Below are 48,622 nucleotides of genomic sequence, written 5' to 3'. Positions count from 1 at the left end.
GACGGAGCCGCCGGGGGCGTCTCGTCGGCGGTGGCCGGGCCGTCCCCGGCCGCCGGCGGCGGCGCGGGCAGGTAGCGGCGGACGACCTTGGCCGAGACCCGTGCGAACGCCTGCGGCAGCCGCGCCGCGGGCGGGCGGCCCCGCTCGCCCGCCGGGTCCTCCTCCACCTGCGTGGACACCGGCAACGGCGCCCCCGTCAGCTGGGACACCGCCAACGCGGGGAAGTTCCGCACGCCACGCCCGAAGTGCTGGAGCACGTACTCCGAGCAGTGCTTGAGGACCAACGCCGCCTCGTCCCGCCCCAGCGGCCCGAGCAGCACGTCCTGCACGCCCGGCACGAACTCGTACCACTCCCCCGGTCCCGTCCCCGCCGCGGCACCCGAGCCGGGGACCGCCCCGGCCGCGGCCCCCGCCCCGCCGGCGCCCGTGCCCGCACGCGCGCCCCCGCTCGTGCCCGTAGCCGTACCCGCGCCCGCACCCGCGCCCGTTCGGGCCGCCGGCCCCCCGGCCCGCCGCAGCAACCCGCTCAGCAGCACCTCCGCCAGGTCCGACGGCTCCGAGTCCGGCAGCATCGTCCGCTGCACCAGCCGCATCACGGGCAACGTCAGCGGCGTCGCCGACAGGTACACGGCCAGCTGCACCGCCCGCGGCGAGGCCGACGCCCGGAAGCGGCGGACCAGTTCCCGCGGCGGGCGCGCCATCCGCGGCGGTGGCACGGGCGCCGCCGGGTGCCCGGCCAGCACCCGCCCGACCTCGGCGGGTACGGCGCCGCTGCCCAGCCCGGCCACCAGCCGGGCCCAGGCCCCGAGCGCCGCCGCACTGGGCGGCAGCACCGGCACGGTCAGGCCGCCGGTCGGCCGCCCGGCCCGCGGCGGCCGGTCCGGCCGGAACCGCAGCCGGCCGCCGGCCCCGCCGACCCGGGTCAGCGTCCCCCGCTCGGTCGGCAGCCAGCTGCGCCCCCACAGCCGCTGCGGCAACGGTTGGACGACCACGCACGGGGCGCACTCGGCCCACCGGTGCAGCAGCCGCTGCGCCTCGCCCTCCCGCCACAGCGGGCCGGCGCAGTCGCTGACCACCATGGTCAGTGCCCGCCCGGTGGGATCGCGCAGCTGCTCCCCGGAGCGGGAGGCGCTGTCGGGGCAGGGGCTGTTGCCCACGGCCGGGGCGCCGTCGGGCAGCCGGTGCAGGTAGTGCACCTGGACGTCCCGGAACGCCCCCAACCGCTCGCACACGCTCCGCAGTTCGTCGAGCATGTCCTGCCACACCGCCATCGACGGCGAGGCGTCCATCACCAGCCGCATGGTGGCCTCGCGCCGGGTCTCGGGCCGCAGCACGGGGATGGCCAGGCCCAGGGCCCGGGCGCTCGCCTCGACGGTGGCTTCCTCGTCCAGCACCATCCGGGCCGGTGCGGTGGGCGGCCGGTGCCGTTGCAGGGCGCGCAGGGCCCGCTGGATGTCCAGGATCCGGGGCAGCGCGGACGCCGCCGGCACCCGTACGGGGACGCCGGTGCCGCTGGGCAGTTCCGGTTCCGGATCCGCGTACGTCCCCGGGCGGCCGAGGACGAACAGGCTGAGCGGGTCGTCGTCCTCGTCGCCGACCGGGTCGTCCCCGGCCCCGTACCCGCCGGCGCCGCCGCCTGCGCCGACGCCGCCCGCCGTCCGCGCGCCCCGCCGCCCGCCGCCGAAGCCCGGAAGACCTCCCGCCTCGCCCTCCGCCGTCCCGTCCGCGTCCGGGTCGGCTCCGGCGCCGTCCGGGTCGCCGCGCCCCGGGTGGCCGGGGTCGGCCTCGGCCGGGTCGGCGTCGCCGTCCCCGTCCCGTTCCTCTCCCGGCCCCCCGTCCCTCTCCTCGGCCGACGCGGACCCCGACGCGGGCCCCGACGCCGTTCCGGCCGCCGCGCCCGACGCCGCCGCCTCCCGTTCCAGCCGGGCGGCGGCCGCCGCGCGCACCTGAGCGGCCAGCCACAGCGCGTCGGCGAGCTCCTCGGCGGACGGATCGAGTCCGGCGTCCCGCAGTACGGACGCCAGGCGGGTCAGCCGGGTCAGCCGGGTCGCCCGGGACACCCGGGGCGGCCGGGTCACCCGGGGCACTCGGGCCGGCTGCGCCGGGTCGGTGGCCACGGCCGGTCACCTCGAACGGTCGAGGCGCTGGATGAGCAGGTCGGCGAGGTCCTCCCGGGTCGGTGGGGCGGCGTAGTGGGTGAGGTAGATGGCGTTGAGCAACTGGTCGGCGGCGACCAGCTCGGTCTGCGAGCGGGTGAGGAACTCCCGGATCAGGTCGGCGCCGAGCCGCGCGGCCTCCTCCCCCAGGTGCGCCGTGACCATGGTGGCGAGCCGCTTCTCGCCGGGCTGGCCCAGCTTGAGCTGGATGCAGCGGCGCAACAGGGCGGCGGGGAAGTCGCGTTCGCCGTTGCTGGTGAGGATGATGAACGGGAACGCCCGGCACCGCACCCGCCCGTCGCGGACGGTGACCTTGGTCCCGTCGTCGGTCAGCACCTGGACCTCGGGCTCGCGGTCGGCGACCCGTTCCAGTTCGGGCAGGGTGAACTCGCCCTCCTCCAGGACGTTCAGCAGGTCGTTGGGCAGGTCGATGTCGCTCTTGTCGAGCTCGTCGATCAGCAGCACCCGGGGCTTCTCGGTCGGCAGCAGGGCGGTGCCCAGCGGCCCGAGCCGGATGTACGTGCCGATGCCCGGCGGCGGCCCGGCCACGCCCGCCCCGGCCGCGATCTGCACGTCCTGGAGCCGGGCCATGGCGTCGTAGCGGTAGAGGCCGTCCTGGAGCTGCGTGCGGGAGACGACGGGCCAGCGCAGCACCCGGCCGAGCCCCAGCTCGTGGGCGACGGCGTGGGCGAGGGTGGACTTGCCGGTGCCGGGATAGCCGGTGACCAGCAGCGGCCGGCGCAGGTACAGCGCGGCGTTGATCGCCTCCAGCTCCTCCGGCTCGGGGCGCAGCAGTTCGGCGGCCTGCCGGTGCGCGCCGAGCCGCCGCGCGGCGGCGCTGTCGGGGGTGGCGGCCGCGGGACCGGGCGCGACGGGCGGGCCGCCGTCGAAGTCCCGCCAGGGCGGGGCGGGCGGCAGGCCGTCGATCCCGTCATGGGGCTCACCGACGCCCCGGTAGATGAGCCACTCGTCGTTCACGGAACGCTCCTTCGGTCGGCCCGGCGCCCGCCCCACCGGGGGATCGGCCCCGGCGGGGCGGGCAGCGGGCTGCGTACGCCGGTCGGCACGACCGGCGGCGTACGTCGGCCGGCGCCACCGGCGGCGTACGCCGGCCTGCGCGGCGGCGGGTGGCTGCGGGGTACGTCGGTCGGGGCGGCGGCGGGGACGGGGCCGGGGCGGCGGCTGGGGACGGGGTCGGGGTGGCGGCGGGGTCCGCCGGTCGCCGCGGCGGCGTCGTGCCCGTACGGCGATCAGCCGGCCCCGGCGCGCCCCGCCCCGCCGGGCCCGCCCGGCGCCCTCACAGGTCCCCCTGCAACGGCTCGTCCTCCGGCAGCGGCCGGTCCGGGTCCTCCCAGACCAGGCCGAGGCCGGTCGACCAGTAGGCGTCGGGGTCGTGGTCGTGGGCCCGCACCCGCAGGGACAGCAGGCGCAGCGGCAGCGGGCGGCCCCGGCCGGCCTCGGCCAGCTCCTCGCGCAGGCCGCGGTGGAACGCGGCGCAGGAGACCTCCCCCGGCGGCGGCCGCCGGCACAGCACGACCCCGTACCCGGCCCGGCGTGCCGCGTGGAGCGCGCCGAGCGCGGGTTCGCAGTCGGCGCTGCGGCAGGAGACGGGGACGACGTGGTCGGGCAGCCCGCTGAGCCAGCCGTACGAGGGGCTGCGGGGCCGGCCCCGGGAGCAGTCGGCGCGCTGGTCCAGCGCCGGCCCGGTCATCACCCGGGTCCAGCGGTCGGCGGCGCGCAGGGGGTCATCCGCGCAGGGTCCGTCGGCCGGGTAGCGGTAGACGACCGGCCGCTGCACCCCGACCGGGGTGTCACCGGTGACCGGCCACTCGTCCACGGCCAGGGTGAACAGCTCGGGGGCGACCGCCACTTCGAGCAGGGCCGCCGCCTCATGGGTGTCGCAGCGCCGGAACGCCTCGGCGAGCGGGGCCCGCAACGCCTCGGGCAGCCGCTGCGGGGGCACCCGTACGCCGGAGTCGACGGGGGTCAGCTCGGCGGGCCGGTCGGGGCCGCCGAGGACGGAGACCCGCCAGTCGTAGACCTCCTCCCAGCCGTGCGACCAGGCTTCGAGCAGCACCGACGGGCCGGGCGGCAGGGCGTCGGGGGCGCGGAGCGGGCCGTGCACGGGGCGGGCGGCCACGGCCCGGCGGCGGTCGCGCTCGGCCAGGCCCCGTTCGTGGCGCTCGCCCAGCTCGCGGCGCAACGGCCGCCACAGCCGTTCGGCGGTGGCCCGGACCCAGTCCCACAGCTCCTCGTCGGCGCCGGGCGTGGGCGGCTCACGGTGGTCGGCGACGCTCACGTCGGTGGCGTAGCGCAGCATGGCCGCGGCCTCGCTGACCCCGCCCGGCGGGTCGTAGAGCAGGCCGATCCCGTCGCGCCAGCTGAGCGGGGCCGGACCGGTGGAGTCGGGCTCCTCGCCGCGGGCGGCCTCGACCAGCGACCGTACGGCCTCGGAGGAGCGGGGCGCGGGCAGCTCGGCGAGCAGCCCGTAGAGGGTGGTGCGCTCGCCGGGGGTGAGCCGCAGGCGGGTGCCGTAGGCCTGCGCCGCCGCGGGCAGCTCGCCCTGGACGTCGGTCCAGGTGCGCCGGCTGTCGAGGTCGCTGAGGTGCTGGTCGTAGTGGTACAGGTCGTGCGCCTGCAGGACGCGGCGGTAGAGGCCGACCTGCCCGGGACCGGCCGGGGGCAGGGTGCGCAGCTGGACGATCGAGACGGCGAGACCGCCGCCGCCCTCCTGGCGGCGGGCCTTGACGACGCCGACGACCTCGCCGCGGGCCAGGTCGACGACGGGTCCGCCGGACATGCCGGGGACGATCTCGTCGTCCGCGCCGAGGCGGATAGCCTTGCCGGCTCCGGCGGCGCCGCGCAGCCGGGTGGTCCGCCCGGTGATCTCGGGCACCCCCAGGTCCTCGGTGCAGCCGAAGTAGGCCACGTCCTCGAACCGGGGCGGCCGGGCCCGGTCCGTCAGCCAGACGCAGGCGTGGGTGACGGGCGCGAGCACCCGGATCAGCGCGAGGTCCGGCAGCTGCCACAGGCCCCGCCGCCCGGGGCGGCGCTGCTCCAGGGACTCGGGCAGGACGCATTCCACCCGCCCGGCGACCGTGCCGGTGGCCCCGGCGTCCCCGGCCTCCCCCGGGGCGAAGGTGATGCCGACCTCGCGGCCCGCAAGACGCACACCAGCACCCCCTTCCCCCACCACGTGCGCACACGTCAGGACCCAGCCGGGCGCGACGAAGAAGCCGCTCCCCCAGGTGCGACGGGTCCCAGGGTCCTCATACCCGTCCGGGGGCGCGTGGACGCGTACGGTGGCGGCCTGGACGAGGGGCTCCAGGAGCTCGAAGGCGCGTGCGGAGTGAACGGAACCTGCCGCGCGCCCGTCCGCCATTCCCCGCCTCCCCGCCCGGCCCCGGCGTCCCGCGTGTCCGGGCAGTTCAGGCTAGCGCCGGGCCCCTGCGGAGGGGAGACGTGGAAGAAACCAGGATTATCCTGGCCGAGAATCACCTACGTCCCATCCACGTCCCATCGACACCGGCACGGAGCCTGTCTTGTACTTCACCGATCGCGGCATCGAGGAGCTGGAGAAGCGGCGCGGCGAGGAGGAGGTCACCTTCGAGTGGCTCGCCGAGCAGCTGCGCACCTTCGTCGACCTCAACCCGGACTTCGAGGTCCCGGTCGAGCGCCTGGCCACCTGGCTGGCCCGCCTGGACGACGAGGACGACGAGGACGCCTGACCCTCGCCCCGGCCCGCGGTACACGAAAGCCCCTTGCCGCGCCCCCGACCGGGGGCGTGGCAGGGGGCTTCGGCACACCGGGCGTGCACCATCACGCCCGATCGGAGCAGTGCGCTGCGCGGACGAGGCCGGCGCCGCGCACGGCAGGAGAGTGTCCGACACCCGTAGACGTGCGCCCGGCCCGCGGTCGAGACGTCTGGTCTGGGCCAGTTCCGTCATGCTGGTCGTCGCGATCGCCGTGCTGGCCGGGGTCGCCCCGAGCGGCAGGGGGTGAGGCGGCCTGACCAGCAAGCGAGCACGGGCCGATCCGCGCCGGCAACTCCCGGCCGCCTTCCCACGCCCGCCGGCGCCCGCAAGTATGGCGCGATGCGTACTCACCCCATAGCCGCCGGCGCACTCCTCGCGGCGGCGCTCCTTGCCGTGACCGGATGCTCCAGCGATCCCGCGCCGGCCGCCGACAAGCCCGTCCCGTCCGCCTCCGGGCCGGCGCCCGCCACGTCCGAGGCCCCCAAGGTCGATCCCGAGCGTGCGAGGTTGGAGGCCGCTGTCCGCGCCTACTCGGACGCCTACTTCAAGCCCGACGGCAAGGCGGCGTACAACACCCTGTCGAAGCGCTGCCAGGGCAAGGCGGGCCCGCCCGAGCTCTTCTCGACCATCGTGGACAAGGCAGCGAAGGCGTACGGCAAGCAGCAGATCCAGACGTTCCGGATCGACCAGCTCGCGGGCGACATGGCCCGCGTCACCTACACGTACTCGGTGCCCGCCCTCGACCAGACCTCCCAGCCCTGGGTGAAGGAGGGCGGGGCCTGGCGCTACGACGGCTGCTGACCGCTTGATCGCGAACGGCCCGGTCGCCGAAGCGACCGGGCCGTTCGAGTGGGCCACCGGCTTGCCGTGTGAAGCAGCACCGGCGACCCGGGCGGATCAGGCCGCCTTGGTCTCCCAGAAGATGCGGTCGATCTCGGCGATCAGGTCCAGGGCCTTCTGGCCGGTCGCCGGGTCGTTGGACGCCTTCGCGGCCGACAGGGCCTTGAGGGTGTCGTTCACCAGCGTGTGCAGCTGGGGGTACTTCTCGAAGTGCGGCGGCTTGAAGTAGTCGCTCCACAGGACCGACACGTGGTGCTTGGCCAGCTCCGCGCGCTGCTCCTTGATGGTGATGGCGCGGGCGCGGAAGTCCGCGTCCTCGTTCGCCTGGTACTTCTCCTGGACGGCCTTGACCGACTCGGCCTCGATACGGGCCTGGGCAGGGTCGTACACGCCGCACGGCAGGTCGCAGTGGGCACTGACCTTCGCCTGGGGGGCGAAAAGGCGGGAAAGCATTGAGCTCGTCCTCCTCGTGATCGTCTTCTCAAGGGGGAGATTACTCGGTGAGAATCCGGTTTTCGCGGTCGCCCCCATGGGCTTAGGACAAAAGTCCAGGGTCAGGATGAGGGCAGTGCGCGAACATACGGACGACGTTGCAGGAGGTGCGCATGGGTTGGCGGGTGCCGTTCGTGGTGGTGGAGGTGTACGGGCCGTCGATGGTGCCGACCCTCTACGAGGGGGACCGGCTGTTCGTCCGGTACGGGGCCACCGTCCGTCCGGGTGACGTGGTCCTGCTGCGCCACCCGTTCCAGCAGGACCTGATCGTCGTCAAGCGCGCCGTGGAACGCCGTGGGGGCGGCTGGTGGGTGCTGGGCGACAACGGCTTCAACCGGACCGGGGACAGCGAGGACTTCGGGACCGTGCCCGAGGAGCTCGTCCTCGCCGTCGCGCGGCTGCGTTACCGCCCCCGCAGACCCGATCAGCGTTCGATCGGCGCCCGGCTGTCCTGGGCCGTGTCCGCGCTGCGTCCGCTCCTGCCCGACCCGGAGGCCTCCAGTCGCTTGCGCGCCCTGTAGGCGGCGACGTTCGACCGGGTGGCGCAGCGGTCGGAGCAGTAGCGGCGGGAGCGGTTGGTGGAGGTGTCGAGGTAGGCGTTGCGGCAGGGCGGCGCCTGGCACAGTCCCAGCCGGTCGGGGCCGTACTCGGTGAGGTGGAAGGCCAGGCCCATGGAGGCGATGGCGGCGTAGCCGGCCGAGGCGTTCGAGGGGTGGTCGGCGAGGTGCATGTGCCAGTCGGGCCGGCCCTCGTCGTCGAGGAACTCGTGGCCGGAGATCTGCGGGCTGACGGGGAACTCCATGAGCAGGGAGTTCAGCAGGTCGACCGCGAGCACGTGGTCGCCGGAGTCGGCGGCCTCGAAGACGGCGCGCAGCCGGCCGCGGACGTTGCGGAAGCGCGTCACGTCCGCGTCGGTGACCCGGCGGGCCATCTGGACGCTGGCGCCGAAGAGGCCGCGGACGGCGTCCACGGAGGTGAGCGCGTCCTTGTTGCGGGCCGGCTCCTCGGTGTTGACCAGGCGCACGGCGTAGTCCGAGTAAGAGGCCAGTTCCACTTGTAGTCCTTACGGCTGCGATCTAAGGTCTCTCCGTAACGGCTGAGACCTCTTCGAGGGTATTACGTACGGAAGGCGGTTGCGATGACGGGGACCGACTGGCAGGCCTGGCAGGACAGCTGGGACCGCCAGCAGGAGTGGTACATGCCCGACCGCGAGGAGCGGTTCCGGGTGATGCTGGACATGGTCGAGGCGACGGTGGGTACGGCGCCCCGCGTGCTGGATCTCGCGTGCGGTACGGGAAGTATCACGGATCGGCTCCTCAAGAGGTTCCCAGAGGCGACCAGTACGGGCGTCGACCTCGACCCCGCCCTGCTGACGATCGCCCGCGGCCACTTCGCCGGCGACGCACGGGTCTCGTTCGTCACCGCCGACCTGAAGGACCCGGCCTGGACCGAGGCGCTGCCGCACCGCTCGTACGACGCCGTCCTGACGGCCACCGCCCTGCACTGGCTGCCGGGCGACGAGCTCGCCGCGCTCTACGGCCGGCTCGCGCCGCTGGTGCGCGAGGGCGGGGTCTTCATGAACGCCGACCACATGCCCGACGACTCCACCCCGCGGATCAACGCCGCCGAGCATGCCCACCGGCACGCCGCCATGGACCGGGCCAAGGCCGCCGGCCAGGCCGACTGGCGCGAGTGGTGGGAGCGGGCCGCGGCCGACCCGGTGCTCGCCGAGCCCACCAAGGCGCGCTTCGCGATCTACGGCGAGCACGCCGAGGGCGACACCCAGCCCGCCGCGTGGCACGCGCGCACCCTGCGCGCGGCCGGCTTCGACGAGGCGCGGCCGGTGTGGTGCTCGCCGTCCGACGCGCTGGTGCTCGCGCTCAAGTAGCCGCCCGGGCATGCCGCAGGGGCGGTACGGGATCCCCGTACCGCCCCTGGCGGCTCTCCGGTCCGGCGGCTCTCCGGCCTTCCGGCCCTCCGGCCTCTTACAGCACCTTGGACAGGAACGCCTTCGTCCGGTCGTGCTGCGGGTTGGTGAGCACGTCGCGCGGGTTGCCCGACTCGACGACCACGCCGCCGTCCATGAAGACGAGGTTGTCGCCGACCTCGCGGGCGAAGCCCATCTCGTGCGTGACGACGATCATCGTCATGCCCGACTCGGCCAGGTCCCGCATGACGTCCAGCACGTCACCCACCAGCTCGGGGTCGAGCGCCGAGGTGGGCTCGTCGAAGAGCATCAGCTTGGGCTCCATGGCCAGGGCGCGGGCGATCGCCACCCGCTGCTGCTGGCCGCCGGAGAGCTGGGAGGGGTAGTTCCCGCCCTTGTCGCCCAGGCCCACGCGGTCCAGCAGCCGGATCGCGCGCTCGCGCGCCACCGCCTTGGACTCGCCCTTGACCATGACGGGGGCTTCCATGACGTTCTCGATGGCCGTCATGTGGGGGAAGAGGTTGAAGCGCTGGAAGACCATGCCGATGTCCCGGCGCTGGGCCGCGACCTCGCTGTCCTTCAGCTCGTAGAGCTTGTCGCCCTTCTGCTTGTAGCCCACCAGCTGGCCGTCGACCGACAGGCGGCCGGCGTTGATGCGCTCCAGGTGGTTGATGCAGCGCAGGAAGGTGGACTTGCCGGAGCCGGACGGGCCGACCAGGCAGAAGACCTCACGCGGGGCGACCTCGAGGTCGATGCCGCGCAGGATGTGGGCGGCGCCGTAGGACTTGTGGACGCCTTCGGCCTTGACCATGGGCTGAGCGGTCTTGGCGGTCATCGCGCGACCTCCGTACGGCGGAACATGTTCAGGTTGGCCTTCAGCCGCTGGAACGGCGTCGGGGGCAGGCTGCGCAGCGAACCGCGGGCGTAGCGGCGCTCCAGGTAGTACTGGCCGACGCTGAAGACGCTGGTGAGGGCCAGGTACCAGATGGAGGCCACGAAGTACATCTCGATGATGGCGCCGGCGGTGTTGCCGATGTTCGACGAGGCCCGCAGCAGCTCGGTGTACTGCACCGCCGAGACCAGCGACGAGGTCTTGAGCATGTTGATGAACTCGTTGCCCGTCGGCGGGATGATCACCCGCATGGCCTGCGGCAGCACCACGCGGCGCATGGTCTGCAGCTGGGTCATGCCGAGGGCGTGCGAGGCCTCGGTCTGACCCTCGTCGACGGACTGGATGCCGGCCCGGACGATCTCCGCCATGTACGCGCCCTCGTTCAGGCCGAGGCCCAGCAGGGCGACCATGAACGGGGTCATGACGTCGACGGTCTCGTTCTTGTAGATCGGACCGAGGTTGATGTACTGGAAGATCAGCGGGAGGCTGAACCACACCAGCAGCTGGACGTAGACCGGGGTCCCGCGGAAGAACCAGATGTAGAGCCAGGCCACGAAGCTCGTCACCGGGTTCTTCGACAGGCGCATCACGGCGAAGAGGATGCCGAGCAGCAGGCCCAGCAGCATCGAGGTGATGCTGATCAGGACGGTGTTGCCGAGACCGGCGATGACCGAGGGGTCGAACAGCTTGTCGCCGACCGTCTTCCAGATGACCTTGCCCTGGGAGAACGCGTAGACGAGCCAGCCGAGCAGGGCGGCGACGACCACGGCGCTGAGCCAGCGTCCGTAGTGCCGCACGGGGATGGCCTTGATCGCCTCGTACGGGGTGCCCGAGGCGCCGGGTCCGGCCGGCGGGGTGGCGGCCGAACCCTTGTCGATCTTGTCAGTCACAATGACTGCCCTTCAGTGGAACGTTCGGTGGCGCGTGGGACCTACTGGCCGGCGTTGATCTTGGCCTCGGTGACGGCACTGTCCTTGACGTTCCACTTCTCCAGGACCTTGGCGTAGGAGCCGTCCTTGATGATGGCGTCGAGGGCTTCCTTGATCGCGTCGCGCAGCTGGGTGTTGTCCTTGCTGACGCCGATGCCGAACAGGCCGACGTCGCTCTGCTGGCCGGCGATCTCGAAGTCGTTGCCGCCGCCGGAGGTCTTCACCGTGTAGGCGGCCACCGGGTAGTCGTTCAGGTCGGCCACGGCGCCGCCCGCCTTCACGCGGGTCTGGGCCTCGGCGTCGGTGTCGAACGCCTGGATCGTGAGCTTCTTGTCGCCGCACTTCTCGGCCTGGGCCTTGAAGGCGTCCTCGTACGTGGTGCCCCGCTGGACGGCCACGGTCCGGCCGCAGAGGTCGTCCATGGACTTGATGCCCTCGGGGTTGCCCTTCTTGACGAGCAGCGACAGACCGGAGTTGAAGTAGTCGACGAAGTCGACGCCCTTGCCGATCTTGTTGCCCTTGTCGTCCAGACCCTCCTGGCGCTTCTTGTTGTCCGTGATGGACGACATGATCACGTCCTGGCGGCCGGTCTCCAGGGAGGTGATCAGACCGTCGAAGGTGCCCGAGGTGAACTCGAACTTCACGCCGAGCTGCTTGCCGAGCTCCGCGGCGATGTCGGGGTCGACACCGACGATCTTGCCGCCCTCGGTGTACTCCATCGGGGCGTAGGCGGCGTCCGTGCCCACCTTGACCACGCCCGCGTCCTGGATCTTCTTCGGCAGCTTGGAGAAGAGCGGAGCGCTGGTGTTGGCCTTCGTCTCACCGGGGGTGGAGCTCTTGTCCGTCTGGTCGCCGCAGCCGGTCAGGATCAGGGCACCGGCGACCGCGATCGCGCCGACCGCGGCGATCCGGGACCGGGCGGCGGTCGTACGACGGGTGGTGCTAGCGGTCATGAGCTGGTCCTCCGGCAGGGGTGGAAAAGCGTCCGATAGGAGGTCGGGCACGCACCTTCGAGTGTCACGACCTGTTGTGGTTGACGCATCTTGCCATTCGGACTGCCGCATTCAGGCAGTTCGTCAGGTCAAAATCGGATAACGGGTCCAGGGGGGTCCCCAACAGGCCTGCGGGCGGGCGCCGCTGAGGCCGGAGTTTGTGCCGTGATCAGGGCTTTCAGCAGCAGGTTTTACTGCGCGTACATGCTTCGTCTCGACTATTGGACACTTGCCCTTGGACTTTTCGCCGAAACCCGGACAAGGGGCATAGGGTCGAGTAGGAATCGACTCGTCTGGGTGAGCGTTCTTCGGGTAGAACAGGTCCTTACACCCCTCATCCGGGGCTCAGGGCGCGTGTGCGGCGCGCCCGCGCGTACGGACCTCCCCTTCGCGGAGACGGGCCAACCGTCGATGCGGAGCACGGACGCGGTGCCCGCCCGCTCCTTAACCAGGAGCGGCAACCCTCAATGATTCAAAGACCTAAGGGGTCACACGAAGTGGCAGCGGAGATCGTCAACCCTCGCAGCGACAGCGAGACGGAGAACAACCCGGACGCGGCCTTCGCGCTGCACCGCGGCGGCAAGATGGCGGTGCAGGCGACCGTTCCGGTCCGGGACAAGGACGACCTGTCCCTGGCCTACACGCCGGGCGTGGCGAAGGTGTGCAGCGCCATCGCCGAGCAGCCCGAGCTGGTCCACGACTACACCTGGAAGTCCAACGTCGTCGCCGTCGTCACCGACGGCACGGCCGTGCTCGGACTCGGTGACATCGGACCCGAGGCCTCCCTCCCCGTGATGGAGGGCAAGGCCATCCTGTTCAAGCAGTTCGGCGGTGTGGACGCGGTCCCGATCGCGCTCGCCACCAAGGACACCGACGAGATCATCGACACGGTGGTCCGGCTGGCACCCTCGTTCGGCGGAATCAACCTCGAGGACATCTCCGCCCCCCGCTGCTTCGAGATCGAGCGGCGCCTGCAGGAGCGCGTGGACATCCCGATCTTCCACGACGACCAGCACGGCACCGCCATCGTCACCCTGGCGGCCCTGCGCAACGCCGCCAAGCTGACCGGCCGCACCCTCGGCGACCTGCGCGCCGTGATCTCCGGTGCCGGTGCGGCGGGCATCGCCATCGCCAAGATCCTGGTCGACGCGGGCATCGGCGACGTCTGCGTCACCGACCGCAAGGGCGTCGTCTCGGCCGACCGCACGGACCTCACCGACGTCAAGGCGGAGATCGCGGGCCTGACGAACAAGAGCGGCCTGACCGGCTCCCTGGAGTCGGCCCTGTCCGGCGCGGACGTGTTCATCGGGGTCTCCGGCGGCACCGTCCCGGAGCAGGCCGTGGCCTCCATGGCGCAGAACGCGTTCGTCTTCGCCATGGCCAACCCGAACCCGGAGGTCCACCCGGACGTCGCGCACAAGTACGCGGCGGTCGTGGCCACCGGCCGGTCGGACTTCCCGAACCAGATCAACAACGTGCTCGCGTTCCCGGGCATCTTCGCGGGCGCCCTCAAGGTCCGCGCCTCCCGGATCACCGAGAACATGAAGATCGCCGCGGCCGACGCCATCGCCGGTGTCATCGCCGACGACGAGCTCGCCGCCGACTACGTGATCCCGTCGCCGTTCGACGAGCGCGTGGCCGAGGCCGTCACCGCGGCGGTCGCCGCGGCGGCCCGCGAGGACGGCGTGGCGCGCCGTCCGTGACAGCGCCTCCTCGGGCCCGGCCGGAACCTTCCGGCCGGGCCCGAGTGCTGTCCACGGGCCGGGCCGGGCCTGTGGAGTGCGTCTCGTGGTTTCGTACGGACGCCCCGCGGCGGCCGGATGCGACGAAGACCTCACCCGCCGGGCGCCCGGCCCTCTGGAACCGGCCCCTACCGAGCGGTAGCGTCGCCGCATGTTCGCTGCCTACGCCGCCCGAATCGACCGTGACCAGCCGCTGAGCGGCCTTGAGCTGGGCGAGCGCCCGGCCCCCGAGGCGCGCCCCGGCTGGGTGACCGTGAACGTCAAGGCCGCCTCCCTCAACCACCACGACCTGTGGTCGCTGCGCGGGGTCGGCCTCAGTGAGGACAAGCTCCCGATGATCCTCGGCTGCGACGCCGCCGGGATCGACCAGGACGGCAACGAGGTCGTCCTGCACTCCGTGATCGGCCAGTCGGGTCACGGGGTCGGGCCGGACGAGCCCCGCTCCATCCTGACCGAGCGCTACCAGGGGACGTTCGCCGAGCAGGTGAGCGTGCCGGCCTGGAACGTGCTGCCCAAGCCGGCCGGGCTGTCGTTCGAGGAGGCAGCCTGCCTGCCGACGGCGTGGCTGACGGCCTACCGGATGCTCTTCACCAACGCCGGGGTCCGCCCCGGCGACTCGGTGCTCGTGCAGGGCGCGGGCGGCGGCGTCGCGACCGCCGCCATCGCGCTGGGCCGGGCTGCGGGGCTGAGGGTCTTCGCCACGAGCCGCGACGAGGCCAAGCGCAAGCGGGCGGTGGAGCTGGGCGCCGTGGACGCGTTCGAGCCGGGGGCGCGGCTGCCGCACCGGGTGGACGCGGTGATCGAGACGGTCGGCGCGGCCACCTGGTCGCACTCCATCAAGTCGCTGCGCCCCGGCGGCACCCTGGTGATCTCCGGCGCGACGAGCGGCGACCGCCCGGCGCACGCCGAGCTGACCCGGATCTTCTTCCTGGAGCTGAAGGTGGTCGGCTCCACGATGGGCACGAAGGACGAGCTGGAGGACCTGCTGGCCTTCTGCCGGAACACGGGCCTGCGCCCGCTGATCGACCAGGTGCTGCCGCTGGACCGGGCCCGCGAGGGCTTCGCGAAGCTGGAGTCGGGCGACCTGTTCGGGAAGGTGGTCCTGACGGTCTGATCCGCCGCCCGGGCGGGGACCGGCCCGGCGGACGCCTCCGCGGACCGGCCCGGCGGGAACGCCCCCCGCGGGCCGGTCCGGCCTGTGCTGTCCGGGCCGGTCCGTCAGGCGCGCGGGCGCAGGGTCCGGTTCAGCTCGTCGATCGTGCGGCTCAGGCGGGTGTGGACCTGCTGGAGCTGGGACTCGGTCAGGCCGTGGTCGCGGGCGGCGTCCCGGACGTCGTCGCGGAAGCGGTCGAGCAGGCGGTCCAGGTCGCGCGCCGGGTCGCCGCTGCGCGGCAGATCGGTGGCCCACGGCGGGACCGGGGCGCCCGGCACCGGCTCGTGCGCGGCCGGGGCCGGGCCGGGGGCCGGGGCCGGCGGGGCGCCCAGCCACGTGCCCAGCTTCTCCGTGAAGTCGGACAGGCCGGCGGCCATGCCGGACATGCCCGACTTCGAGAACTGCTCGTGGAACTGCCGGGCCATCCGCTGGACCTCTTCGCGGGCGCGATCCTGCGCCTCCTTGGCCTGCCTGCGGGCGGCCTGGGCCTCCTCGCGGGCGCGGCGGCTCTCGTCCTTGGCGCGGCGGGCCTGCTCCTTCCACTCGTGCTTGGCGCGGCGCAGTTCCTCCTTCGCCACCCGCCAGGACTCGTCCTCGACGTGCGTCTGGGAGGCGGAGGCCGCCGCGCGCATCTCGCGGCGCAGATCGCCGGCCGCCCCGCGGACGTCGGCCCGGATCTCGGCGGCCAGCTCCGAGACCGAGTCGCGGATCTCCAGCTCCAGGTCGGCGAGTTCCCCGCTGCGGTCGGCCAGTTCGGCGCGGCCCGCGTCGGTGATCGAGTAGACCTTGCGGCCGCCTTCGCTGGCGTGCGTGACCAGGCCCTCGGCCTCCAGCTTGGACAGCCGCGGGTAGACCGTGCCGGCGGAGGGCGCGTACAGCCCCTGGAAGCGCTCCTCCAGCAGCCGGATCACCTCGTAGCCGTGGCGGGGCGCCTCGTCCAGGAGCTTGAGCAGGTACAGGCGGAGGCGGCCGTGGGCGAAGACGGGCGGCATGTCAGAGCACCTTCTTGTCGAGCGGGAGGGGAGCCGCGTCGTCCGCGTCCTGGGGGCGGCGCAGCAGGGCGATGGCTCCGGAGACGGTGGTGGCCCGCAGCGTCCCGGTCCCGGCGCCCAGGGTGCCGGTGATCCGCTTGGCGCCCATCTGGCCGGAGACCCGCAGGTCCTCGAAGGCGTTGGAGATCCCGCCGCTGGCGGTGTTGGCCTCCACGCGGGCGTCCGCCGGGTGCGGCAGCCGGATGGCGACCTCGCCCGACACGGAGTTCAGCGCGATGTCCACCGGCTCGGCCCGGTCCGGGCCGAGGTCGAGGAGCATGTCGCCGCTGACCGACTCCGCCCGTACGCTCACGCCCGCGCCGTCCACGACGGTCAGTGCGCCCGAGACGGAGCGGAAGCCGAGCTCACCGGTGACCGCCTGGGCCTCCACGCTGCCGGAGACCGTGTGGGCCCTGGTCCGGCCGGACAACCGCACCAGCGTGGTGTCGCCCGAGACCCCGGTCACCTGCGTGTCACCGGTGATGCCGGAGACGAAGGCGGCGGCGCCCACGGCGGCCACCTGGACCCGGGTGGCCGGCGGGACGGTGACGGTGACGACCGCGCTGCGTTCCCAGGCCTTGCGACCGCCGGTGGAGGTGCGCCACTTGGTCCACGGCCTGCTCTCCAGCCAGGAGCCGAAGGTCTGGGTCCCGTTCCAGGGCAGGTCCTCGTAGGAGACGGTGAGGACGCCGTCGTCCTGGACGACCTGCAGCGGGTGGCCGTCGATCTCCGCCACCTCCAGGCGGGCAGGTCCCTCGTCGGAGGCGACCACGTTGACCGTGCCGCCGACGATCCGGACGCGCAACTCCGCCACCGGTTCGTCGAAGGTCAGCTTCCGGGGACCGCCGACCGACCACGTGGACTGCTCTGCCATGGCTGATCCTCCTCGCAACATATCGCGTCTCTACGGACACACGATATATCGCGGCTTGGGGAAGTCAAGGGCCGTCGCGATACAGCGCGAGAACGGGATCCGGCCGCGCGGCACCCGCCGGAAGGCGCCGGTCCACCCGGTGGTTTCAGGCCGATTCCAGCAACGGGCTGCCGGCCCGGCGCAGCCAGGCCCGGTACGACGGCGTGCTCAGCGCGACCTCGCGGTAGGCCTCCCGCAGGTCGGCGTAGGCCTCGGCGTGACTGCCGGGGCGGGTGGCGAGCAGCAGGCGGACGGCCAGGGGGTCCCCGTGCAGGGGCCGGATCGCCATGTCCTCGCGCGCCCCGGACGTCGGCTGGCAGGGCGCGACCGCCTCGCCGGAGACGATCAGGGAGGCCGCGGTGTGGTAGTCGGCGTGCAGCAGCGGCGGGTCGAGGCCCGCCTCGGCGAGGACGCGGCGCAGGCCGTCCCACTCGCCGTCGACGGAAGGGTCCACCATCCAGCGGTCGTCGGCCAGTTCGCGCAGGTGGACCACGTCGTTGCGGGCCGCTGGATGGTCGGGGGACATGGAGACGAACTGCGGCTCGCGCTCCATCAGCACCCGCACCTGCAGGCCCTCCGGCACCCGTAAGGGGAAGCCCTCCACCTCGTGGACGAAGGCCACGTCCAGCTGCCCGGCCGCCACCATCCGCAGCAGGGCGTTGCCCGAGACGTCCACGACGAGGGTGGTCTCCGTGTCCGGCAGCCGGCGGTGCAGCCGGCGCAGCCAGCCCGGCAGGGCGCGGCTGGCGGTCGAGCCGATGCGCAGCCGGGGCCCGTGGGCCTGGGCGCGGGCCTCGGCGACGAGGGCGTCCATCTCGGCGAGCAGCGGGCGGGCCCGGCCCAGCACGGTCCGGCCGAAGGGGGTGGGACGGCAACCGGTGCGCTCGCGCAGGAACAGTTCGCCCTCCAGGGCCCGTTCGATGCGCCGCAGCTGGGTCGTCAGCGAGGGCTGGCTCACACCGAGCTGCCGCGCCGCCTTGTGCAGACTGCCGGCGTCGGCGATCGCGCACAGGGCGCGCAGATGCCTCACCTCGAGCTCCATGGCCCGAAGGGTAGTTCGACCCCGACGGACCGCACCAGCCACCGAGATCCCCTCAAATCCCGCCATTCTCACGCCCGTTGCCCGCCCGAAACCTTCCGATAGCCTCGCGTTATCGGGCGTTGGCATCATCCGGCGGCCCCGCATGCTCCCGCACACTCCGGTACCGGAACGCACCACCCCCCACACCGGAAAGCAGGATCTTCCATGCGCAATCCCCGAACGGCCGTGCTGGCCGGCGCACTCGGTCTCGGTCTCGCCGCCGCGCTCGGCATCGCGCCCGTCGCGGGCGCCGCATCGGCTCCCGCCGGGAACGCCGCCTCGTACGCCGCCTACGAGCGCTCGCAGGAGAACGCCGACAACAACCGCGCCTTCTTCGAGGCCGTGCAGCGCGCGGTGGCCGACGAGCGCGCCAAGAACCCCGGCGCCCTTGCGGTCACCGTCACCTACAACACCCGCAACGCGCCGAGCTTCCGGACCCAGATAGCCCGCTCCACCCAGATCTGGAACAGCTCGGTCTCCAACGTCAAGCTCCAGGAGGTGTCCTCGGGCGGCAGCTTCGCCTACTACGAGGGCAACGACTCGCGCGGCTCGTACGCGAGCACCGACGGCCACGGCCGCGGCTACATCTTCCTGGACTACCGGCAGAACCAGCAGTACAACTCCACCCGGGTCACGGCCCACGAGACCGGCCACGTACTCGGCCTGCCGGACCACTACTCGGGCCCGTGCAGCGAGCTGATGTCGGGCGGCGGCCCGGGCACCTCCTGCCAGAACGCCCAGCCGAACGCGACGGAGCGGGCCAGGGTGGACCAGCTCTGGCGCAACGGCCTGGCCGCCGCCCAGCGCTAGGGCGCTCCGGCCGGATCAGGGCTCCGGCCGGTCGTACGCGGGGCAGTCCGGGTTCTTGCAGGGGCCCGGGACCCACTCGGGCACGAAGATCCCGAGGTGCTTGCTCCGCCTGATCACCGTCTCCACGGGGCGGCCGCATGCCGGGCAGTGCGCGATCTCGCGCCCCGCCCGGGCCGCGGCCGCCCCGTGGGCGCGTTCCTCATGTCGACCGGTCATACCTCCACGGTAGGCCGGTTCCGCCCGATCAGCGCCGGCGCGCGTACGCCGACACGGTCTGCCCGCCGGGGAAGGACTCGACGCGGGTGAGCTCCAGCCCCCGCAGCGCGAAGCCGGCCCGCGACATGGGCATGCCGGTGCCGAGGAGGACCGGGTAGGTCTTGACGACGAAGGCGTCGATCTCGTCCACCAGCTGCGCGGCCAGGTCCGCCCCGCCGCACAGCCAGATCCCCAGGCCGGGGCGCTGCTTGAGCTCGCGCACGCGGGCCACGACGTCGCCGCTGATCAGCTGGACGGCCGGATCGGGGGACCCGGCCAGGGAGCGGCTGACGACGTACTGCTCCAGGTGCCCGTAGGGACTGGTGACGCCGTCCTTGAGGCCCACGTCGTAGGTGCCGCGGCCCATGATCACCGTGTCGAAGTGCCGGGCCGGGGTGTCGGCGCCGAGGCCGAGCTGGGCGTGCACGTGGGTCGGGATGGTCTCGGGGTACTCGGCGGCGAGCCACCGGGCGTACTCGCGGTCCACCATGCGGTTGAAGAACTCGCCGTCGCCGTCGGGGGCTCCGATGAAGCCGTCGACGGAGGTGGCGACGAAGTACGTGAGGGTGCGCAAGCGCGGTTCCTTTTCGGGTCGGCGTCGGCGAAGCGTGATGAGCGGTGCACCCACCGTACGCGCAATGAAGTGGTCATGCCATGGCTTGCGGCTTGCGCCACATGGGCCACATCAGCGGCCCGTCCGGCAGCCGTACCGCCGTGCCGGTGAATTCCCAGCCGAGCCGCTCGTACAGCCGCATGCTCCGCTCCGAGCTCGCCTCCAGGTACGCGGGCAGCCCCTCGCGGTCGCAGCGCTCCAGCACCGGCCGCATCAGCTCGGTGCCGAGGCCCTCCCCCTGGCGGCCGGGCCTGACGGCGATCATCAGCAGGTACTCGTGCTCCTCCGCCGTCGGGTGGACCTCGCCGGTGAGCCGGCCGACCAGTTCGCAGCGCTCGTTGTCCGGGTCGGCCGCCGCCCGCATCCGCGCCGGGACCTCGTCCTCGCCCTCCGGCTCCCCCGCCGGGATCCGCAGCCAGAGCGCGGCCGCCGAGCCGTCGGCGGCGTAGTCGATCCGGCCCTCCTCCAGGGCGACGTCCACGAAGACCCCGAGGAACTTCCCGTGCACCGCGCGGCGGTGGGCCGGGTCGGGGAAGACCCAGCTGCTGACCGGGTCCTCCTGGAAGGCCTCGTCGAGGAGGGCCGCGACCGCGTCCCGGTCCGCCTGCTCCGCCTGGCGTATCTCCAGCCCCACTGTTCTCACCCTTCACCGGATCATCAACTGCGTGCGGCGATCCTAGAGTTGGGCCGAACAGGCAGAAAGACCTGTTCCGGCACGTCAGGTACCGGAACAGGCCTTGCGCGTCAGCGCTTGGTGCGCGTCAGCGCTTGGTGCGCGTCAGCGCTTGGTGCGCGTCGGCACGTCAACGCGCTCCTGCGCGTCGGCTCCCGCGCGTCAACGCGTCCTGCGCGTCACGAACTCCGCCAGCGCCAGCAGCCCGCCCGCGGCCGCCAGGTCCGGCACGGCCCGGGACAGCTGCTGCACCGCCCGGCCCATCCGGTCCGCGGCATGGGCCTGCGCCCAGTCGCGGCCGCCGGCCCGGTCCACGGCGTCCGCGGCCCGGCGTACGTCGTCCCCGTCCATGGGGCCGGCGTACAGGGCCGCCAGCTCCTTCCCGGCCGCGGTGCCGGAGGTGAGGGCGGCCACGACCGGCAGCGACTTCTTGCGGGCGATCAGATCGGCCCCGGCCGGTTTGCCCGTGTGCTGCGGATCGCCCCAGATGCCGAGCAGGTCGTCGATCAGCTGGAAGGCGAGCCCGGCCTCCCGCCCGAAGGCGTCCATGGCGTCGACCTCGTCCGGGCCGGCCCCGGCGTACAGCGCGCCCATGGCGCACGCGCACCCCAGCAGCGCCCCGGTCTTGGCCATGGCCATGGTCAGGCACTCGTCGAGCGGGACGTGCGCGCGGCCCTCGAAGGCGCAGTCGGCCTGCTGGCCGGCGCACAGCTCGACGATGCAGGCCGACAGCCGGGCCGAGGCCGCCGCCGCCCCCGGGTGCGGGTCCTCGGCCAGGAGCCGGTGGGCCAGGGACATCATGGCGTCGCCGGTGATGATGGCGTCCGGCGTGCCGAAGACCGTCCAGGCGGTGGCCCGGCCGCGCCGGCGGACGTCCTCGTCGACGACGTCGTCGTGGAGCAGCGTGAAGTTGTGCGCCAGCTCCACGGCCACCGCCGCGGGGACGGCGTCCTGCGGCCGCCCGCCCAGCGCCCGGGCCGCGGCGAGCACCAGGGCGGGCCGGATGGCCTTGCCCGCCTGCCCGGCGGCCGGGGTGCCGTCGGCGTTCTCCCACCCGAAGTGGTACATCGCCACCCGCCGCATGCCGCCGGGCAGGCTCTCCACGGCGCGGCGCAGCTGCGGGTCGACCGTTTCTCTGGTGTGGTCCAGGAGGGCCGCGGCCTCCTGGCCCTCACCGGTCGCTACGGCGTTCAGCGCCAGCGGCCGATCTCGACGTTCTCGAGCACGCCGAGGGCGTCCGGCACGAGGACCGCGGCCGAGAAGTAGGCGGTGACGAGGTAGGAGATGATCGCCTGCTCGTCGATGCCCATGAAGCGGCACGACAGGCTCGGCTCGATCTCGTCCGGCAGGCCGGGCTGGTGCAGGCCGATCACGCCCTGGTCCTGCTCGCCGGTGCGCATGCACAGGATGGACGTGGTGCGCTCGTCACTGATGGGGATCTTGTCGCACGGGAAGATCGGCACCCCGCGCCAGGCCTGCACCCTGGTGCCCGCGACGTCGACGGTCTCGGGGTAGAGCCCGCGCTTGTTGCACTCGCGGCCGAAGGCGGCGATGGCCTTGGGGTGGGCGAGGAAGAGCTTGGAGTCGCGCCGCATGCTCAGCAGGGCGTCGAGGTCGTCCGGACCGGGCACGCCGTCGTGCGGCTGGATGCGCTGCTCGTAGTCGGCGTTGTGGAGCAGCCCGAACTCCCGGTTGTTGAGCATCTCGTGCTCCTGGCGCTCGCGCAGCGCCTCGACCGTCAGCCGCAACTGCTGCTCGGTCTGGTTCATCGGCTGGTTGTAGAGGTCGGCGACGCGCGTGTGCACCCGCAGGACCGTTTGTGCAATGGAGAGTTCGTACTCGCGCGGCCTGGCCTCGTAGTCGACGTACGTGCCCGGCAGCACGGGCTCGCCGACATGGCCGGCGGAGAGGTCGATGGCCGCCTCGCCGAAGGCGTTGGTGCGCCGGTCCGAGCGCGCGCCGACCTGCGCCACGTGGGCGCGCAGGGAGTCGACGCGGTCGGCGAGGAGCTGGAAGTCCTGGCGGCTGAGGACGAGCGCGGTGCCGGGGGTGGCGGCGCGGGCCGTGAACTCCCAGATGGCCTCGTCGTCGGCGAGGCTGTCCTCGCCGAAGTACGCGCCGTCGGCGACGGTGCGCAGCACGGCGTCGTCGCCGTACGGGCCGGGGCCGATCTGGTCGATGCGGCCGTGGGCGAGCAGGAAGACCTGGTCGGAGGGGCTTCCGAACGAGGTCAGCTCCTGCCCGGCCGCGAAGTCGATCTGCGTGCACCGCTGGGCGAGCTCGGTGAGCACCTCCAGGTCCTCGTAGTCGCGCAGCAGCGGCAGCTCGCCGAGCTCGGCGGGGATGACCTGGACCTGGTCACCGGTCTTGACGAAGGTCACGCGGCCGTCGCCGACCGTGTAGCTCAGCCGCCGGTTCACCCGGTACGTGCCACCCTGCACCGACACCCACGGGAGCATCCTCAGCAGCCACCGGGAGGTGATCTCCTGCATCTGGGGCGCGGACTTGGTGGTGGTTGCCAAGTTCCGTGCGGCCGAGGTCGCGAGACTGCGCTGCGGCGTGGTGACCTCGGGTTCGGAACCTGCCTGGACCGACATGGAATTCCCTTTCGACAGCCATGTGACTCTGCGACGGCAGCCTTGCAGGACGCAACGTGACGGGGCCATTACACAAAAGGGTGGGACTACTCGGGCCGCGTCTGGGCACTGTTGCGGGTCCCGCCCCTCCCGCGCGGCGCCGGCGACGTACGCCTTTCGGCCACGCCACCGGACCGGTGGCGCGGGCGACTTAATTTGCTTCCGCCATACCAGTTTCCGTACGGTGCCCTCATGCGGCTCACCCGATTCACCGACCTGGCCCTGCGCGTGCTGATGCGCCTGGCCGTCGAGGAGGCGGACCTGCCCACCACGCGCGAGGTGGCGGCGGCCATGCAGGTCCCGTACACCCACACCGCCAAGGTGGTCGCCCGGCTCCAGCACCTCGGCCTGGTCGAGGCCCGGCGCGGCCGCGGCGGCGGGCTCACGCTCACCGCCGCCGGGCGGGCGGCGTCCGTCGGCGGCGTCGTCCGCGAACTGGAAGGCGCGGGCGACGTGGTGGAGTGCGAGGGCGCCACCCCGTGCCCCCTGCGTTCCGCGTGCCTGCTGCGCGGCGCGCTGCGCCGGGCGCAGGAGGCGTTCTTCGCCGCGCTGGACCCGCTGACGGTGGACGACCTGGTGGCGCCTCCGACCGGCCCGCTGCTGCTGGGCATCGGAACGGGACCGGGGAGCTCCACGACGTAGTCGCCCAGCGCCCCTGCCCTCCCCCACCGGGTGGCCGATTCCGGCCCGCGAACGCGTGTCCGCACCCCCACGCCCGAAAACACTCATCCCTTATACCAATTACAGGAGCCGGAGACCCGATGCTGTCCGAGACGTCCACCGCGACCGTACGCGCCACCCTCCCCGCCGTCGGGGCGGCCCTCGGCGACATCACCGACCTCTTCTACCGCAAGCTCTTCGCCGCCCATCCGGAGCTGCTGCGCGACCTGTTCAACCGCGGCAACCAGGCCGCCGGCCTGCAGAAGCAGGCCCTCGCCGGCTCGATCGCCGCCTTCGCGACGTACCTGGTCGAGCACCCGGAGTCCCGCCCCGACGTGATGCTGAACCGCATCGCGCACAAGCACGCCTCACTGGGCGTCACGCGCGAGCAGTACCCGATCGTCCACCGCCACCTCTTCGCGGCGATCGCCGAGGTCCTCGGCGAGGCGGTCACCCCGGAGGTCGCCGCGGCCTGGGACGAGGTCTACTGGCTCATGGCCAACGCCCTCATCGCCGCCGAGGAGCGCCTCTACGCCGCCCAGCAGGTGGCGGCGGGCGACGTCTGGCGCACCTGGCGGGTCCTCGACCGGACCGAGGAGACGGCCGACTGCACCACCTTCCGGCTGGTCCCGGCCGACGGCGCCCCGGCCCCCGGCTTCCGGCCCGGCCAGTACGTCTCCGTCCAGGTCGAACTGGCCGACGGGGCACGGCAGATCCGCCAGTACAGCCTGTCGTGCGCCCCCGGGTCCGAGGTCCGCTCCCTCACCGTCAAGCGGGTGCACGGCCCGGCGGCCGGCGGCCCCGACGGCGAGGTCTCGCAGCACCTGCACGACCGGGTCCACCCCGGCGACACGCTGCGCGTCTCGGCCCCGTACGGCGACCTGGTCCTGACCGACACCTCCGCCCCGCTGCTGCTGGCCTCGGCGGGCATCGGCTGCACGCCGATGCTGTCGATGCTGGAGCACCTGGCCGAGACCGGCCACCCGTCCCCGGTCACCGTGGTCCACGGCGACCGCTCCCCCGCCGACCACGCGCTGCGCACCGAGCACCGGGCGCTCGCGCGGAAGCTGGCGGACGCCGAGGTCCTGTTCTGGTACGAGCGGGACGCCACACCCGAGGACCGCGCCGGCCGCGTGGACCTCTCGGGGCTCGCGCCGGCTCCCGGCACCCTGGCCTACCTGTGCGGCCCGCTCCCGTTCATGCGCGCGGTGCGCGAACAGCTGCTGGCCAAGGGCCTCCCGGCGGCCGACATCCACTACGAGGTCTTCGGCCCCGACCTGTGGCCGGCATCGACCTGACGTCTGGCCGGAACCCGCCCTAGCCGCGGAAGGCCACCCTCCACTACACCGGAAAGTAACGGCGTGAACACACACCGTGTCCACGCCGTCGCACCGCAGAGGAGGTGGCCATGGCCGCGCCCATGTCCGCAGGACGCTTCGCCGGCGCCCTGCGCGCCGAAGGCCTGACCGTCGTCGAGGTGGGTGCCTGGCGCACCCACAACCGCAACCACAAGGGACCGTGGGGCCCCGTCCACGGCGTGATGATCCACCACACCGTCACCCGGGGCACCGCCGCCACCGTACGGATCTGCCGCGAGGGCGACGCCCGGCTCCCGGGCCCGCTGTGCCACGGCGTGATCACCAAGGACGGCCGCGTCCACCTGGTCGGCTACGGCCGCGCCAACCACGCCGGGCTCGGCGACCACGACGTCCTGGCGGCCGTGATCGCCGAACGGGCCCTGCCCCCGGACAACCAGGCCGACACCGACGGCAACCGCCACTTCTACGGCTTCGAGTGCGAGAACCTCGGTGACGGCGAGGACCCCTGGCCGGAGGTCCAGCTCGACGCCATGGCCCGCGCGGCGGCCGCGCTGTGCCGCGTCCACGGCTGGACGGCCCGCTCGGTCATCGGCCACCGGGAGTGGCAGCCGGGCAAGGTCGACCCGAGGGGCTTCACCATGGCGGCGTTCCGCGACCGCGTCCACGACCGCCTGGCATGAACCGTCCCCGGTCCCCGGCCGCACGGCGCCGGGGACCGCGCCCGGCGGGCGCGCCCGGCGGGTTCCACAATGGACGGGTGAACCGCTCCGTGGACCTCGACCTGCTGTTGCAGCCGCGCCTGCCCTCGCCCGTGCAGGAGGTCCGCGACGAGCGGTTCGAGCGTTACGGGGTGCGGCTGGTGCTCAAACGGGACGATCTGGTGCATCCGCAGCTGCCCGGGAACAAGTGGCGCAAGCTGGCGCCCAACCTTCGGGTGGCGCTGGCGGACGGGGTCGGCCGGATCGTGACGTTCGGCGGGGCCTATTCGAACCATCTGCGGGCCACGGCCGCCGCCGGGCGGCTGCTCGGGATCCCCACCGTCGGGGTGGTGCGCGGGGAGGAGCTGGCCGGGCGGCCGCTCAACGCCTCGCTCGCGCGGTGCGCGGCCGACGGGATGCGGCTGCACTTCGTGCCGCGCTCGCTCTACCGCCGCAAGGCCGAGCCCGAGGTGCTGGCCGGGCTGCTGGCGCAGGCGGGGGCGCAGGGGGCGTACGTCGTCCCCGAGGGCGGCAGCAACGCCGCCGCGGTGGCCGGGTGCGCGGAGCTGGGCCGGGAACTGCGCGGCGCGGCGGACGTGGTGGCCGTCGCGTGCGGCACCGGGGGCACCCTGGCCGGGCTGGCGGCCGGGCTGGGCGCCGGGCAGCGGGCCGTGGGGGTGCCGGTGCTGGAGGGCGGCTTCCTGGCGGCGGAGATACGTTCCCTCCAGCGCGCCGCGTTCGAGGCGCCGCCGGCCAACTGGGAGCTGGCCGAGGGCTACGCCTGGGGCGGCTACGCCCGCGTGCCGCAGGCGCTGGAGGCGTTCGCGGCCGACTTCGAGCAGCGGCACCAGCTGCCCGTGGAGCGCGTCTACGTCGCCAAACTGCTCCACGCGCTCACCGACCTCACCGCCGCCGGCCGCTTCCCCACCGGCACCACCCTGGCGGCCGTCGTCACCGGCCACCCGGAGCCCTCCGGCCCCGGGTAGCCGGCCCGGCCCCGCGTAGCCGGACCGGCCCCGCGTAGCCGGACCGGCCGTGCGTAGCCTCACCGGCCCCGCGCAGGCGGACCGGGCCCGCGTAGCCGGATCGACCGCGCGGCCGGACAGCCGGACCGCGCCGGCCGCCCGGTGGCCTACGCCGTCTCCTCCCGGTAGGCCGCCGCCTCCTCCAGGTCCAGTCTGCGCAGCAGCACGCGGAGCATCTCGTCGTCGATGCGGCGGGCGTCGCGCAAGGCCACGAAGACCTCCCGCTCGGCCTCGATCATCTCGCGGGCCAGCCGGCGGTAGACGTCGTCCGCCGATTCGCCCGTGACCGGGTTCGCCTCGCCCAGCCGCTCCCACACGGCGTTGCGCCGCCGCTCCAGCACGCCCCGCAGCCGGTCCGCCAGCGGCGGCGGCAGGGCGTTGGCGGGGTCCTCCAGGAGTTCGGCGAGGCGTTCCTCCGCCGCCCGGGAGGCTTCGCTCTGGGCCTGGGCCTCGGCCAGGGTCTCGGCCCGGGTGTCGCGCGGGGGCAGCCGCAGGAGCCGGATCAGCGGGGGCAGGGTCAGGCCCTGGACCACCAGGGTGCCGATCACGGTGGTGAAGGTGAGCAGCAGGATCAGGTTGCGGTGGGGCACGTCCATCGGCACGGAGAACGCGATGGCCAGCGAGACCACGCCGCGCATCCCCGCCCAGCCGACGATGACGGGCGACTTCCAGGTGGTGTCCGGCTCCCGCTCGCGGATCCGCGCGGACAGCCACCGCGGCACGAACGTCGCCGGGAACACCCACACGTACCGGGCGACGACCACCGCCAGGAACACCGCGACCGCGTACCAGGCCGCGGCCGCCCCCTCGTACTCGTCCAGGCCCCGCAGCACCACCGGCAGCTGGAGGCCGATCAGGGCGAAGACCACCGACTCCAGCAGGAAGGCGATCATCTTCCACACGGCCGCCTCCTGCAGTCGCGTGGCGAAGTCCACCTGCCAGCTGCGGTGCCCGAGGTACAGCGCCACCACCACGACCGCCAGCACGCCCGAGGCGTGCAGCCGTTCGGCCACCGCGTACGCGACGAACGGGATGAGCAGCGACAGGGTGTTCTGCAGCAGCGGCTCGCGCAGCCGCGTGCGCAGGTGGTGGATCGGCACCATCAGGACCAGGCCGACGCCGACGCCGCCCACCGAGGCCAGCAGGAACTCCACGACCCCGCCCGCCCAGCCGGCCCCCTCGCCGACGACGGCCGCGAGCGCCACCTTGTACGCGGTGATGGCGGTGGCGTCGTTGACCAGGGACTCCCCCTGCAGGATCGTCGTGATCCGCGGCGGCAGCCCCAGCCGCCGGGCGATCGCGGTCGCGGCGACCGCGTCCGGCGGGGCGATCACGGCGCCCAGCACCAGCGCGACCGTCAGCGACAGCCCCGGCACCACCAGGTACGTCACGTAGCCGACGGCCAGCGTCGCGAAGAGCACGTAGCCGACGGACAGCAGCGCCACCGGCCGCACGTTGGCCCGCAGGTCCAGGTAGGACGAGTCCACCGCGGCCGTGTAGAGCAGCGGCGGCAGCAGCAGCGGGAGCACCACGTGCGGGTCGAGCGCGTACGACGGCACCCCCGGCAGGTAGGCGGCCACCAGCCCGACCGCGACGAGCAGCAGGGGCGCCGGTACCGGGGTGCGCCGGGCCAGGCCGGCGACGGCGGCGCTCCCCGCCACCAGGGCCACCAGCGGCAATACCTCCATCGAAGATCCATTTCTGCTCGTCGGACGGGCCCGTACCTGCGTACGCTGGCCATCATGAGCGAGTGCACGCACGTTCCCGAACTGCCGCGCCCCGAACCTGTCCCGCGTGCCCTGACCTGCCCGGAATGTCAGGTGCTGGGCAGCCACCCGGTGCAGCTCCGGATGTGCCTGTGGTGCGGGTTCGTGGGCTGCTGCGACTCTTCCCCGCACCGGCACGCCACGGCCCACTACCACGAGACGGGGCATCCGGTGATGCGCAGCTTCGAGCCGGGTGAGACCTGGCGCTGGTGTTTTGTCGATGCCTCGATCGTCTGAGGTTCGACGGCGCGCGGCGGGGTAGGTCAACCCTCCGCCGGTTCCCCCGATTTGGGGCCGCAGACCCCTAGCCACTGTGCGTACCCATGGGCTTACCATCAGTCACTGGCCGTGGGGCGGGGCTGTCTCATGGGGTGCCGCGACACGATCGCCCGGATCGCGGTAGCGTCACCGGCGAACAGATCTCGTACCACCTTGGAGGTGAGGGTGTCCCAGATCGCAGGCGAGCCCGGGACCCAGGACTTCGTGGAAGTCCGGCTGCCGGCCGCGGGTGCCTACCTGTCGGTGCTGCGAACGGCCACCGCCGGTCTCGCGGCACGGTTGGACTTCACCCTCGACGAGATCGAGGACCTGCGCATCGCGGTGGACGAGGCGTGCGCGATCCTGCTGCAGCAGGCCGTGCCCGGCTCCGTCCTCAGCTGCGTGTTCCGGCTGGTGGACGATTCGCTGGAGGTGACCGTCTCCGCGCCGACCACCGACGGCCGGGCCCCGGAGCGGGACACGTTCGCGTGGACGGTGCTGTCGGCGCTGGCCGGCAAGGTCGACTCGCACGTGGAGGAGGACCGTACGGTCAGCATCAGCCTCTACAAACAGCGCGGCGCGGGACCCGGACCGGCGTGAGCGGCGGGGACTCCCCGGTGCGGGGCATGGGGGCACCCCCGGACGACGTCCGGGGCAGGTCCCGGGTACGGCACGAGGTCGACGGCGGCATTCCGGTTCAGCCCGCCCGCCCGCACCCGGCCGCAACGGATGCGGAAGACGGCTTTTCGGACTCGGCGGAGCGACGGGCGGGCCCTATGAGCGACAACCAGCACGACCAGCACGACCAGCCACCCACCCCGGGCGCGGCGGAGCCGCGCGACCGCGGCGGTGCGCGGGCGCTCTTCGTCGAGCTGCGGGCGCTGCCCGAGGGCTCGCCGGAGCGGGCCGAGCTGCGCAACAAGCTGGTACGGATGCACCTGCCGCTGGTCGAGCACCTGGCCCGGCGGTTCCGCAACCGGGGTGAGCCGCTGGACGACCTGACCCAGGTCGCCACGATCGGCCTGATCAAGTCGGTGGACCGGTTCGACCCGGACCGCGGGGTGGAGTTCTCGACGTACGCCACCCCGACGGTGGTCGGCGAGATCAAGCGGCACTTCCGCGACAAGGGCTGGGCGGTCCGGGTGCCCCGGCGGCTCCAGGAGCTGCGGCTGTCGCTGACCACGGCGACGGCGGAGCTCTCCCAGCAGCACGGGCGCTCGCCCACGGTGCACGAGCTGGCGGAGCGCCTGGGGATCTCCGAAGAGGAGGTGCTGGAGGGGCTGGAGTCGGCCAACGCCTACAGCACGCTCTCCCTGGACGTACCGGACACCGACGACGAGTCGCCGGCCGTGGCGGACACCTTGGGCGCGGAGGACGAGGCGCTGGAGGGCGTCGAGTACCGCGAGTCGCTCAAGCCGCTGCTGGAGGGGCTGCCGCCGCGGGAGAAGCGAATCCTGCTGCTCCGCTTCTTCGGGAACATGACCCAGTCCCAGATCGCGCAGGAGGTCGGCATCTCCCAGATGCACGTCTCCCGCCTGCTGGCCCGCACCCTGGCCCAGCTCCGGGACAAGCTGCTCGTCGAGGAGTAGCGCGGTTACGCGGCCGGGCCGATCCCCAGGGCCCGGGTCGCGGTGGGGTTGACCAGCAGGGCGACGACCGCCACGGCGGTCAGGGCCAGGGCGACCGCGGCGGCGATCACGGCGCCGCCGGTCGTCCACAGCGTCCAGGCCACGGGCAGCGCCATCAGCTGCGTGATCAGCGCGGGGCCGCGGCTCCAGCGGCGGCCCAGCCGCAGCCCGCGGGCGGCGACCAGGGGCAGCGCGGCGAGCGCGAGCAGGGTGATCCCGCCGGTCTCGGCCTGCTGCGGGGAGTCGGGGTCCCCGGCGATGCCGACGAACAGCATGTAGACCCCGAGGCCGGCGAGCGCGAGCCCCTCCAGGGCCGTGAGCACGGCGGCCGCGGTCAGCCGGCGGGGCAGGGCCTCGGGGGCGGCGGACGGGGCGGACTCGGCGGGGGTCTCGGTGCGCTGCTTCTTCCTCACCCCAGCAGGGTAGCCCCGCACACGCGGGCGGCGGGGGAGCGGTCCGGCGGGGTAGGTAGGCTGGCGCTCATGCGTGCACTTCTCGTGGCCAACCCAGCAGCGACCACCACCAGTGCGCGCACGCGCGACGTCCTGATCCACGCCCTGGCCAGCGAGATGAAGCTGGAGGCGGTCACCACCGAGTACCGCGGGCACGCCCGGGACCTCGGCCGCCGGGCGGCCGAGAGCGACGACATCGAGCTCGTCGTGGCGCTGGGCGGCGACGGCACGGTCAACGAGGTCGTCAACGGGCTCCTGCACGACGGCCCCGACCCGGACCGGCTGCCCGGGCTGGCCGTCGTACCCGGCGGCTCCACGAACGTCTTCGCGCGCGCCCTGGGGCTGCCCAACGACGCGGTCGAGGCGACCGGCGCACTGCTGGACGCGCTGCGCGAGCGCCGGGAGCGGACCGTGGGGCTGGGGCTGGCGAGCGGGGTCCCCGGCTCGGAGGACGAGGCGGTCCCGGCGCGCTGGTTCACCTTCTGCGCGGGCTTCGGATTCGACGCGGGCGTGGTCGGCCGGGTGGAGCAGCAGCGGGAGAAGGGCAAGCGTTCGACGCACGGTCTGTACGTGCGACAGCTCGTACGCCAGTTCCTGGAGGAGCCCCATCGCCGCCACGGAACGGTGACGCTGGAACGTCCTGGCGCGGAACCCGTCCATGATCTTGTGCTTTCGATAGTGTGCAACACGTCACCTTGGACGTATCTCGGGAACCGCCCGCTGTACGCCTCTCCGGAGGCCTCGTTCGACACCGCACTTGACGTGCTGGCGTTGAACCGTTTGTCAACTCCGGCTGCCGCGCGCTACGCCACACAGCTCCTGACCTCGACTCCTGAGCGCGGTCCGCACGGCAAGCACGCGGTCTCCCTGCACGATCTGACCGACTTCACCTTGCATTCGAAGGTTCCCCTTCCGTTCCAGATGGACGGAGACCACCTCGGTTTGCGCACCAGCGTTCAGTTCACAGGCGTTCGCCGTGCACTGCGTGTGATTGTGTGAGTGGAAGAGCCTAAAGTCCTTTCAGTCGAACGTTTAGGCGCCGCCCCACCCCCACGAAGTACGGCTGTGACCTACTCGACACCGAAGAATCAAAAAAAACTTTCCGGAAGGGGTTGTATCCCCGTCCGAGGTTTGCGAATCTCTACGTGGCGATCGGGACAGCCCGCAGAACCGGCACCCATGACCGCCAGAACCCCTTCCACGAATCGGACCGCACCAGGGCCCACCTGGGCGACGGCCCTTCCCTCGTGAAGGGATTCGTGAAAGCGTTCACATTCACAAGCAACCTGCCCGCAATACCAAGGAGATGGAGCAGCCATGGACTGGCGTCACAACGCCGTTTGCCGCGAGGAAGACCCCGAGCTCTTCTTCCCCATCGGCAACACCGGTCCTGCGCTGCTGCAGATCGAGGAAGCCAAGGCCGTCTGCCGCCGCTGCCCCGTGATGGAGCAGTGCCTGCAATGGGCGCTCGAGTCCGGCCAGGACTCCGGCGTCTGGGGCGGCCTCAGCGAGGACGAGCGCCGCGCCATGAAGCGCCGCGCCGCCCGCAACCGGGCGCGCAACGCCAGCGCCTGACATCTACTTGCACCGCCTCGAACGCAGCGCGTAGCACCCTCACAGCGCTCAGCAACGTGCTCCTGGGCCCCGGACCGATCACCCTTCGGTCCGGGGCCCAGTTGCGTGTGCGGGCAGGGACCCGAACGGGTGGTCACGCTGTGTGGCGGCGACCCTCCGGGCCTACTTCTGCGGGCTCGCCGGCACGTCCAGGACCACCTTCGTACCGCCCGACTCCCCCGCCACCATGTCGAAGGTCCCGCCGAGCTCCCCCTCCACCAGGGTGCGCACGATCTGCAGGCCGAGGTTGCCGGCCCGCTGCGGGTCGAAGCCCTCCGGCAGGCCGCGGCCGTCGTCGACCACGGTGATCAGCAGCCGGGTGTCGTCGCGGCGGGTGCCGCTGCGCGCCGCCGACACCTCCACCGTGCCCCGCTCCCCCGGGGCGAAGGCGTGCTCCAGCGCGTTCTGCAGGATCTCGGTCAGGACCATCGACAGCGGGGTGGCGACCTCGGCGTCCAGGATCCCGAACCGGCCGAGCCGGCGGCACTCCACCTTGCCCGGGGAGATCTCGGCGACCATCGCGATGACCCGGTCGGCGATCTCGTCGAACTCCACCCGCTCGTCCAGGTTCTGGGACAGCGTCTCGTGCACGATGGCGATCGAACCGACCCGGCGCACGGCCTCGTTGAGCGCCTCGCGGCCCTGGTCGGAGTCCATCCGGCGGGCCTGCAGGCGCAGCAGCGCGGCCACCGTCTGGAGGTTGTTCTTCACCCGGTGGTGGATCTCCCGGATGGTCGCGTCCTTGGTGATCAACTCGCGCTCGCGGCGCCGCAGTTCGGTGACGTCGCGGCAGAGCACGAGCGAGCCGATCCGGGTCCCCTTGGGCTTGAGCGGGATCGCGCGCAGCTGGATGACCCCGCCGTTGCCCTCGACCTCGGTCTCGCGCGGCGCCCACCCGCTGGCGAGCTTGACCAGCGCCTCGTCCACCGGGCCCCGGGAGGGGGCCAGTTCGGCGGTGATCGTGCCCAGGTGCTGGCCGACCAGGTCCGAGGCGAGCCCCAGCCGGTGGTAGGCGGAGAGCGCGTTGGGGGACGCGTACGTCACGACCCCCTCGGCGTCGAGCCGGATCAGCCCGTCGCCGACGCGCGGCGAGGCGTCCATGTCGACCTGCTGGCCGGGGAACGGGAAGGCACCCGCCGCGATCATCTGGGCCAGGTCGGAGGCGGACTGGAGGTAGGTGAGCTCCAGCCGGCTCGGGGTGCGGACGGTGAGCAGGTTGGTGTTGCGGGCGATGACCCCGAGGACCCGCCCCTCGCGCCGCACCGGGATGGACTCGACCCGGACGGGCACCTCCTCGCGCCACTCCGGGTCGCCCTCGCGCACGATCCGGCCCTCGTCCAGGGCCGCGTCCAGCAGCGGGCGCCGGCCGCGCGGGACCAGGTGGCCGACCATGTCGTCCTGGTAGGAGGTGGGGCCGGTGTTGGGCCGCATCTGGGCGACGGAGACGTACCGGCTGCCGTCGAGGGTGGGCACCCACAGGACGAGGTCCGCGAAGGACAGGTCGGAGAGCAGCTGCCACTCCGAGACCAGCATGTGCAGCCACTCCAGGTCGGTGTCACTGAGAGCGGTGTGCTGGCGTACGAGGTCGTTCATGGAGGGCACGTGTGCGAGGGTACCCCGGCCACGGGGGACGACTTTCCTCACGGGAATACCCATCAGTACCCTCGGCCGCGTACTGTTGGAGGAAGCGACGGGCGAGCAGTGCCCTCGCTTGGATGGACAGAACCAATTGGTCTAGTCCAGAATTGTGCATGACCGGTAGTGGCGACCGGTGTCAGACTGGGTCGACCACGACAGACTTCCGCCCTCCCCGCACAGGAGGACGGACGAGGTAAGCCGCGCGCTCTGCCCTGACCGCGCAGGCACCTCCCGCCGGCCGTCGGGACCGCACACCCGCCGGCCGAAGTACTCCGGGTCGCGGTGCCGGACGGGTTGAGGGTCCCGTCCCGGCACCGTGGCCCAGAGGAATCCCTTCCGCGACCTCGCGAGACCACCCCCCGCACGACGAAGTGCACGCCGCCGGCCCATGGACGCCGAGCCCCCCTTTCCCCGCCCGCCGGCACGCGCCCGCGGGCTTTGCGGACTTCCCCGGCTCCCCCTGTGGCGGGGGCCCAGCTCTGCTAGATTGGTCTATACCACATACGTACGAGACCCTCTCCAGATCGGCAGGCCCCAGCGTGGAAGTTGTCATCGTCCCGGACGCCAAGGCAGGCGGCGAGCTCATCGCCGAGGCCATGGCCGCCCTGGTCCGTCGCAAGCCCGACGCCCTGCTCGGCGTGGCGACCGGCTCCACGCCACTGCCCGTCTACGAGGCCCTGACCGCCAAGGTCCGCGCGGGCGAGGTCGACGTCACCCGGGCCCGGATCTGCCAGCTCGACGAGTACGTCGGCCTGCCGGCGGGACACCCGGAGTCCTACCGGGCGACCGTGCTGCGCGAGGTCGTGGAGCCGCTGGGCCTGTCCGAGGCCTCCTTCATGGGCCCCGACGGCTCGGCCGAGGACCTGGTGGCGGCGTGCGAGGCCTACGACACGGCGCTCGCGGAGGCCGGCGGCGTGGACCTCCAGCTGCTGGGGATCGGCACCGACGGCCACATCGGGTTCAACGAGCCGTGCTCCTCGCTCGCCTCGCGGACCCGCATCAAGACGCTGACGGAGCAGACCCGCGTGGACAACGCGCGGTTCTTCGACAACGACATCGACCAGGTGCCCCACCACGTGATCACCCAGGGCATAGGCACCATCCTGGACGCCCGGCACCTGGTGCTGCTCGCCACCGGCGAGGGCAAGGCGGAGGCCGTGGCCCAGACCGTGGAGGGCCCGCTGTCGGCCCTGGTGCCGGCCTCGGCCCTCCAGCTGCACCGGCACGCCACCGTGGTCGTGGACGAGGCCGCCGCCTCGAAGCTGAAGCTGGCGGACTACTTCCGCCACGCCTACGCGAACAAGCCCGCCTGGCAGGGGCTCTGACCCCGGCGCACGGCCCCCGCACGGCCCGCGGCCGGGCCCCCGCCCGGCCCACCTCACCGCGCCACCGCACCGCACGCCGAAGGCCGGGTCCCCCGATCGGGGGACCCGGCCTTCGGCGTCGGTCCGAACGGCGCGCGCCGGGGCTCAGACCCCGGCGACGACCTCGGCCGCCGCCCGCCCGCAGACCCGGGAGGCGCCGTGGGTGGCGACGTGGTACGCGCCGGCCGGCGCGGAGCCGGGGACGCCCATCTCCACGACCACCGTGTCCGGACGGGCCGAGATCAGGTCCGCCACCGCCTGCGCCATCCAGGCGTGCCGGTGCGCGTCGCGCACCACCACCACGATCGTGCGGTCCCCGGCCGCCGCCAGGACGTCGGCCGCCGCGGCGCCCTCCGGGTACACCTGCCCCGCCGTGTCCGGCACGAGCGCCGCGAGCTCGGCCGCCACGCCCCAGGGCGTCTCGTCGCCCACCGCGATGTTGACCTGCGGCGCGAGCGTGGCGACGTACGGGCGGGCCACCGGCACCGGGGTGCCCGCCACGACCACCGCGCGGCGCGCCGCCACCAGGCCGATGCCGGGCGCGCTCCCCTCCTGCGGCGCGCCCGGCGCGGCCTCGGCCCGGCTCCGCCGGGTCCACGCGGCGAGGGTCCGGACCCGGGCGGCGGCGTCCGCCAGCCGCTCCTCGGGCAGGGTGCCCTCGCGTACGGCGGCCACCAGGGCGTCGCGCAGCCGCAGCACGGTGGCCTCGTCGGCCAGGCCCCCGCCGACGCAGATGGCGTCCGCGCCCGCCGCGATCGCGAGGACCGAGCCCCGCTCGATCCCGTAGGTGCCGGCGATGGCGTTCATCTCCATGCCGTCGGTGACGATCAGCCCCTCGTAGCCGAGCTCCTTGCGCAGCAGCCCGGTCAGGATCCGCGGGCTGAGCGTGGCCGGGCGGGTCGGGTCGAGCGCCGGCACCAGGATGTGGGCGCTCATCACGGCCTTGGTGTCCGCCTCGATCGCCGCCCGGAACGGGACGAGTTCCCGTTCGGCCAGCGTGTCGAGGTCCACGTCGATCCGCGGCAGGGCGTGGTGGGAGTCGACGTTGGTGTCGCCGTGCCCGGGGAAGTGCTTGGTGCAGGCGGCCACGCCGGCGGACTGCAGCCCGGTGACGTAGGCGGCGGTGTGCCGGGCCGCGAGCTGCGGGGAGGCGCCGAAGGAGCGGACGCCGATGACCGGGTTGCCGGGGTCGGAGTTGACGTCGGCCGACGGCGCCCAGTTGAGGTTCACACCGCACGCGGCGAGCCGGCGGCCGAGCTCGTGCGCCACGTCCCGGGTCAGGGCGGTGTCGTCCACCGCGCCGAGGGCCAGGTTCCCGGGGAAGCTGGAGCCGTCGCGGACCTCCAGCCGGGTGACGTCGCCGCCCTCCTCGTCGATGGCGACCAGGACGTCCTCGCGCTCGGCCCGCAGCTGCGCGGTGAGCGCGGCCAGCTGCTCGGGCGAGGCGATGTTGCGGCCGAAGAGGCCGACGGAGGTGAGGCCCTCGCCGACCCGGCGCAGCAGCCAGTCGGGGGCGGTGGTGCCGACGAAGCCGGGCTGGAGGACCGCCAGGGCGTCACGTGTCACCGTGTCGGAGTGGTGCGCAAGGACAGTCATGTGTGCCGTTATCCCTTCACTGCGCCGGCGGTCATCCCGCCGACGGCCTTGCGCTGGAGGAAGACGAAGACGACCAGGACCGGGACCGCGAAGAGCGAGGACGCGGCCATGGTGGCGCCCCAGTCGTTGCCGAAGGCGGTCTGGAACTGCGTCAGCCACAGGGGCAGCGTCTGCGCGGCCTTGTCCTTGTTGAGGATCAGGACCATCGCGAACTCGTTCCAGGCGGTGATGAAACCGAAGAGCGAGGTGGACATGAGCCCGGGGGCCAGCAGCGGGAAGATGACCTTCCGGAAGGCCTGGCCGCGGGTGCAGCCGTCGATCTGCGCGGCCTCCTCCAGCGTCGCCGGCACGGCGGCGATGAAGCCGCGCAGGGTCCAGATGGTGAAGGGCAGCACCATGACGAAGTAGATGACCGTCAGCAGCGCGATGCTGTTCAGCATCTCGGCGTCGCGGGCGATCATGTACATCGCGATGACCATGACCTCCCAGGGGGCCATCTGCGCCATCATCACGGCCAGGACCAGGCCCTTGCGGCCCTTGAACGTCATCCGGGCGAGGGCGAAGCCGGCCGCGAGGGCGACGGCGAGGGCCAGCAGGACGGCGCCGACGGTCACCACGAGGCTGTTCTGCACGTAGGTCCAGAACATCTCGACCCCGGTGGCGGTGCCGAAGTTGTCCAGCGTCGGGGTGAAGAGGAAGACCGGGTCCTTGGTGAGGATCTCGCCCGACGGCTTCAGCGCCGAGGAGAACATCCAGTACACGGGGAAGACGAAGACCGCGGCGAGGAGCAGCGCGCCGAGGTTCTTGACGACCGCCAGGGGGCGGAGCGGCTTGCGCGGGCGAAGGGTCTGCTGCTGGCTCACTGCTCGTCCTCCTGCTTCAGGATCAGGCGGAAGTAGAAGGACATGACGACCACGAGCATCAGGATCGTCAGGACCGAGATGGCGGCGGCCAGGCCGTAGTGCTGCTGGGACTGGCCCTCGATGTAGGCGAAGACGGGGAGGGTCTCGGAGGCGCGGTCGGGGCCGCCGGCGCGCATGGCGTAGACCTGGGTGAAGGCCTTGAAGATCCAGATCACCTCCAGGAAGGTGGTGACGAGGAAGAAGGGGCGCAGGTTCGGGAAGACGATCTTCCAGAACGTCTGCCAGCCGTTCGCCCCGTCCATCTTGGCGGCCTCGTACAGCTCCGCGCCGACGGTGGTCAGGCCGGCGTACATGTTGAGCGCGACGAACGGGACGGATCCCCAGACCAGCAGGATCATGATGATGACCATGGTCGAGAAGCCGGTCTCGAACCAGTTGTGCTGGTCGTAGCCGCTGAAGCCGAGCGTGCGCATCACCCAGTTGGCGACGCCGAACTGCTCGTCGAACAGCCACTGGAAGACGGTGACGGAGGCGACGATCGGCATCGCCCAGGCCATGACCAGGGCCATGGAGAGCACCAGGCGCATCTTCTTGCCGAGCCGGTTCAGCAGGATGCCGATGAGGCTGCCCAGCAGCATGATCAGCGCGACGTTGACGGCGGTGAAGGCGAAGCTGCGGACGACGACGGTCCAGAACTTCGCGTCGCCGAGCAGCCCGGTGTAGTTGTCCAGGCCGATGAACGGCGCCTTGCGCTGGATCAGCTCGATCTTGTTGACCTGCTGGAAGGAGAGCAGGACGTTCTTGCCGAGCGGGTAGAGCAGCAGTCCGGCGATGCTGAGGACGGCCGGCGCCACGAGGGCGTACGGCAGCCAGCCCGACGGGAGCGACTTCCGGCCCCCGCGAGGAGACGGACGGGCGGAGCCGGACGGCCGGGGCGGCGGCGAACCCGGTCCGGCGGACGGGGGTGGTGCGTCCTGTGGAGCGCTGGTCGCCGCTCCCTGGGAGTGCACGGTCATGACTGGTGGTTTCCTCGCGGTTGACGGGGCGCGTCAATGCGCGACCGGGGGCACGGCGGACGCGTCGGCGCCTGCCGTACCCCCCGGTGCGTTGTCCTGCGGTCCAGCGGGCGGGTTACTTGTTGATGCGGCTCGCGATCTCCTTGTCGGCCGCCTCGCCCGCCTTCGCGGCGTCCTCACCCTTGAGCACCTTGGTCATGTACTCCTTGATCGGGTTCGGCTCGGTCTCGACGTTCGCCCAGCCCGCGGTCACCGGGGTGATCCTGCCGTTGGCGGCGGCCTTCGCCATCGACTCGGCGAAGGAGCCCGCGGCGGCCGAGAAGTTGGCGGCCTGCTGGTTGGGCAGCAGCGCGCCCTCGGTGGCGGCGGCGTACTTGGTCATCTGGTCCTTGCCCGCGGCCAGCGCCAGCCACTCCTTGGCCAGGTCCTTGTTCTTGGAGCGCTCGGCCACGGCCAGGTTGGAGCCGCCGAGGAACACCGAGCCCGGCTTGTCGGCGGTCTTGCCCGGGATCGGGAAGTAGCCGAAGTCGCCCTCCTTGCCCGCTTCCTTCAGGGCCTTCAGCGCGCCCTGGGCCTCCCAGCCCAGACCGATCCAGGAGGCGACGCCGCCCTTGGGGACGATGTCGGTGGACTGCTGCGGGGTGGCCTCGTCCTTGTCCTTGGGGGCGGTGGAATAGGCCTGGAGCTTCTTGTAGAACTCCATCGCGGAGGCGGCCTGCGGGGTGGCCAGCTGGCCCTTCCACTTGCCGCCGTCCTTGACGGCGAGGTCGCCGCCCTCGTCCCAGATGAAGCCGGCCAGCACGTACCAGCTCTGGCCCGGGAGGTAGATCGGCTGCGTGGCCGGGTCCGAGGCCTTGAGCTTGTCGAGGCCGGCGAGCCACTCGTCGCGGGTCTTCGGCGGCGTGACGCCGGCCTTCTCGAAGGCCTTCTTGTCGTAGACCACCACGCGGTTGGCGGCGTACCACGGGGCGGAGTAGAGCTTGCCGTCGACCTCGGCGGAGGCGAGCATGCCCTTCTGCCAGGCGTCGGCGCCGAGCTTGGCCTTGTCACCCGTCAGGTCGGCGAGGCCGCCGGTGACGGCGTAGCCCGCGGTCTGGGTGTTGCCGAGCTCGATGACGTCCGGCGGGGTGTTCTCGGAGAGGGCGGTGGTGACCTTCTCCTGGATGCCCTTCCACTGCTGGATCTCGACCTTGACCTTGGTGTTCGGGTGCTTGGCCTCGAACTCCTTGTTGACCTCGTCGAGCCAGGCCTTCGGCGCGGAGCCGTCCATCACCCAGACGGTGACGGTCTTGTTGCCGTTGGCGTCGGAGCTACCCTTGTCGTCGCCACCATTGCCACAAGCCGCGACACCGGCCATCATGCCCGCGACACCGACCGCCGCGATGAGCTTGCGCTTCACGCCACCCTCCTCAGGGATGCTGTCTGCACTTCCCTTGCCCGCCGCGATGACTTACGCCAAGTACAGCCTGTGGGGCCGGGATCTGATCCATATTGGTTTAGACCAGTACCGGGAGCTTGGCCTAGACCTTTAGGGGTGTCAAGGGTCTAATGAGCGGGGGTCCCGTCCGTTACCGGACCGACACCTCGGGAGGGGCGAGGTGTGCCCTCCACACCGTGTCACCATGTGACCGCACATATCGGAGGAGCCGGTGACGGCAGCGAAACTGGAGTCGGGAAGGCGGGCGGCGATGGCCACCGAAGGGGAGTCCGGGGAGCCGGAGGGCGGGGCGGCCACCCGCACCGCACGCGTGCCGAAGTACTACCGGCTCAAGCGGCACTTGCTCGACATGACCGAGACCCTTCCGCCCGGCACCCCGGTGCCCCCCGAGCGCACCCTCGCCGCCGAGTTCGACACCTCGCGGACCACCGTCCGCCAGGCCCTCCAGGAGCTCGTCGTCGAGGGCCGGCTGGAGCGGATCCAGGGCAAGGGCACCTTCGTGGCCAAGCCCAAGGTCTCCCAGGCCCTGCAACTGACCTCGTACACCGAGGACATGCGCGCCCAGGGCCTGGAGCCCACCTCCCAGCTGCTGGACATCGGCTACGTCACGGCCGACGACACCCTGGCCGGCCTGCTCAAGATCGCCACCGGCGGCCGGGTGCTGCGCATCGAGCGGCTGCGCCTGGCCAGCGGCGAGCCCATGGCCATCGAGACCACCCACCTGTCGGCCAAGCGCTTCCCCGCGCTGCGCCGCCAGCTCGTCAAGTACACCTCGCTCTACACCGCCCTCGCCGAGGTGTACGACGTCCATCTCGCCGAGGCCGAGGAGACCATCGAGACCTCGCTGGCGACGCCGCGCGAGGCCGGGCTGCTGGGCACCGACGTCGGCCTGCCGATGCTGATGCTCTCCCGGCACTCCCTGGACGCGGACGGCGAACCGGTCGAGTGGGTGCGGTCGGTCTACCGCGGCGATCGTTACAAGTTCGTGGCTCGGCTCCAGCGCCCCGCCGTCTGATTCGTAGTTGACTCTCGTACCGCTATACGGACGGGGGCTTACGTCCAGCGGGTAGGCCCCCGTAGATTCCTGCGCTCACTGCAGATGATCAACGAGGGGACGAGGATCATGCCAGAACCAGGATCAACCGGTACGGAACGGAACGCGGCGAGTCCGGGCGGCCCGGCGGACTCGCTCCCCTCCACCGCCCCGCCGTCCCGGGTCACGCCGACGTCGATCGCGGTCTGGTCGCTCGTCGCCCTCGTCGGCGCGGCCGGCTGGACCGTTCTGGCCCTCTCCCGCGGCGAGGACGTCTCGGCCGCGTGGATGCTCGCGGCGGCGCTCGGCTCGTACGCCATCGCCTACCGCTTCTACTCGCGGTTCATCGCCTACCGCGTGCTGAAGGTGGACAAGACCCGGGCCACCCCGGCCGAACGCCTTGACAACGGTGTCGACTTCCACCCGACCGACCGCCGCGTGCTCTTCGGCCACCACTTCGCCGCGGTCGCGGGCGCCGGCCCGCTGGTCGGCCCCGTGCTCGCGGCGCAGATGGGCTACCTGCCGGGCACCATCTGGATCGTGGCCGGCGTGATCTTCGCCGGTGCCGTCCAGGACATGGTCACGCTGTTCTTCTCCACCCGGCGCGACGGCCGTTCGCTCGGCCAGATGGCCCGGGACGAGATCGGGCCGTTCGGCGGCGCCGCCGCCCTGGTCGCCGTGTTCGCGATCATGATCATCCTGCTGGCGGTGCTGGCTCTCGTCATCGTCGGGGCGCTCGCCCACTCCCCGTGGGGCGTCTTCTCCATCGGCATGACCATCCCGATCGCCCTGTTCATGGGCGTCTACCTGCGCGTCCTGCGGCCGGGCCGGGTCACCGAGGTCTCGCTGATCGGCGTCGCGCTGCTGCTGCTCGCGATCGTGGCGGGCGGCTGGGTCGCCGAGTCGTCCTGGGCCGACTTCTTCACCCTGAAGCCGACCACCCTGGTCCTGTGGATGGTGGCGTACGGGTTCCTGGCCTCGGTGCTGCCGGTGTGGCTGCTGCTCGCGCCGCGCGACTACCTGTCCACCTTCATGAAGGTCGGCACGATCGCGCTGATGGCGATCGGCGTGGCCGTCGCGATGCCGACGCTGAAGATGGACGCGATCACCTCGTTCGCGAGCCGCGGCGACGGGCCGGTGTTCGCCGGGTCCATGTTCCCGTTCGTCTTCATCACCATCGCCTGCGGCGCGCTGTCCGGCTTCCACGCGCTGGTCTCCTCGGGCACCACGCCGAAGATGGTGCAGAAGGAGACCCAGATCCGGATGATCGGCTACGGGTCGATGCTGACGGAGTCGTTCGTCGCGATCATGGCGATGATCGCCGCCTGCATCATCGAGCCGGGGCTGTTCTTCTCCGTCAACTCCCCCGCCGGCGTCGTCGGCTCGACCGTGCAGTCGGCCTCCGCCGCGGTCGCCAACCTCGGGTTCTCCATCTCGCCGGAGCAGCTGGCGCAGGCGGCCAAGGACGTCGAGGAGGCGAGCCTGCTGTCCCGGACCGGCGGCGCGCCGACGTTCGCACTCGGGATGGCGGAGATCTTCTCGTCGGTGTTCGGCGGGGCGTCGATGAAGGCGTTCTGGTACCACTTCGCGATCATGTTCGAGGCGCTCTTCATCCTCACCACGCTCGACGCGGGCACCCGGGTGGGGCGCTTCATGCTCCAGGACATGCTGGGCAACGTCTACAAGCCGTTCAAGCAGATCAGCTGGAAGCCGGGCGTCTGGCTCGCCAGCGCGCTGGTCGTCGGCGCCTGGGGCTACTTCCTGTGGGTCGGCGTGAAGGACCCGCTGGGCGGCATCAACCAGCTCTTCCCGCTGTTCGGGATCGCGAACCAGCTGCTGGCGGCGGTGGCGCTGGCGGTGTGCACGACGCTGCTGGTGAAGTCCGGGCGGCTGAAGTGGGCCTGGGTCACCGGAGTGCCGCTGACCTGGGACGCGGCGGTGACGCTGACGGCGAGCTGGCAGAAGGTGTTCTCCGAGGACCCGCGCGTCGGGTTCTTCGCCCAGCGGGACAAGTACCAGGCGGGCATCGACGCCGGGAAGACGCTGGCGCCCGCGAAGACCATGGACGACATGCACACGGTGGTCCTCAACTCCACCGTGGACGGCGTCCTGTCGGCCCTCTTCGCGCTCCTGATCGTGGTGGTGCTGGTGGACGCGGCCCGGGTCTGCTTCAAGGCCGTCCGCAGCCCGGGATCGGTGCGGCTGGCGGAGGTCCCGTGGACCGAGTCGAAGATCGTCGCGCCGGCCGGGCTGTTCCCGACGGCCGAGGAGAAGGCGGAACTGGCCGCCGCCGGCCTGGACTCGGGCGGTGGCAAGGTCAAGGAACCGGTCGCGTGACCACCCTCCGGGAGCGGCTGGCCCGGGTCCGCCACTACGTCCGGGAGTTCTCGGGGGAGGCGGCGTACGACCGGTACGTCGCCCACGCCCGCGGCCACGACCCGCAGGCCGAGGTCATGACCCGCCGCGCCTTCGAACGCGCGCGCACGGACGCGCGCGAGGCGGACCCCCGCGAGGGGTTCCGCTGCTGCTGAACCCTTCTGAAGGGCCCCGCCGGAATCCGGCGGGGCCCTTCAGGGCGTGCACGCCGGATTCAGCGGACCCAGTCCTTGAGCGGCTCGGTCGAGAACGTGATGCCGACGGGGTCGGGGATCTCCACGTCCTTGCCGAAGGGGACGGTCAGCACACGCTCGTACCGCTGCCCGTCGGGCTCACTGTGGACACTCACCAGACAGTGGTCGCGGTCGATCAGCAAGTACACCGGGATGCCTGTCTGAGCGTAGGCCCGGGGCTTCTCGTGGCGGTCCCGGCGATCGGTGTCCCGGTCGTACGAGGTGACCTCCACCACCATGAGCACGGGATCCGGCTCGATCCAATCGCCCTGCCCGCCGATGGAGCCACTGGGCGCCAGGGCGCCGTCCGGCCGCGCGCGCCCTTGGCGGTACTGCTGGACCTTCACGCCCAGCTCACCGTAGAGCCGGAGCTCGGGCTCGCCTTCCTCGACGGTGCTGCTTCGACGATAGCCCCGGGCACCGGCACGCATGGGTGACACTCGAACCCATGGACATCCTGATCAGACAAGCGCGGCCCGAGGAGTACGAGGCCCTCGGGGAGGTCACCGTGCGGGCCTACGTCGGCGACGGGCTCCTCGACGCCGACCCGGCGGGGTACTACATCGGCGTGCTGCGCGACGTCGCCGCGCGGGCCGAGGACGCGGTCGTGCTGGTCGCCGTGCGCGAGGACGGCACGGTGCTCGGCGGGGTGGCGCTCGCGCCGCCGGGGAGCCGGTACTGCGACATCGCCGGGCCCGGCGAGGCCGAGTTCCGGATGCTCGCCGTCGATCCGGCGGCCCGGGGCCGGGGGGCCGGCGAGGCGCTCGTACGCGAGTGCGTCGAGCGGGCCCGGGCCCTGCCCGGGGTCCGGGCGCTGGTGCTCTCCACCCAGCCCGCCATGCGCGGGGCGCACCGGATCTACGAGCGGACGGGCTTCGTCCGCACGCCCGAGCGGGATTGGGCGCCGGTGCCCGAAGTGCCCCTGCTCACCTACCGACTGGAGTGGCAGCCGGGCGCAGAGTGACCGTCGTGTACGGCACACGACACAACATCTAGGGGGTCGCACAGAGGCGGCCCCCCACATGTATGCTCGTCCTCGCTGTCGCCGCAGGGGAATCCGGTGGGAATCCGGAACTGTCCCGCAACGGTATGAAGTGTCCGGCCGCCCGGGCGCCAAGTCCGATGACCTGCCGACGGTGCGTCCGGGTCGACCGTCCCGGATGCCGACCACGTCCGGGCCTCGCGGTTGGGCCGGTGGACGCCGTGCGGTGCCGATGATCCTTGCTTCGTCATGCCCGCGTGCGCTCCCGCCTGCCCCGCCGTCCGAAGAGCCGGAGCCGAGCGAGGGAGAGCCCCCCGTGACCATCGCGCCTTCCGCACCGCGCGCCGAGTCCGACCTGCCCGAGGCCGCCGCCGAGGCCGGCGGTCCCGGTGCCGCGCTGCTGCGCACCCTCACGGAACTGACCGCCGACCTGCCCGACACCGACCCCGGCCGGGTCGCCGCCGCCGCCCTGCGCGGCCGCAGCGCCACCGCGGACGAGGCCGAGCTGCGCGGGCTGGCCACCGAGGCGGCCGCGGGGCTGATCTCCGAGGACCCGGCGTACTCCCGGCTCGCCGCCCGGCTGCTGACCCTCGCCATCGCCGAGGAGGCCGCGGGCCAGGGCGCCACCTCCTTCTCCGCCTCCGTCGCGGTCGGCCACCGCGAGGGCCTGATCGCCGACCGCACGGCCGCCTTCGTCGCCGCCCACGCCGCCCGCCTGGACGCGCTGGTCGAGCACGCGCTCGCCGACGGCGCGGACGACCGCTTCGGCTTCTTCGGGCTGCGCACCCTGCACAGCCGCTACCTCCTGCGCCACCCGCTCACCCGTCAGGTCGTCGAGACCCCGCAGCACTTCATGCTGCGCGTGGCCTGCGGTCTCGCGGAGGACGACAGCGTGCGCGCGGTCGAGGAGGTCGCCTCCCTCTACGGGCTGATGAGCCGGCTGGACTACCTGCCCTCCTCCCCCACCCTCTTCAACTCCGGCACCCGGCACCCGCAGATGTCCTCCTGCTACCTGCTGGACTCGCCGCTCGACGAGCTCGACTCGATCTACGACCGCTACCACCAGGTGGCGCGGCTGTCGAAGCACGCCGGCGGCATCGGCCTGTCGTACTCCCGCATCCGTGCCCGCGGCTCGCTGATCCGGGGCACCAACGGCCACTCCAACGGCATCGTCCCGTTCCTGAAGACCCTCGACGCCTCGGTCGCCGCCGTGAACCAGGGCGGCCGCCGCAAGGGTGCCGCCGCCGTCTACCTGGAGACCTGGCACGCGGACATCGAGGAGTTCCTGGAGCTGCGCGACAACACCGGTGAGGACGCCCGGCGCACGCACAACCTGAACCTCGCGCACTGGATCCCCGACGAGTTCATGCGCCGCGTCAACGCCGACCAGGACTGGTCGCTGTTCTCCCCGGCCGACGTCCCGGAGCTGGTGGACCTCTACGGCGAGGAGTTCGACGCGGCCTACCTCAAGGCCGAGGCGGCGGGCCTGGCCAAGAAGACCATGCCGGCCCGCGACCTGTACGGCCGCATGATGCGGACCCTGGCGCAGACCGGCAACGGCTGGATGACGTTCAAGGACGCCTCCAACCGCACCGCGAACCAGACCGCCCTGCCCGGCCGGGTCGTGCACTCCTCGAACCTGTGCACGGAGATCATCGAGGTCACCAACGACGACGAGACCGCCGTGTGCAACCTCGGCTCGGTCAACCTCGGCGCCTTCGTCCTCGCGGAGACCGGCGAGATGGACTGGGAGCGGCTGGACGAGACCGTCCGCACCGCCGTGACCTTCCTCGACCGCGTGGTGGACATCAACTTCTACCCGACCGAGCAGGCCGGCAACTCCAACGCCAAGTGGCGCCCGGTGGGCCTGGGCGCGATGGGTCTGCAGGACGTCTTCTTCAAGCTGCGCCTGCCGTTCGACTCCGCCGAGGCCAAGGCGCTCTCCACCCGCATCGCCGAGCGGATCATGCTGGCCGCCTACGAGGCCTCCGCCGACCTCGCCGAGCGCCACGGCCCGCTGCCGGCCTGGGCGGAGACCCGTACCGCCCAGGGCGTGCTGCACCCCGACCACTACGGCGTCACCCACCACTGGCCGGAGCGCTGGGCGGCGCTGCGCGCCCGGATCGCCACCACCGGCATGCGCAACTCGCTGCTGCTGGCCATCGCCCCGACCGCCACGATCGCCTCGATCGCCGGTGTGTACGAGTGCATCGAGCCGCAGGTCTCCAACCTCTTCAAGCGCGAGACCCTCAGCGGTGAGTTCCTCCAGGTCAACGGCTACCTGGTGGAGGACCTCAAGAAGCTGGGCGTCTGGGACGCGCAGACCCGCGAGGCGCTGCGCGACTCCTCCGGCTCGGTGCAGGGGTTCGGCTGGATCCCCGCCGAGATCCGCGAGCTGTACCGCACGGCGTGGGAGATCCCGCAGCGCGGCCTGATCGACATGGCGGCGCAGCGTACGCCGTACCTCGACCAGAGCCAGTCGCTGAACCTCTTCATGGAGACGCCCACCATCGGCAAGCTCAGCTCGATGTACGCGTACGCCTGGAAGCAGGGCCTGAAGACCACGTACTACCTGCGCTCGCGCCCGGCGACGAAGATCGCCCGCGCGGCCCAGGCGCAGACCGCGGCCACCCCCGCGCCCCTCCCGCAGGCCGTCGACGCCGACGCGCTGGCCTGCTCCCTTGAGAACCCCGAGTCCTGCGAGGCTTGCCAGTGAGCACCCCCACCCGCCCCCAGAACCTGCTCGACCCCGGCTTCGAGCTGACCCTGCGCCCGATGCGCTACCCGGACTTCTACGAGCGCTACCGGGACGCGATCAAGAACACGTGGACGGTGGAGGAGGTCGACCTCCACTCCGACGTGGCCGACCTCGCCAAGCTGACCCCGGCCGAGCAGCACATGATCGGCCGCCTGGTGGCCTTCTTCGCCACCGGTGACTCGATCGTCGCGAACAACCTCGTGCTGACGCTGTACAAGCACATCAACTCCCCGGAGGCGCGCCTGTACCTGTCGCGCCAGCTCTTCGAGGAGGCCGTGCACGTCCAGTTCTACCTGACGCTGCTCGACACCTACCTGCCCGACCCGGACGACCGCGCGGCCGCCTTCGCGGCGGTGGAGAACATCCCGTCGATCCGCGAGAAGGCGCAGTTCTGCTTCAAGTGGATGGACTCGGTCGAGAAGATCGAGCGGCTGGAGACGGCCGCCGACCGGCGCCGCTTCCTGCTGAACCTGATCTGCTTCGCCGCGTGCATCGAGGGCCTGTTCTTCTACGGCGCCTTCGCCTACGTCTACTGGTTCCGCTCGCGCGGCCTCCTGCACGGCCTGGCCACCGGCACCAACTGGGTCTTCCGCGACGAGACCATGCACATGAACTTCGCGTTCGAGGTCGTGGACACCGTCCGCAAGGAGGAGCCGGAGCTCTTCGACGACCAGCTCCAGCAGCAGGTCACGGACATGCTGAAGGAAGCCGTCGAGGCGGAGCTGCAGTTCGGCCGCGACCTGTGCGGTGACGGCCTGCCCGGCATGAACACCGAGTCGATGCGCGAGTACCTCCAGTGCGTCGCCGACCAGCGCCTGGTCCGCCTCGGCTTCGCCCCGGTCTACGGCTCCGAGAACCCGTTCTCGTTCATGGAGCTCCAGGGCGTCCAGGAGCTGACGAACTTCTTCGAGCGCCGTCCGTCGGCGTACCAGGTCGCCGTCGAGGGCACGGTCGACCTCGACGAGGACTTCTGAGCCGACCCGGCCCGTGAACACGCGAGGGGCCCCCCCCCCGG

The 48,622-nt window shown here is 72.4% G+C and carries 47 protein-coding genes and 1 riboswitch; of the genes, 23 read left to right on the top strand and 24 right to left on the bottom strand.

The window, feature by feature from the left end; genetic code table 11:
* The 3 genes from LG632_RS12400 to LG632_RS12390 form a co-directional block, all read right to left on the bottom strand.
* The coding region (locus LG632_RS12400; RefSeq protein WP_308108307.1) for an SAV_2336 N-terminal domain-related protein at positions 1-2,117 on the bottom strand (2,117 nt) is incomplete at its 3' end.
* Positions 2,118-2,123: 6 nt separating this feature from the next.
* Entirely contained in the window at positions 2,124-3,134 is a 1,011-nt protein-coding gene (locus LG632_RS12395; RefSeq protein ID WP_226727053.1) for an AAA family ATPase, read from the bottom strand.
* A 319-nt stretch (positions 3,135-3,453) separates the two neighbouring features.
* Entirely contained in the window at positions 3,454-5,538 is a 2,085-nt protein-coding gene (locus LG632_RS12390; RefSeq protein ID WP_226727052.1) for a VMAP-C domain-containing protein, read from the bottom strand.
* A gap of 160 nt (positions 5,539-5,698) precedes the next feature.
* On the opposite strand from LG632_RS12390, the gene LG632_RS12385 reads away from it, so the two are divergent.
* Positions 5,699-5,884, top strand: a complete 186-nt coding sequence (locus LG632_RS12385; RefSeq protein WP_003966321.1) for a DUF6104 family protein — start codon at positions 5,699-5,701, stop codon at positions 5,882-5,884.
* A gap of 366 nt (positions 5,885-6,250) precedes the next feature.
* Entirely contained in the window at positions 6,251-6,712 is a 462-nt protein-coding gene (locus tag LG632_RS12380; RefSeq protein WP_226727051.1) for a hypothetical protein, read from the top strand.
* Between the two features lie 96 nt (positions 6,713-6,808).
* On the opposite strand, the gene sodN is transcribed toward LG632_RS12380, so the two are convergent.
* Entirely contained in the window at positions 6,809-7,204 is a 396-nt protein-coding gene (sodN, locus tag LG632_RS12375) for a superoxide dismutase, Ni (RefSeq protein ID WP_226727050.1), read from the bottom strand.
* Between the two features lie 152 nt (positions 7,205-7,356).
* Here sodN and sodX point away from each other — a divergent pair, with 152 nt between their 5' ends.
* A complete protein-coding gene (gene sodX, locus LG632_RS12370; protein WP_226727049.1) occupies positions 7,357-7,764 on the top strand; it encodes a nickel-type superoxide dismutase maturation protease in 408 nt (135 codons plus the stop codon).
* Here the strand turns inward: sodX and LG632_RS12365 are convergent.
* Positions 7,668-8,297 (bottom strand): CGNR zinc finger domain-containing protein, encoded by a 630-nt coding sequence (locus LG632_RS12365; RefSeq protein ID WP_226727048.1) that lies wholly within the window; start codon positions 8,295-8,297, stop codon positions 7,668-7,670. The two genes, sodX and LG632_RS12365, sit on opposite strands and share 97 nt — an antisense overlap.
* Before the next feature lie 84 nt (positions 8,298-8,381).
* Between LG632_RS12365 and LG632_RS12360 the strand changes: the two genes are divergently transcribed.
* A complete protein-coding gene (locus tag LG632_RS12360) occupies positions 8,382-9,131 on the top strand; it encodes a class I SAM-dependent methyltransferase (protein ID WP_226727047.1) in 750 nt (249 codons plus the stop codon).
* Positions 9,132-9,228: 97 nt separating this feature from the next.
* Here LG632_RS12360 and LG632_RS12355 read toward each other — a convergent pair whose 3' ends face one another.
* Genes LG632_RS12355 through LG632_RS12345 form a run of 3 tightly spaced genes read right to left on the bottom strand, consistent with a single transcriptional unit; the run spans position 9,229 to position 11,944 of the window.
* Entirely contained in the window at positions 9,229-10,005 is a 777-nt protein-coding gene (locus LG632_RS12355; RefSeq protein ID WP_308108302.1) for an amino acid ABC transporter ATP-binding protein, read from the bottom strand.
* On the bottom strand, positions 10,002-10,952 hold the full coding sequence (locus tag LG632_RS12350; RefSeq protein ID WP_226727046.1) for an amino acid ABC transporter permease: 951 nt from the start codon (positions 10,950-10,952) through the stop codon (positions 10,002-10,004). Before LG632_RS12350 ends, LG632_RS12355 begins: the two co-directional genes overlap by 4 nt.
* A 41-nt stretch (positions 10,953-10,993) precedes the next feature.
* Positions 10,994-11,944 carry an ABC transporter substrate-binding protein gene (locus LG632_RS12345; protein ID WP_226727045.1) on the bottom strand — a complete coding sequence of 317 codons (951 nt, stop codon included), beginning with the start codon at positions 11,942-11,944 and terminating at the stop codon, positions 10,994-10,996.
* Between the two features lie 536 nt (positions 11,945-12,480).
* Between LG632_RS12345 and LG632_RS12340 the strand changes: the two genes are divergently transcribed.
* Positions 12,481-13,686, top strand: a complete 1,206-nt coding sequence (locus LG632_RS12340) for an NAD(P)-dependent malic enzyme (RefSeq protein ID WP_226727044.1) — start codon at positions 12,481-12,483, stop codon at positions 13,684-13,686.
* A gap of 190 nt (positions 13,687-13,876) precedes the next feature.
* Positions 13,877-14,839: a zinc-binding dehydrogenase gene (locus LG632_RS12335; RefSeq protein WP_226727043.1), complete on the top strand. Its 963-nt coding sequence runs from the start codon at positions 13,877-13,879 to the stop codon at positions 14,837-14,839.
* A gap of 104 nt (positions 14,840-14,943) precedes the next feature.
* Here the strand turns inward: LG632_RS12335 and LG632_RS12330 are convergent, their stop codons facing one another.
* From LG632_RS12330 to LG632_RS12320, 3 genes are all read right to left on the bottom strand, one after another.
* Positions 14,944-15,870: a PadR family transcriptional regulator gene (locus tag LG632_RS12330; protein ID WP_226727042.1), complete on the bottom strand. Its 927-nt coding sequence runs from the start codon at positions 15,868-15,870 to the stop codon at positions 14,944-14,946.
* Position 15,871: 1 nt separating this feature from the next.
* A complete protein-coding gene (locus LG632_RS12325; RefSeq protein WP_226727041.1) occupies positions 15,872-16,783 on the bottom strand; it encodes a DUF4097 family beta strand repeat-containing protein in 912 nt (303 codons plus the stop codon).
* Positions 16,784-16,928: 145 nt separating this feature from the next.
* Positions 16,929-17,864 (bottom strand): LysR family transcriptional regulator, encoded by a 936-nt coding sequence (locus LG632_RS12320; RefSeq protein ID WP_226727040.1) that lies wholly within the window; start codon positions 17,862-17,864, stop codon positions 16,929-16,931.
* Between the two features lie 204 nt (positions 17,865-18,068).
* On the opposite strand from LG632_RS12320, the gene snpA reads away from it, so the two are divergent.
* A complete protein-coding gene (gene snpA, locus LG632_RS12315) occupies positions 18,069-18,713 on the top strand; it encodes a snapalysin (protein ID WP_226727039.1) in 645 nt (214 codons plus the stop codon).
* 15 nt (positions 18,714-18,728) lie between these two features.
* On the opposite strand, the gene LG632_RS12310 is transcribed toward snpA, so the two are convergent.
* From LG632_RS12310 to LG632_RS12290, 5 genes are all read right to left on the bottom strand, one after another.
* Positions 18,729-18,929 carry a hypothetical protein gene (locus LG632_RS12310; protein WP_226727060.1) on the bottom strand — a complete coding sequence of 67 codons (201 nt, stop codon included), beginning with the start codon at positions 18,927-18,929 and terminating at the stop codon, positions 18,729-18,731.
* 28 nt (positions 18,930-18,957) lie between these two features.
* Positions 18,958-19,542, bottom strand: coding sequence for a dihydrofolate reductase family protein (locus tag LG632_RS12305; RefSeq protein ID WP_226727038.1), 585 nt, complete (start codon positions 19,540-19,542; stop codon positions 18,958-18,960).
* Between the two features lie 73 nt (positions 19,543-19,615).
* Entirely contained in the window at positions 19,616-20,215 is a 600-nt protein-coding gene (locus LG632_RS12300) for a GNAT family N-acetyltransferase (RefSeq protein WP_226727058.1), read from the bottom strand.
* A 201-nt stretch (positions 20,216-20,416) separates the two neighbouring features.
* Positions 20,417-21,448: a family 2 encapsulin nanocompartment cargo protein polyprenyl transferase gene (locus tag LG632_RS12295; protein WP_226727057.1), complete on the bottom strand. Its 1,032-nt coding sequence runs from the start codon at positions 21,446-21,448 to the stop codon at positions 20,417-20,419.
* The gene (locus tag LG632_RS12290; RefSeq protein WP_226727037.1) at positions 21,445-22,851 is read right to left on the bottom strand and encodes a family 2B encapsulin nanocompartment shell protein; all 1,407 of its coding nucleotides are present in this window, start codon (positions 22,849-22,851) and stop codon (positions 21,445-21,447) included. The genes LG632_RS12295 and LG632_RS12290 overlap by 4 nt, the downstream gene beginning before the upstream one ends.
* Positions 22,852-23,082: 231 nt before the next feature.
* Between LG632_RS12290 and LG632_RS12285 the strand changes: the two genes are divergently transcribed.
* From LG632_RS12285 to LG632_RS12270, 4 genes are all read left to right on the top strand, one after another.
* A complete protein-coding gene (locus tag LG632_RS12285; RefSeq protein WP_226727036.1) occupies positions 23,083-23,532 on the top strand; it encodes an RrF2 family transcriptional regulator in 450 nt (149 codons plus the stop codon).
* Between the two features lie 119 nt (positions 23,533-23,651).
* Positions 23,652-24,848 carry a globin domain-containing protein gene (locus LG632_RS12280; RefSeq protein ID WP_226727035.1) on the top strand — a complete coding sequence of 399 codons (1,197 nt, stop codon included), beginning with the start codon at positions 23,652-23,654 and terminating at the stop codon, positions 24,846-24,848.
* Positions 24,849-24,958: 110 nt separating this feature from the next.
* A complete protein-coding gene (locus LG632_RS12275) occupies positions 24,959-25,549 on the top strand; it encodes an N-acetylmuramoyl-L-alanine amidase (RefSeq protein ID WP_226727034.1) in 591 nt (196 codons plus the stop codon).
* Between the two features lie 77 nt (positions 25,550-25,626).
* Complete coding sequence (locus LG632_RS12270) at positions 25,627-26,553, top strand: 1-aminocyclopropane-1-carboxylate deaminase/D-cysteine desulfhydrase (RefSeq protein WP_226727033.1); 927 nt, start codon at positions 25,627-25,629, stop codon at positions 26,551-26,553.
* Positions 26,554-26,699: 146 nt separating this feature from the next.
* Here the strand turns inward: LG632_RS12270 and LG632_RS12265 are convergent, their stop codons facing one another.
* Positions 26,700-28,280: a Na+/H+ antiporter gene (locus LG632_RS12265; protein WP_226727032.1), complete on the bottom strand. Its 1,581-nt coding sequence runs from the start codon at positions 28,278-28,280 to the stop codon at positions 26,700-26,702.
* 54 nt (positions 28,281-28,334) lie between these two features.
* On the opposite strand from LG632_RS12265, the gene LG632_RS12260 reads away from it, so the two are divergent.
* The 3 genes from LG632_RS12260 to LG632_RS12250 all read left to right on the top strand — a co-directional run bounded on the left by LG632_RS12260 (position 28,335) and on the right by LG632_RS12250 (position 30,205).
* Complete coding sequence (locus LG632_RS12260) at positions 28,335-28,595, top strand: UBP-type zinc finger domain-containing protein (RefSeq protein ID WP_226727031.1); 261 nt, start codon at positions 28,335-28,337, stop codon at positions 28,593-28,595.
* 207 nt (positions 28,596-28,802) lie between these two features.
* Complete coding sequence (locus LG632_RS12255) at positions 28,803-29,216, top strand: ATP-binding protein (protein ID WP_125645294.1); 414 nt, start codon at positions 28,803-28,805, stop codon at positions 29,214-29,216.
* Between the two features lie 26 nt (positions 29,217-29,242).
* Positions 29,243-30,205 (top strand): RNA polymerase sigma factor SigF, encoded by a 963-nt coding sequence (locus LG632_RS12250; RefSeq protein WP_226727030.1) that lies wholly within the window; start codon positions 29,243-29,245, stop codon positions 30,203-30,205.
* A 5-nt stretch (positions 30,206-30,210) separates the two neighbouring features.
* Here the strand turns inward: LG632_RS12250 and LG632_RS12245 are convergent, their stop codons facing one another.
* Positions 30,211-30,657 (bottom strand): hypothetical protein, encoded by a 447-nt coding sequence (locus LG632_RS12245; protein ID WP_226727029.1) that lies wholly within the window; start codon positions 30,655-30,657, stop codon positions 30,211-30,213.
* Positions 30,658-30,726: 69 nt separating this feature from the next.
* Here LG632_RS12245 and LG632_RS12240 point away from each other — a divergent pair, with 69 nt between their 5' ends.
* Complete coding sequence (locus LG632_RS12240) at positions 30,727-31,695, top strand: diacylglycerol/lipid kinase family protein (protein WP_226727028.1); 969 nt, start codon at positions 30,727-30,729, stop codon at positions 31,693-31,695.
* Between the two features lie 318 nt (positions 31,696-32,013).
* Complete coding sequence (locus LG632_RS12235; RefSeq protein WP_003953983.1) at positions 32,014-32,271, top strand: WhiB family transcriptional regulator; 258 nt, start codon at positions 32,014-32,016, stop codon at positions 32,269-32,271.
* A gap of 162 nt (positions 32,272-32,433) precedes the next feature.
* Here the strand turns inward: LG632_RS12235 and LG632_RS12230 are convergent, their stop codons facing one another.
* Positions 32,434-33,903, bottom strand: coding sequence for a sensor histidine kinase (locus tag LG632_RS12230; RefSeq protein ID WP_226727056.1), 1,470 nt, complete (start codon positions 33,901-33,903; stop codon positions 32,434-32,436).
* A gap of 584 nt (positions 33,904-34,487) precedes the next feature.
* Between LG632_RS12230 and nagB the strand changes: the two genes are divergently transcribed.
* Entirely contained in the window at positions 34,488-35,273 is a 786-nt protein-coding gene (gene nagB, locus LG632_RS12225; RefSeq protein WP_226727027.1) for a glucosamine-6-phosphate deaminase, read from the top strand.
* Between the two features lie 144 nt (positions 35,274-35,417).
* On the opposite strand, the gene LG632_RS12220 is transcribed toward nagB, so the two are convergent.
* The 4 genes from LG632_RS12220 to LG632_RS12205 all read right to left on the bottom strand — a co-directional run bounded on the left by LG632_RS12220 (position 35,418) and on the right by LG632_RS12205 (position 40,186).
* Positions 35,418-36,908 carry a glycoside hydrolase family 3 protein gene (locus tag LG632_RS12220; RefSeq protein ID WP_226727026.1) on the bottom strand — a complete coding sequence of 497 codons (1,491 nt, stop codon included), beginning with the start codon at positions 36,906-36,908 and terminating at the stop codon, positions 35,418-35,420.
* Positions 36,909-36,916: 8 nt separating this feature from the next.
* Positions 36,917-37,771, bottom strand: coding sequence for a carbohydrate ABC transporter permease (locus LG632_RS12215; protein WP_374203462.1), 855 nt, complete (start codon positions 37,769-37,771; stop codon positions 36,917-36,919).
* A complete protein-coding gene (locus LG632_RS12210) occupies positions 37,768-38,787 on the bottom strand; it encodes a carbohydrate ABC transporter permease (RefSeq protein ID WP_226727025.1) in 1,020 nt (339 codons plus the stop codon). The genes LG632_RS12215 and LG632_RS12210 overlap by 4 nt, the downstream gene beginning before the upstream one ends.
* Positions 38,788-38,902: 115 nt before the next feature.
* Positions 38,903-40,186, bottom strand: a complete 1,284-nt coding sequence (locus LG632_RS12205; RefSeq protein WP_226727024.1) for an extracellular solute-binding protein — start codon at positions 40,184-40,186, stop codon at positions 38,903-38,905.
* A 289-nt stretch (positions 40,187-40,475) separates the two neighbouring features.
* On the opposite strand from LG632_RS12205, the gene LG632_RS12200 reads away from it, so the two are divergent.
* The 3 genes from LG632_RS12200 to LG632_RS12190 all read left to right on the top strand — a co-directional run bounded on the left by LG632_RS12200 (position 40,476) and on the right by LG632_RS12190 (position 43,789).
* Positions 40,476-41,240: a GntR family transcriptional regulator gene (locus LG632_RS12200; RefSeq protein ID WP_226727054.1), complete on the top strand. Its 765-nt coding sequence runs from the start codon at positions 40,476-40,478 to the stop codon at positions 41,238-41,240.
* Between the two features lie 108 nt (positions 41,241-41,348).
* Complete coding sequence (locus tag LG632_RS12195) at positions 41,349-43,595, top strand: carbon starvation CstA family protein (RefSeq protein ID WP_226727023.1); 2,247 nt, start codon at positions 41,349-41,351, stop codon at positions 43,593-43,595.
* Positions 43,592-43,789, top strand: a complete 198-nt coding sequence (locus LG632_RS12190; protein ID WP_226727022.1) for a CstA-like transporter-associated (seleno)protein — start codon at positions 43,592-43,594, stop codon at positions 43,787-43,789. Before LG632_RS12195 ends, LG632_RS12190 begins: the two co-directional genes overlap by 4 nt.
* 59 nt (positions 43,790-43,848) lie before the next feature.
* On the opposite strand, the gene LG632_RS12185 is transcribed toward LG632_RS12190, so the two are convergent.
* The gene (locus LG632_RS12185) at positions 43,849-44,298 is read right to left on the bottom strand and encodes a Uma2 family endonuclease (protein ID WP_308108292.1); all 450 of its coding nucleotides are present in this window, start codon (positions 44,296-44,298) and stop codon (positions 43,849-43,851) included.
* A gap of 17 nt (positions 44,299-44,315) precedes the next feature.
* On the opposite strand from LG632_RS12185, the gene LG632_RS12180 reads away from it, so the two are divergent.
* From LG632_RS12180 to LG632_RS12170, 3 genes are all read left to right on the top strand, one after another.
* Positions 44,316-44,831 carry a GNAT family N-acetyltransferase gene (locus tag LG632_RS12180; RefSeq protein ID WP_226727021.1) on the top strand — a complete coding sequence of 172 codons (516 nt, stop codon included), beginning with the start codon at positions 44,316-44,318 and terminating at the stop codon, positions 44,829-44,831.
* A gap of 56 nt (positions 44,832-44,887) precedes the next feature.
* Positions 44,888-45,016, top strand: a riboswitch (cobalamin riboswitch).
* A gap of 149 nt (positions 45,017-45,165) precedes the next feature.
* A complete protein-coding gene (locus tag LG632_RS12175) occupies positions 45,166-47,565 on the top strand; it encodes a ribonucleoside-diphosphate reductase subunit alpha (RefSeq protein WP_226727020.1) in 2,400 nt (799 codons plus the stop codon).
* Between the two features lie 59 nt (positions 47,566-47,624).
* On the top strand, positions 47,625-48,581 hold the full coding sequence (locus LG632_RS12170) for a ribonucleotide-diphosphate reductase subunit beta (protein WP_264201716.1): 957 nt from the start codon (positions 47,625-47,627) through the stop codon (positions 48,579-48,581).
* The last annotated feature ends 41 nt before the right edge of the window (positions 48,582-48,622 follow it).

The organism is Streptomyces antimicrobicus, from assembly GCF_020532625.1.
GTDB classification, from domain to species: domain Bacteria; phylum Actinomycetota; class Actinomycetes; order Streptomycetales; family Streptomycetaceae; genus Streptomyces; species Streptomyces antimicrobicus.
Note: the sequence above shows the minus strand (reverse complement) of the source record. Positions and strands in the feature narration are given on the sequence as shown.

Coding starts and splice junctions, on each gene's coding strand:
- LG632_RS12390 (WP_226727052.1), bottom strand. CDS start 5,538: ATGGCGGACGGGCGCGCGGCAGGTTCCGTTCACTCCGCACGCGCCTTC.
- LG632_RS12380 (WP_226727051.1), top strand. CDS start 6,251: ATGCGTACTCACCCCATAGCCGCCGGCGCACTCCTCGCGGCGGCGCTC.
- sodN (WP_226727050.1), bottom strand. CDS start 7,204: ATGCTTTCCCGCCTTTTCGCCCCCCAGGCGAAGGTCAGTGCCCACTGC.
- sodX (WP_226727049.1), top strand. CDS start 7,357: ATGGGTTGGCGGGTGCCGTTCGTGGTGGTGGAGGTGTACGGGCCGTCG.
- LG632_RS12360 (WP_226727047.1), top strand. CDS start 8,382: ATGACGGGGACCGACTGGCAGGCCTGGCAGGACAGCTGGGACCGCCAG.
- LG632_RS12355 (WP_308108302.1), bottom strand. CDS start 10,005: ATGACCGCCAAGACCGCTCAGCCCATGGTCAAGGCCGAAGGCGTCCAC.
- LG632_RS12345 (WP_226727045.1), bottom strand. CDS start 11,944: ATGACCGCTAGCACCACCCGTCGTACGACCGCCGCCCGGTCCCGGATC.
- LG632_RS12335 (WP_226727043.1), top strand. CDS start 13,877: ATGTTCGCTGCCTACGCCGCCCGAATCGACCGTGACCAGCCGCTGAGC.
- LG632_RS12330 (WP_226727042.1), bottom strand. CDS start 15,870: ATGCCGCCCGTCTTCGCCCACGGCCGCCTCCGCCTGTACCTGCTCAAG.
- LG632_RS12325 (WP_226727041.1), bottom strand. CDS start 16,783: ATGGCAGAGCAGTCCACGTGGTCGGTCGGCGGTCCCCGGAAGCTGACC.
- LG632_RS12320 (WP_226727040.1), bottom strand. CDS start 17,864: ATGGAGCTCGAGGTGAGGCATCTGCGCGCCCTGTGCGCGATCGCCGAC.
- snpA (WP_226727039.1), top strand. CDS start 18,069: ATGCGCAATCCCCGAACGGCCGTGCTGGCCGGCGCACTCGGTCTCGGT.
- LG632_RS12310 (WP_226727060.1), bottom strand. CDS start 18,929: ATGACCGGTCGACATGAGGAACGCGCCCACGGGGCGGCCGCGGCCCGG.
- LG632_RS12290 (WP_226727037.1), bottom strand. CDS start 22,851: ATGTCGGTCCAGGCAGGTTCCGAACCCGAGGTCACCACGCCGCAGCGC.
- LG632_RS12285 (WP_226727036.1), top strand. CDS start 23,083: ATGCGGCTCACCCGATTCACCGACCTGGCCCTGCGCGTGCTGATGCGC.
- LG632_RS12280 (WP_226727035.1), top strand. CDS start 23,652: ATGCTGTCCGAGACGTCCACCGCGACCGTACGCGCCACCCTCCCCGCC.
- LG632_RS12275 (WP_226727034.1), top strand. CDS start 24,959: ATGGCCGCGCCCATGTCCGCAGGACGCTTCGCCGGCGCCCTGCGCGCC.
- LG632_RS12265 (WP_226727032.1), bottom strand. CDS start 28,280: ATGGAGGTATTGCCGCTGGTGGCCCTGGTGGCGGGGAGCGCCGCCGTC.
- LG632_RS12260 (WP_226727031.1), top strand. CDS start 28,335: ATGAGCGAGTGCACGCACGTTCCCGAACTGCCGCGCCCCGAACCTGTC.
- LG632_RS12250 (WP_226727030.1), top strand. CDS start 29,243: ATGGGGGCACCCCCGGACGACGTCCGGGGCAGGTCCCGGGTACGGCAC.
- LG632_RS12240 (WP_226727028.1), top strand. CDS start 30,727: ATGCGTGCACTTCTCGTGGCCAACCCAGCAGCGACCACCACCAGTGCG.
- LG632_RS12235 (WP_003953983.1), top strand. CDS start 32,014: ATGGACTGGCGTCACAACGCCGTTTGCCGCGAGGAAGACCCCGAGCTC.
- LG632_RS12230 (WP_226727056.1), bottom strand. CDS start 33,903: ATGAACGACCTCGTACGCCAGCACACCGCTCTCAGTGACACCGACCTG.
- LG632_RS12220 (WP_226727026.1), bottom strand. CDS start 36,908: ATGACTGTCCTTGCGCACCACTCCGACACGGTGACACGTGACGCCCTG.
- LG632_RS12210 (WP_226727025.1), bottom strand. CDS start 38,787: ATGACCGTGCACTCCCAGGGAGCGGCGACCAGCGCTCCACAGGACGCA.
- LG632_RS12200 (WP_226727054.1), top strand. CDS start 40,476: ATGGCCACCGAAGGGGAGTCCGGGGAGCCGGAGGGCGGGGCGGCCACC.
- LG632_RS12195 (WP_226727023.1), top strand. CDS start 41,349: ATGCCAGAACCAGGATCAACCGGTACGGAACGGAACGCGGCGAGTCCG.
- LG632_RS12185 (WP_308108292.1), bottom strand. CDS start 44,298: ATGCGTGCCGGTGCCCGGGGCTATCGTCGAAGCAGCACCGTCGAGGAA.
- LG632_RS12180 (WP_226727021.1), top strand. CDS start 44,316: ATGGACATCCTGATCAGACAAGCGCGGCCCGAGGAGTACGAGGCCCTC.
- LG632_RS12170 (WP_264201716.1), top strand. CDS start 47,625: ATGCGCTACCCGGACTTCTACGAGCGCTACCGGGACGCGATCAAGAAC.